Origin of the sequence: Apilactobacillus kunkeei, from assembly GCF_001421115.1 — a bacterium.
Taxonomy (GTDB): domain Bacteria; phylum Bacillota; class Bacilli; order Lactobacillales; family Lactobacillaceae; genus Apilactobacillus; species Apilactobacillus kunkeei_F.
Genome location: NZ_JXCW01000004.1, coordinates 173,015 through 230,685 on the forward strand (window position 1 = coordinate 173,015; position 57,671 = coordinate 230,685).

General features: G+C 35.9%; 54 protein-coding genes and 1 riboswitch (1 of these 55 cut by a window edge). Of the genes, 3 read left to right on the forward strand and 51 right to left on the reverse strand.

Translation table 11 applies throughout. The features are described from left to right. Positions 1-15 precede the first annotated feature (15 nt). From xerC to RZ55_RS03715, 12 genes are all read right to left on the reverse strand, one after another. The gene (gene xerC, locus RZ55_RS03660; RefSeq protein WP_054483446.1) at positions 16-927 is read right to left on the reverse strand and encodes a tyrosine recombinase XerC; all 912 of its coding nucleotides are present in this window, start codon (positions 925-927) and stop codon (positions 16-18) included. A 66-nt stretch (positions 928-993) separates the two neighbouring features. Then, positions 994-3,102 (reverse strand): type I DNA topoisomerase, encoded by a 2,109-nt coding sequence (gene topA / locus RZ55_RS03665; RefSeq protein ID WP_057175812.1) that lies wholly within the window; start codon positions 3,100-3,102, stop codon positions 994-996. Positions 3,103-3,154: 52 nt separating this feature from the next. Then, positions 3,155-4,033 (reverse strand): DNA-processing protein DprA, encoded by an 879-nt coding sequence (dprA, locus tag RZ55_RS03670; RefSeq protein ID WP_053792732.1) that lies wholly within the window; start codon positions 4,031-4,033, stop codon positions 3,155-3,157. A gap of 40 nt (positions 4,034-4,073) precedes the next feature. After that, a complete protein-coding gene (locus tag RZ55_RS03675; protein WP_054483448.1) occupies positions 4,074-4,838 on the reverse strand; it encodes a ribonuclease HII in 765 nt (254 codons plus the stop codon). 2 nt (positions 4,839-4,840) lie between these two features. After that, positions 4,841-5,698, reverse strand: a complete 858-nt coding sequence (gene ylqF, locus RZ55_RS03680; RefSeq protein ID WP_053792734.1) for a ribosome biogenesis GTPase YlqF — start codon at positions 5,696-5,698, stop codon at positions 4,841-4,843. Between the two features lie 83 nt (positions 5,699-5,781). Next, on the reverse strand, positions 5,782-6,000 hold the full coding sequence (locus tag RZ55_RS03685; RefSeq protein ID WP_034530821.1) for a YozE family protein: 219 nt from the start codon (positions 5,998-6,000) through the stop codon (positions 5,782-5,784). Positions 6,001-6,010: 10 nt separating this feature from the next. Next, on the reverse strand, positions 6,011-6,601 hold the full coding sequence (locus RZ55_RS03690) for a YpmS family protein (RefSeq protein ID WP_053792735.1): 591 nt from the start codon (positions 6,599-6,601) through the stop codon (positions 6,011-6,013). Positions 6,602-6,612: 11 nt separating this feature from the next. Next, positions 6,613-7,497: a GDSL-type esterase/lipase family protein gene (locus RZ55_RS03695; RefSeq protein ID WP_057175813.1), complete on the reverse strand. Its 885-nt coding sequence runs from the start codon at positions 7,495-7,497 to the stop codon at positions 6,613-6,615. 56 nt (positions 7,498-7,553) lie between these two features. Next, positions 7,554-8,045: a dihydrofolate reductase gene (locus tag RZ55_RS03700; RefSeq protein ID WP_054483452.1), complete on the reverse strand. Its 492-nt coding sequence runs from the start codon at positions 8,043-8,045 to the stop codon at positions 7,554-7,556. 22 nt (positions 8,046-8,067) lie between these two features. Continuing rightward, on the reverse strand, positions 8,068-9,018 hold the full coding sequence (locus RZ55_RS03705) for a thymidylate synthase (RefSeq protein ID WP_034533914.1): 951 nt from the start codon (positions 9,016-9,018) through the stop codon (positions 8,068-8,070). Between the two features lie 10 nt (positions 9,019-9,028). Then, positions 9,029-10,933 carry an ABC-F family ATP-binding cassette domain-containing protein gene (locus tag RZ55_RS03710; RefSeq protein WP_054483454.1) on the reverse strand — a complete coding sequence of 635 codons (1,905 nt, stop codon included), beginning with the start codon at positions 10,931-10,933 and terminating at the stop codon, positions 9,029-9,031. Positions 10,934-10,937: 4 nt separating this feature from the next. Continuing rightward, positions 10,938-12,146, reverse strand: coding sequence for a CCA tRNA nucleotidyltransferase (locus RZ55_RS03715; RefSeq protein WP_057175814.1), 1,209 nt, complete (start codon positions 12,144-12,146; stop codon positions 10,938-10,940). Positions 12,147-12,274: 128 nt separating this feature from the next. On the opposite strand from RZ55_RS03715, the gene RZ55_RS03720 reads away from it, so the two are divergent. Continuing rightward, positions 12,275-13,096 (forward strand): phage integrase N-terminal SAM-like domain-containing protein, encoded by an 822-nt coding sequence (locus RZ55_RS03720; RefSeq protein ID WP_054483457.1) that lies wholly within the window; start codon positions 12,275-12,277, stop codon positions 13,094-13,096. Here RZ55_RS03720 and RZ55_RS03725 read toward each other — a convergent pair. The 17 genes from RZ55_RS03725 to dnaE all read right to left on the reverse strand — a co-directional run bounded on the left by RZ55_RS03725 (position 13,093) and on the right by dnaE (position 31,755). Then, positions 13,093-14,355 (reverse strand): tetratricopeptide repeat protein, encoded by a 1,263-nt coding sequence (locus tag RZ55_RS03725; protein ID WP_054483459.1) that lies wholly within the window; start codon positions 14,353-14,355, stop codon positions 13,093-13,095. The genes RZ55_RS03720 and RZ55_RS03725 overlap by 4 nt on opposite strands. Before the next feature lie 79 nt (positions 14,356-14,434). Beyond that, positions 14,435-14,710: an HU family DNA-binding protein gene (locus RZ55_RS03730; RefSeq protein WP_034530808.1), complete on the reverse strand. Its 276-nt coding sequence runs from the start codon at positions 14,708-14,710 to the stop codon at positions 14,435-14,437. Between the two features lie 173 nt (positions 14,711-14,883). Continuing rightward, the gene (gene der, locus RZ55_RS03735) at positions 14,884-16,191 is read right to left on the reverse strand and encodes a ribosome biogenesis GTPase Der (protein ID WP_034530806.1); all 1,308 of its coding nucleotides are present in this window, start codon (positions 16,189-16,191) and stop codon (positions 14,884-14,886) included. 80 nt (positions 16,192-16,271) lie between these two features. After that, positions 16,272-17,489 carry a 30S ribosomal protein S1 gene (rpsA, locus tag RZ55_RS03740; protein WP_034533923.1) on the reverse strand — a complete coding sequence of 406 codons (1,218 nt, stop codon included), beginning with the start codon at positions 17,487-17,489 and terminating at the stop codon, positions 16,272-16,274. 72 nt (positions 17,490-17,561) lie between these two features. Further along, positions 17,562-18,248, reverse strand: coding sequence for a (d)CMP kinase (gene cmk, locus RZ55_RS03745; protein WP_057175815.1), 687 nt, complete (start codon positions 18,246-18,248; stop codon positions 17,562-17,564). A gap of 21 nt (positions 18,249-18,269) precedes the next feature. After that, positions 18,270-18,836 carry a LysM peptidoglycan-binding domain-containing protein gene (locus RZ55_RS03750; protein WP_057175816.1) on the reverse strand — a complete coding sequence of 189 codons (567 nt, stop codon included), beginning with the start codon at positions 18,834-18,836 and terminating at the stop codon, positions 18,270-18,272. A gap of 50 nt (positions 18,837-18,886) precedes the next feature. Beyond that, positions 18,887-20,332 (reverse strand): RecQ family ATP-dependent DNA helicase, encoded by a 1,446-nt coding sequence (locus RZ55_RS03755; RefSeq protein WP_057175817.1) that lies wholly within the window; start codon positions 20,330-20,332, stop codon positions 18,887-18,889. After that, positions 20,322-21,347: a helix-turn-helix domain-containing protein gene (locus RZ55_RS03760; RefSeq protein ID WP_171823254.1), complete on the reverse strand. Its 1,026-nt coding sequence runs from the start codon at positions 21,345-21,347 to the stop codon at positions 20,322-20,324. The genes RZ55_RS03755 and RZ55_RS03760 overlap by 11 nt, the downstream gene beginning before the upstream one ends. A gap of 15 nt (positions 21,348-21,362) precedes the next feature. Beyond that, positions 21,363-21,944: an ECF transporter S component gene (locus RZ55_RS03765; RefSeq protein ID WP_054483466.1), complete on the reverse strand. Its 582-nt coding sequence runs from the start codon at positions 21,942-21,944 to the stop codon at positions 21,363-21,365. An 82-nt stretch (positions 21,945-22,026) separates the two neighbouring features. Then, positions 22,027-22,147: riboswitch (FMN riboswitch) on the reverse strand. A 58-nt stretch (positions 22,148-22,205) separates the two neighbouring features. Further along, positions 22,206-22,931 (reverse strand): pseudouridine synthase, encoded by a 726-nt coding sequence (locus tag RZ55_RS03770; protein ID WP_057175819.1) that lies wholly within the window; start codon positions 22,929-22,931, stop codon positions 22,206-22,208. After that, the gene (gene scpB, locus RZ55_RS03775) at positions 22,900-23,460 is read right to left on the reverse strand and encodes an SMC-Scp complex subunit ScpB (RefSeq protein ID WP_057175820.1); all 561 of its coding nucleotides are present in this window, start codon (positions 23,458-23,460) and stop codon (positions 22,900-22,902) included. The genes RZ55_RS03770 and scpB overlap by 32 nt, the downstream gene beginning before the upstream one ends. Next, complete coding sequence (locus tag RZ55_RS03780; protein WP_054483472.1) at positions 23,461-24,216, reverse strand: segregation and condensation protein A; 756 nt, start codon at positions 24,214-24,216, stop codon at positions 23,461-23,463. It abuts the gene before it with no gap. Further along, entirely contained in the window at positions 24,197-24,565 is a 369-nt protein-coding gene (locus tag RZ55_RS03785; RefSeq protein WP_057175821.1) for a hypothetical protein, read from the reverse strand. The genes RZ55_RS03780 and RZ55_RS03785 overlap by 20 nt, the downstream gene beginning before the upstream one ends. A gap of 23 nt (positions 24,566-24,588) precedes the next feature. After that, positions 24,589-25,476, reverse strand: a complete 888-nt coding sequence (gene xerD, locus RZ55_RS03790) for a site-specific tyrosine recombinase XerD (protein ID WP_057175822.1) — start codon at positions 25,474-25,476, stop codon at positions 24,589-24,591. A gap of 14 nt (positions 25,477-25,490) precedes the next feature. After that, entirely contained in the window at positions 25,491-26,375 is an 885-nt protein-coding gene (locus RZ55_RS03795; protein ID WP_053792751.1) for a CvfB family protein, read from the reverse strand. Between the two features lie 108 nt (positions 26,376-26,483). Beyond that, positions 26,484-28,244, reverse strand: a complete 1,761-nt coding sequence (pyk, locus tag RZ55_RS03800; protein WP_034533926.1) for a pyruvate kinase — start codon at positions 28,242-28,244, stop codon at positions 26,484-26,486. A gap of 142 nt (positions 28,245-28,386) precedes the next feature. Next, positions 28,387-31,755, reverse strand: coding sequence for a DNA polymerase III subunit alpha (gene dnaE / locus RZ55_RS03805; RefSeq protein WP_057175823.1), 3,369 nt, complete (start codon positions 31,753-31,755; stop codon positions 28,387-28,389). A 114-nt stretch (positions 31,756-31,869) separates the two neighbouring features. Here dnaE and RZ55_RS03810 point away from each other — a divergent pair, with 114 nt between their 5' ends. Further along, positions 31,870-32,061 carry a DUF2929 family protein gene (locus RZ55_RS03810; RefSeq protein ID WP_225349239.1) on the forward strand — a complete coding sequence of 64 codons (192 nt, stop codon included), beginning with the start codon at positions 31,870-31,872 and terminating at the stop codon, positions 32,059-32,061. Between the two features lie 35 nt (positions 32,062-32,096). Here the strand turns inward: RZ55_RS03810 and clpB are convergent, their stop codons facing one another. The 15 genes from clpB to rpsU all read right to left on the reverse strand — a co-directional run bounded on the left by clpB (position 32,097) and on the right by rpsU (position 48,394). Next, positions 32,097-34,679: an ATP-dependent chaperone ClpB gene (gene clpB / locus RZ55_RS03815; RefSeq protein ID WP_057175824.1), complete on the reverse strand. Its 2,583-nt coding sequence runs from the start codon at positions 34,677-34,679 to the stop codon at positions 32,097-32,099. Between the two features lie 105 nt (positions 34,680-34,784). Then, complete coding sequence (pepT, locus tag RZ55_RS03820) at positions 34,785-36,020, reverse strand: peptidase T (protein WP_057175825.1); 1,236 nt, start codon at positions 36,018-36,020, stop codon at positions 34,785-34,787. A gap of 11 nt (positions 36,021-36,031) precedes the next feature. Beyond that, positions 36,032-36,835, reverse strand: a complete 804-nt coding sequence (locus RZ55_RS03825; RefSeq protein ID WP_053792756.1) for a Nif3-like dinuclear metal center hexameric protein — start codon at positions 36,833-36,835, stop codon at positions 36,032-36,034. Next, positions 36,836-37,531 (reverse strand): tRNA (adenine(22)-N(1))-methyltransferase, encoded by a 696-nt coding sequence (locus RZ55_RS03830; protein WP_034533938.1) that lies wholly within the window; start codon positions 37,529-37,531, stop codon positions 36,836-36,838. An 88-nt stretch (positions 37,532-37,619) separates the two neighbouring features. Beyond that, a complete protein-coding gene (rpoD, locus tag RZ55_RS03835) occupies positions 37,620-38,732 on the reverse strand; it encodes an RNA polymerase sigma factor RpoD (RefSeq protein WP_034530776.1) in 1,113 nt (370 codons plus the stop codon). A 16-nt stretch (positions 38,733-38,748) separates the two neighbouring features. After that, positions 38,749-40,590, reverse strand: coding sequence for a DNA primase (gene dnaG / locus RZ55_RS03840; RefSeq protein WP_241772048.1), 1,842 nt, complete (start codon positions 40,588-40,590; stop codon positions 38,749-38,751). 111 nt (positions 40,591-40,701) lie between these two features. Further along, positions 40,702-42,780: a glycine--tRNA ligase subunit beta gene (glyS, locus tag RZ55_RS03845; protein WP_054483484.1), complete on the reverse strand. Its 2,079-nt coding sequence runs from the start codon at positions 42,778-42,780 to the stop codon at positions 40,702-40,704. Beyond that, complete coding sequence (gene glyQ, locus RZ55_RS03850; RefSeq protein WP_057175826.1) at positions 42,780-43,712, reverse strand: glycine--tRNA ligase subunit alpha; 933 nt, start codon at positions 43,710-43,712, stop codon at positions 42,780-42,782. Before glyQ ends, glyS begins: the two co-directional genes overlap by 1 nt. Positions 43,713-43,993: 281 nt before the next feature. Further along, positions 43,994-44,755 carry a DNA repair protein RecO gene (gene recO, locus RZ55_RS03855; protein WP_034533945.1) on the reverse strand — a complete coding sequence of 254 codons (762 nt, stop codon included), beginning with the start codon at positions 44,753-44,755 and terminating at the stop codon, positions 43,994-43,996. 27 nt (positions 44,756-44,782) lie between these two features. Further along, on the reverse strand, positions 44,783-45,691 hold the full coding sequence (gene era, locus RZ55_RS03860) for a GTPase Era (protein ID WP_057175827.1): 909 nt from the start codon (positions 45,689-45,691) through the stop codon (positions 44,783-44,785). Positions 45,692-45,709: 18 nt separating this feature from the next. Beyond that, the gene (locus RZ55_RS03865; protein ID WP_051961006.1) at positions 45,710-46,105 is read right to left on the reverse strand and encodes a diacylglycerol kinase family protein; all 396 of its coding nucleotides are present in this window, start codon (positions 46,103-46,105) and stop codon (positions 45,710-45,712) included. Next, the gene (gene ybeY, locus RZ55_RS03870) at positions 46,083-46,562 is read right to left on the reverse strand and encodes an rRNA maturation RNase YbeY (protein ID WP_053791815.1); all 480 of its coding nucleotides are present in this window, start codon (positions 46,560-46,562) and stop codon (positions 46,083-46,085) included. Before ybeY ends, RZ55_RS03865 begins: the two co-directional genes overlap by 23 nt. A gap of 24 nt (positions 46,563-46,586) precedes the next feature. Then, entirely contained in the window at positions 46,587-47,555 is a 969-nt protein-coding gene (locus tag RZ55_RS03875; protein WP_034530763.1) for a PhoH family protein, read from the reverse strand. 120 nt (positions 47,556-47,675) lie between these two features. Continuing rightward, positions 47,676-48,119, reverse strand: coding sequence for a GatB/YqeY domain-containing protein (locus RZ55_RS03880; protein WP_054483492.1), 444 nt, complete (start codon positions 48,117-48,119; stop codon positions 47,676-47,678). A gap of 80 nt (positions 48,120-48,199) precedes the next feature. Then, positions 48,200-48,394, reverse strand: a complete 195-nt coding sequence (rpsU, locus tag RZ55_RS03885; RefSeq protein WP_034530758.1) for a 30S ribosomal protein S21 — start codon at positions 48,392-48,394, stop codon at positions 48,200-48,202. A 177-nt stretch (positions 48,395-48,571) separates the two neighbouring features. Between rpsU and RZ55_RS03890 the strand changes: the two genes are divergently transcribed. Beyond that, positions 48,572-49,384, forward strand: coding sequence for a pyruvate, water dikinase regulatory protein (locus RZ55_RS03890; protein ID WP_053792763.1), 813 nt, complete (start codon positions 48,572-48,574; stop codon positions 49,382-49,384). A gap of 29 nt (positions 49,385-49,413) precedes the next feature. Here the strand turns inward: RZ55_RS03890 and RZ55_RS03895 are convergent, their stop codons facing one another. The 7 genes from RZ55_RS03895 to hisS all read right to left on the reverse strand — a co-directional run. Then, a complete protein-coding gene (locus tag RZ55_RS03895; RefSeq protein WP_080695508.1) occupies positions 49,414-50,319 on the reverse strand; it encodes a deoxyribonuclease IV in 906 nt (301 codons plus the stop codon). Beyond that, positions 50,309-51,523: a CDP-glycerol glycerophosphotransferase family protein gene (locus RZ55_RS03900; RefSeq protein ID WP_054483643.1), complete on the reverse strand. Its 1,215-nt coding sequence runs from the start codon at positions 51,521-51,523 to the stop codon at positions 50,309-50,311. The genes RZ55_RS03895 and RZ55_RS03900 overlap by 11 nt, the downstream gene beginning before the upstream one ends. Before the next feature lie 31 nt (positions 51,524-51,554). Further along, positions 51,555-52,364, reverse strand: a complete 810-nt coding sequence (locus RZ55_RS03905) for an ABC transporter permease (RefSeq protein ID WP_034530755.1) — start codon at positions 52,362-52,364, stop codon at positions 51,555-51,557. A gap of 16 nt (positions 52,365-52,380) precedes the next feature. After that, positions 52,381-53,547 carry a CDP-glycerol glycerophosphotransferase family protein gene (locus tag RZ55_RS03910; RefSeq protein ID WP_171819659.1) on the reverse strand — a complete coding sequence of 389 codons (1,167 nt, stop codon included), beginning with the start codon at positions 53,545-53,547 and terminating at the stop codon, positions 52,381-52,383. A 65-nt stretch (positions 53,548-53,612) separates the two neighbouring features. Beyond that, a complete protein-coding gene (locus tag RZ55_RS03915) occupies positions 53,613-54,491 on the reverse strand; it encodes a YitT family protein (RefSeq protein WP_034530752.1) in 879 nt (292 codons plus the stop codon). A gap of 90 nt (positions 54,492-54,581) precedes the next feature. Beyond that, positions 54,582-56,363 (reverse strand): aspartate--tRNA ligase, encoded by a 1,782-nt coding sequence (gene aspS, locus RZ55_RS03920; RefSeq protein ID WP_054483497.1) that lies wholly within the window; start codon positions 56,361-56,363, stop codon positions 54,582-54,584. A gap of 23 nt (positions 56,364-56,386) precedes the next feature. Further along, positions 56,387-57,671, reverse strand: partial view of a histidine--tRNA ligase gene (gene hisS, locus RZ55_RS03925; RefSeq protein ID WP_054483499.1) — the 3' portion only. It continues 5 nt past the right edge of the window; only the last 1,285 of its 1,290 coding nucleotides appear in the window; the start codon falls outside the window, past its right edge; its stop codon occupies positions 56,387-56,389.

Below are 57,671 nucleotides of genomic sequence, written 5' to 3' on the forward strand. Positions count from 1 at the left end.
TATGCAATTGTTATGTTAAGATCTTGGAAAAAACTTATTATAATCGCGTAATAAATGTTCATTAGAAACGTGAGTATAAATTTGTGTCGTTGATAAACTACTATGCCCTAACAATTCTTGGACTGTCCGTAAATCAGCACCATTATTAAGCATTTCAGTAGCAAACGTATGTCTTAACATATGCGGATGAATGTTGGTTGTTAAAGATGTTTGCTTAACAATCTCATCTAAAATGTATTCTACTCCACGACTTGTTAATTCGTCACCGTATTGGTTTACGAAAACATAATCATGGTGTTTGTGATACTTATTAACTAACAAATCGCGACAGTTAGTTTGATATTGTTTTAACGCCTTAATCAAATAGTTACCAAATGGTAAGTATCTTTGTTTATTTCCCTTACCAATAACCTTGATAATCCGATTATCAAAATCGATATCACTAAACTGCAAGTTCACACATTCGCTTACACGCATCCCCGTATCATATAGGATTTCAATAATCGCATAATTTCTGTAACTAAGCATTTCATTTTTACCATGCTTGGCCGCTTCAAATAGCTCATAGAGTTCCTTTTGATAAAAGAAGCGTGGTAAATGATTAGGATGCTTTTTTAAGTTCACCTGATCAAACGGATTTTGTGAGACAACATCGTTTCGTTCCAAAAAATGAAAGAATGAACGAAGTGATGAAATCTTTCTGATAACTGTATTTCTACTTTCATCCCGTTTCTTCAAAATCGTAAGATAGTTACTAACATCCAAATCATCGGTTTGCTGTAAGATACGATCTTCTTCCTCTAATGTTTTTACAAATTCATTGATATCAGATTGATAAGCAATTGCTGTGTTATCAGAATATTGACGTTCATTGATTAAATATTCCATATACCATTCAATTAATTCTTCATCTTGATATTTTTTCATTGGCTATCTCTCTTATCTTATTAAACTAATAGCCCCTAAGAGTTTTAAATCTTTAGGGGCTATTAACTATTTTTGTACGGCTTCTTCGTAATCACCGTTAGGACATACCACTTGGGTACCACCTTTAATCTTCTTTTCTACCAAGAAGTTTCCATCCTTAGGACAGTCTCTTCCGATTGGTTTATCCCATGTAACAAAATCACATTCAGGATATCTTGAACAACCATAGAAGATACGATTCTTCTTTGATTTACGTTCAATAACATCACCCTTCTTACATTTTGGACATGTAACGCCAATCTTCTTAACGATAGCTTGTGTGTTTCGACAATCTGGGAATCTAGAACAAGCATAGAACTTACCATATCTTCCCATCTTGATAACCATTGGAGCACCACAGACTTCACAGTTGTATCCAGCTGGTTCGTCTTTAATTTGAACATCTTCCATGTTCTTTTCGGCATTCTTAACTTCTTTTTCAAATGGTCTGAAGTACTTATCGACAACTTCAACCCAGTTTTGCTTAGCTTCTTCGATTTCATCCAAGTTATTTTCAAGGTCGGCAGTAAATTCGATGTTAACGATATCAGGGAAGTATTCTTCGATGATGTTATTAACGATTTCACCTAATTCAGTAGGTTCGAATCTTCTACCAACTAACTTAACATAGTATCTCTTTTGAATCGTACTCAAAGTTGGAGCGAAGGTAGATGGTCTACCTACACCGTTTTCTTCAAGTGTTCTGATTAGCTTAGCTTCACTGTATCTAGCAGGTGGTTGAGTGAAGTGTTGATCTGGATTGTTCTTAGCCATCTTCACTTCGTCACCCTTGGCTAGGTCAGGTAAGATATTGTCTTTTTCTTTTCCCTTGTTGTAAACCTTTAGGAAACCTTCGAACTTAAGCTTTGAACCGTTCGCTCTGAAATCAACACCATTTTGTTCCATGTCTACTGTCATGGTGTCCATGATAGCAGGTGTCATTTGACTAGCCATAAATCTTGACCAAATCAAGTTGTATAACTTGTATTGATCATTGGTTAAGTATTGCTTTAGGCTCGCTGGTGTTCTCTTAACAGAAGTTGGACGAATTGCTTCATGGGCGTCTTGAGCACCTTCTGGCAATTTACCCTTAACTGGCTTAGTTGCAGCAAACTCTGCACCGTACTTATCATGAATGAATTCAGATGCTTCGTGCTTAGCTAAAGCAGAAATTCTAGTTGAATCAGTTCTCATGTAAGTAATCAAACCTTGGTTACCATCTTTACCAATATCGATACCTTCATACAATTGTTGAGCAGCCATCATTGTCTTACCTGTCTTGAAGTTCAACTTAACGTTGGCGTCTTGTTGCATTGTACTGGTAGTAAATGGTGGTTGAGGTTGTCTCTTACGTTCCTTTTTAACAACGTTTTGAACCTCAAATGGTTTGCTCTTATCGAATTTAGCTAACACAGCTTGAACTTCATCATTACTGTTTAGTTCAGCCTTCTTAGCATTCACTCCGTAAAAACTGGCCTTGAATGCTTCTCGACCCTTCTTCATGTCAGCATCGATGGTCCAGTATTCCTTTGGAACGAATTCTTTGATTTCACGTTCTCTTTGGATGATCAACCACAAAGCGATTGATTGAACACGTCCGGCACTTAGACCCTTTTTAACCTTTTTCCATAGTAATGGAGAAATGGAATAACCAACTAAACGGTCTAAAACACGACGAGCTTGTTGAGCATCAACTAAGTTCATGTCAATTTCTCGAGGGTTCTTAAATGCTTCCTTAACGGCATCCTTGGTAATTTCATGGAAAGCAACACGATTCTTATCGTCTTCTTTCAAACCAAGTAAGTGTGATAGATGCCATGCGATAGATTCTCCTTCTCTATCCGGGTCAGATGCAAGATAAACATTTTTGGCTTTTTTTGCTTCAGCCTTTAGTTCCTTGATTGTTTCACCCTTACCACGAATAGAGATGTAGTGAGGTTCAAAATCGTTATCAACGTCTACACCCATCTTACTCTTTGGCAAATCTCTAACGTGACCCTTACTAGCGATAACACGATAGGTTCTACCTAGGTATTTTTGAATGGTTTTAGCCTTGGTTGGAGATTCGACAATCACTAGTTTCTTTTTTGCCGACTGTCTTTTTTTCTTTGTTGTTGATTTTGTAGTAGTCGCCATTTACATCCCTCGTCATTTTATTTCTTTTTTAATATCTCCCAAAGGCTAATTATTAATATTTATATTCTTCTAATATGTCTTTGGCAGTAATTACTGGTTTGGCACCAGCTTGAATTAAATCATTACAACCAACCGATAACTCACTATCAATCCTTCCCGGGATTGCTAAAACGTTTCGGTTATTTTGTAGTGCTAAATTAGCGGTGATTAAACTACCTGATCTATACTTGGCTTCCGTTACCAGTATAGAACTTACCAATCCAGCTATAATTCGATTTCTTTCCGGAAAATGATACCTAGCCGGTCGACAACCAACTGGATATTCGCTTAGCAACAAATGATTTTTGGCAATCGTTCGTTGTAACGATTCATTTTCTCTTGGATAATATTGATCTAAACCGGTTCCAATCACAGCAATCGTTTTACCATGATTGGAAATTGCTGCCAAGTGAGCCAATCTATCAACTCCCTTGGCTAGTCCAGAAACAATCGTGATTCCATTACTAATAACATCAGGCATTAAACGCCTAATTACCTCAACGGAATATTCAGTATTATTTCTAGAACCAACAATTGCTAGTGCTTTATTTTCTAAAAGCCTTAAATCACCAAAGTAAAATAACACAATTGGTGGCAAATATGCTTCTTTTAAATTCTCCGGATATAAGTCATCGATAATGGTTAGCCATTTAACATGATTTATATGATGATCAAGTTCACTATTTAATTTATCACTATTATAGAAATTAATAAATGTTTTTGATTTATTTTTAGATAACATTAATGTTTCTGCAATCTCTTCAGCAGTCATATTTAACTCATCAGGAATTACGTCATAAGTGCTTTTAAGCCATCGATAAAATCGATATTCTGATTTAATACCGATTCCCTTAGCTAATTTTAGTTTTAATAATAATTCTCTTGTTTTCATATATACCTCCAGTTTTACAAGGTATATACGATAAAAGTGACTACAATAAATCAGAAACTGGTTTAAAACTTCTTCGATGAATTGGCGTTGCGCCGTACTTGTGTAAAGCGTCTAAGTGCTTCTTAGTACCATATCCGGCATTGTTGACAAAATCATATTCTGGATATTGCTTATCGTATTGTTTCATTAAGTCATCACGATAGGTCTTAGCTAAGATGCTGGCAGCTGAAACGCTGGCACTCTTTGCATCCCCCTTGATCAATTTAAGTTGATGGATATCAACATCAATTTGCATCGCATCAACGATGATTTCCTGTGGTAATTTCTTTAATCCTAATACCGCTTCTTTCATCGCAACTCTAGTTGCTTCATAGATATTAATATCATCAATTAACTTGTTATCAGCAATTCCATATGAATAATCAATGGCATTAGCTTTAATTTGCTCAGCTAATTCATATCTTTTCTTTTCAGAAAGTTGCTTTGAATCATTAACTTCGTAGACATCAAAATCATGAGGTAGTACTACTGCACATGTAACAACTGGTCCAGCTAGTGGTCCTCTGCCAACTTCATCAACTCCCGCAATAACATTAATTCCGTCATTCCAAAATTCATGTTCATACTTTAAGCGTTGGTGAAATTCCTCTATCTCATGATTTCTTTTCTCAATCTGTTTAACACGTTGTGTGATTAACTTTTGTACGCCGATCCTACTATCATCTTGATATTTTTGCAGTAGTTTTGATTTTAGGTCATCAACAGATTTTAAAATTTCTTTGATATCTTTGATTGATTCAGCCATTTTTATTCTTCCTCTTCTGTAGATAGGTCGTTAACATCATCTAGAGTAAAACGGCCAATCTTACCTTTTCTGGAATCTAAAATAATTCTCATTGAAGCTCTTTCGTAATCGTCTTGCATGCCGACTTTTTTAGTAATCTTTAGTAGTAAATCAACATCTGATAGTTCCATATCATCTTCTGATAGGTGATAACGATCGATTAACTCTTGTGGATTAGTGTTTCTAAAGAAATGAAGAGCAAACAAACCAACATCATCACTGTGGTAAATGCTGTCCTTAATCGCTCCTGTCATTGCTAGCTTGTTAGCAATGTCATCATTTTGGAACTTAGGCCATAAGATACCTGGAGTATCCAATAGTTCTAGCTCATCACTAGATTTTAGCCATTGTTGACCCTTAGTAACTCCGGCACGGTTACCAACTTGGGCGGCACGTCTCTTAACAATTTGGTTCAATAATGTTGACTTACCAACGTTTGGCACCCCAACACAAATTGCACGAATAACCTTCTTATCGAATCCTCTTTCCTTAGCATCATCAATCTTATCAGCTAAGAGGTCCTTAACTACCTTAGTGATGTACTTACCTGTGGTGTTTTTCTTTGAATCAATTGCAATTGCCGCATATCCTTGGTTCTTAAAGTATGATAACCATTGGTTGGTAATGTTTGGGTTTGCCAAATCTGCCTTTGTAAGAATCATTAATCTAGGCTTACCTTGACTAATTCTTGCTACTTCCGGGTTGATGGAACTAAATGGGCATCTTGCATCCACTAGTTCAAATACAATATCTACTAAATGAATATTTTCTTCAAATTGACGAATTGCTTTCGCCATATGTCCTGGAAACCATTGAATCATATTTTATCCGCTCCTAACTTATATATATTAATTGTACTATATTAATCACCAAAAAATGAACCTAAATTCATAGGTTCATTTTTTTAGTGTTTACTATTTTGAAAATCCATCCAAGCATCATCAAAAATTGTCATACTTGGTAGATAACTAGCATTTTCTTCCAAGTATTCTGAAATTTCATCATAATCAGTCGATTGCTTGGGAAATGATTGATCGTAAAATGCGTTGTTTGCAAATTGAGCAACCGCTTCGGTACTCTTAGGATTACGTTCAGTCATTAAATACTGGTAAAAACTTTTCATAGTTGCTCCTTTATTGATTAGGAATTAGAACTTTAAATTCAAAGTCACCGTCACCATTCATATCAATTTTATTAGCTTGGTATGAAAGTTCTTTCTTACCACCTAATTTGTTGACATGTAAGATAATGCGACTGTTCTTACTATCTAATTCAACCCACTTTGGAATGTTGTAATGCTTACCAACATAACCAATTACAAAACGAGGTGGTACGTTTAACTTACCAACTTCAAGCTTACTTGCGGTTAGTTCCACGTCACCATTACTTAATAGGTGTGGATCCAAACTTAATAGGTATCCCACTTTGGAACCTAAGATGGTAATCTTACCATAAACGTAGGCTTGTTTGTCTACCCAGAACTTGTAGTCCATGTTTTTTTCTTTCTTTTCGAACTTTTCTAGGTAGTAACTTGATAATGCGTTAATTTGTTTTTTATTCAAACTAACACTAATTGGTGTATTGTTTTTTGACGCTGTTCCCATTTGTGGATTTACGGTTTCACTATTCATTTGTTTCCAAGCATAGAATGCACCACCAAGTAGTACGATTACTAATAAAATGAATAGGTACTTAAATAGTTTTTTCTCTTTTGCTTTTTCCATTACAATTGCCTCTAATTCCAGTCATTAAATCTAAATAATTGTGATACAAGTCTGTCGGTCATGTAGTTATATCCCTTATCATTTGGATGGAAATGATCATCTGGGGAAATATAATTATTTAACTCACCCTTTGTATCATCTAATTTTAAAATGTCCAACGGATCAAAAGTTACTTCATCACTTGATTCAACTAACTTTTCTTTTTGGGCCTTACTCTTATATTGTCCATATGATAACGGTGTGATGTCAACAAAATGAGCTTTTTTATTTCTTAGTACAACACCGGAAGTAATTTGATTGTACTTCTTAACGTATTGATTAATCACATCAACATTTGCAAAGTATACATAGATTGGATTATAGATACCGAACACATAGATTGGTGCCTTTTTATTTTCTTTTCTGATATCATTCATTAATCTATTCACTTTGGCTTGATAAGTGATAGAGGCTTGCTTCATTCTACTGTTAAACTTAGCTTTACCATCAACTAAAGCGTTACTTTGTAGACTTTGTAGTAAGTCATTACCACCAACGGTTAGAACAATAATGTTAGCCTTTTTTAAACTACTTGAAAGGCCTTTAACGTTGTTTTGAACACGCTTGTCGATTTGATCACTGCGTTGTCCAGCAATTCCATAGTTAACTGCTGTGACGTGCTTATAACCCTTTTTATTCAATGCCTGTTTAGTTCTTGATACATAGCCACCGGCTTTTTTAGGGTCACCAACTCCCTGTGTTAATGAATCACCTAAAGCAACGATGGATACTTTTTTGTTCTTGTTCACATTCGTGATTTTGGTCTTGTGTCTAACGTTTGAATAGACCTGGTAGCTCACACCGGCAATTCCAAATACTACAACTAAAAATAGTATGAATTTAAATATTTTTTTCATAATAATCACCCCATAAAAAAAGGTTATGTAGCAATCCATAACCTTTCTTTATTATTTTATTTACATTCAAATATTTCAAAACGGTATGGATAAATGTTCTTATCATCAATGATTCCTTCTTTGGTGGATACTAAATCAAATTGACTGTAATCAATTTCTGGCATTTGAGTATCACCTTCAAAGTCGTGGTCGATTACGGTCTTGTATAAACGATCAACATATGGAAGTAATTCAGAAAAAATCTTAGCACCACCAACAACGAAAATTTCCTTATCACTAAACTTTTTAGCAAAAGCTAGAAATTCTTCTAACGTGTTAAAGACAACAACGTCGTTAGGATATTCACTTTTATCATGACTAGTTAATACGGTGTTTAAACGGTTTGGTAGTGGGCGCTTAAAGCTTTCGTATGTTGTTCTTCCTGCCATAATGATTTGGTGTGTGGTAGTTTCCTTAAAATATTTCATATCAGCTGGTAAATGCCATGGTAATCCACCATTTAAACCAATAATATGATTATCCGATTCAGCCCATAAAAATGAAATCATTAGTAATAGTCCCCTTTATTGTTTATACAGCAACTGGTGCCTTGATTGGATCATGGTGCTTATAATCAATTACTTTAATGTCGTCCATGTCGTAATCAAAAATACTTTCCTTGTCTGGATTTAACCATAGTTTTGGCGCTTCATATGGTTCTCTACTCAATTGTTCTTCAATTTGAGAAACGTGGTTTGAGTAAATATGAGCATCCCCTAAAGTATGGATAAATTCACCAGGTTCTAATCCGCATTCCTTAGCGATTAGTGAAGTTAATAGTGCGTAACTTGCAATATTAAATGGTACTCCTAAGAAGATGTCACCAGAACGTTGGTATAATTGACAGCTTAACTTACCGTCGTTCACGTAGAATTGGAACATTGTGTGGCAAGGTGGTAAAGCTACAAACGGAATGTCTTCTGGATTCCATGCTGAAACAATTAATCTTCTTGAATCAGGATTTGTCTTGATTTGATCGATTACGTTTTGAATTTGGTCGATAGTGCCACCAGTAGTGGTCTTCCATTTACGCCATTGGCTACCATAAACAAGTCCTAAATCACCGTATTTCTTGGCAAAGTCGTCATCTTCTACGATTCTTTGACAGAACTTTTTCTTTTCGGCTAAGTATTGTTTCTTAAATTCTGCATCCTTTTCAGCTCTCAAACCGAAGTCGGTCATATCTGGGCCAGTGTATTCATCTGATTCAACCCAGTTTTTAAAAGCCCATTCATCCCAGATGTGGTTCTTGTGCTTTAGTAAGAATTGAATATTAGTGTCCCCGCGTAAGAACCATAATAATTCACTCTTGATTAAGCCAAAAGGAACCTTCTTGGTAGTTAATAAAGGAAAACCTTTTGATAGGTCAAAACGCATTTGGTAACCAAATGTACTAATTGTCCCTGTTCCTGTTCTATCTTCCTTACGATGGCCATTTTCTAAAACGTACTTGGCAAGATTTAAATAAGCATCTTCTAACATGTCATTACCCCTATTCAACATATTCGCTTAAATATTCCCAGCGACTAATCTTTTCGTCGGACTGTTTATTTAAGTCGTCAATCTTTAATTGTGTTTCAGCTAGTTTATCATAATCATTTCCCAAATGGGTCATTTCTTCTTTCAATTGACTGATTTGTTGATCTAAATCATCAATGACTTTTTCTAACTGATCGTATTCCATTTGTTCAGCATAAGTTAATTTCTTCTTGGTAGTCTTTTCTTCTGCTGGTTGTTGCTCTTCTTTTTTCTTTGCAGCATGTTCAACATGTGCTTGTTTCTTTTCTGTCTTGTTTTGTTCAGCTGCTTGCTTCAAGTAGTCAGTGAACAATCCGACATGACTTTCAATATCACCATCACCGTTAAAGATTAATAGACGGTTTGCAACCTTATCTAAGAAGTAACGGTCATGAGAAACGGTGATTACAGTTCCACTAAAGTGTGAAATATAATCTTCTAGTACCGTTAATGTGGAAATATCTAGGTCATTGGTTGGTTCATCAAGTAGTAAAACATTTGGTTGTTGCATCAATAGTTTTAATAAATACAAACGACGTTTTTCACCACCGGACAACTTACGAATCAATGTTCCGTGCATGAACTTTGGAAATAGGAATTGTTCCAATAAGTCGGTAACACTAATCTTATTTCCAGTGTTATCAGTAACGTGTTCACCAACATCTGTTAAGTAGTTTATTACACGCTTGTCTTCTGGAATTGGTTCGGTTTGTTGTGTGTAGTATGCCATCTTAACGGTTTCACCAATTTCAATGGTTCCGCTGTCTAATGGTAACTTCCCGGTAATTACGTTTAGTAGTGATGATTTACCAGCACCATTTTCACCAGATATACCGATTCTTTCGTTTCGTTGAACCAAATCACTAAAGTTCTTCAAAATCGTCTTATTGTTTAGGGTTAGGTTAGCATCCTTAATTTCGATAACCTTTTTCCCTAGACGTTGTTGACCTAGGTTGATGTCGATATCTTCTTCTGTTTGGAGGTTACCAACATTTTCCTTTAGGTCATTAAAACGATTAATTCTGGCCTGTTGCTTGGTGGTTCTGGCCTTAGCACCCTTTTTCATCCAAGCTAATTCTTGTTTGTAAAGTTTTTGCTTTTTATGTTCGGCAGCAACTTCTAAATCCACTCGTTCGGCCTTTTGTTCCAAGTAATCTTGGTAATTACCTGTGTATTCGTAAAGACTTCCAAATGATAATTCCCAAATCTTGTTAGAAATCTGATCTAAGAAATACCTATCATGGGTTACGAATAGTAGAGCACCCTTGTACTTAGCAAGGTATTCTTGTAACCATTCGATTGAATCAAAATCTAAATGGTTGGTAGGTTCGTCTAAGATTAATAAATCAGGTGATTGAATTAATACTTGGGCTAAACCAACACGTCTCTTTTGACCCCCGGAAAGTGTGCTAACCACTTGGTTAACGTCATCAATCTTTAGTTGGGTCAAGATGGTCTTAACGTCGTTTTCAGCATTCCATGCATCTTCTTCGTTCATCTTGGCTTCGGCATCAAGATATTGTCTTTCTGCCTTTGGATCATCTGGATGATTGGAATAGTTTTGTAAGGTTTGTTCATATCTTCTGATGGTGTTAAAAATATCCTGACTTCCGGCAAACACAGCTTCTAAAATGGTTAATGATTCGTCCAACTTAGGTTGTTGTTTTAAGTAACCAATTGTGTATGTCTTTGAGGTAATAATTTCACCAGTAGAATCAATATCTTCCTGTGATAAAACATTTAAAAGTGATGACTTACCACTACCATTGGTCCCAATTAAACCAATTCGATCTTGTTCGTTGATGATGAAATCTAGATCCTTGAATAAGGTCTTTTCACCATATGTTTTAGTTAAGCCTTCCGCTCTTAACGTTTGCATGTAATCACTCTTTCACAATTTTTTTCGCAGCTTCAATTAATTCAGCTTTTTCGTTTTCGAATTCTCCGTTCACGATTCCGGTTTCAATTGCATATAATATTTTACCTAATGCTGGCCCCGGTTTGACAATACCGTTCTTAATTAAGTCGCCACCATTGACTGCAATTTCTTTTTTGCTCTTGATTGGTAAAGCATCGTATTGAGATATTAAGTCTTCTTCAGACTTGGCAAACCCATACATATTAGCAATGTGGTTAGCCAAAACTAGAAGTTCCTTACCAGTTTCATACATCGCCCATTTGTCTAAAGAATCATCCCTTAGCTTTTCTACGGCCTTTGTACAAATTTCTGTATTCTTAATGATGTCGTTAGAAGCCTTCCATGACTTTAGAAAACTAGTGATACCATTTCGATCAAGGCCAAATTCAAAAGATAGCAATGACCATACTGAAACCTCATCGGATAAGTTTAAATCATCAATCTTAGCAATTGTTTCTAATTCGTTTTGATGACTAACAAATCCAGGAACGTATTTATACATGTCTGTATTAATCATGTCTAAAATACCTTGCTTAGGTCTTTTGGCCATCATCATCTTTACAAATTCAGTATAAATGCGTTCTACCGCAATTTTTTCTAACAATGCACTGTTTGATTTGATTGCCGCTAGTGTTTTAGATTCAATATCAAAATCTAGTTTGCTGGCAAATCTAACTGCACGCATCATTCTTAATGCATCTTCATGGAAACGTTCATTAGGGTTACCAACTGCTCTAATTAGATGGTTTTTTAAGTCGGTTAAACCATCGAATAAATCAGTAACATCCCCGTTTTCTCTCATCGCAAATGCATTAATTGTAAAGTCACGACGCTTTAAGTCTTCCGCAAGTGATCTTACAAATTCAACTTTGTTCGGACGTCTATAGTCTTGGTATCCTGACTCAGTTCTAAACGTGGTAATTTCATAACCCTTTTTTTCATGAATTACCATTACAGTACCGTGTTCAATTCCGGTATCCACCGTTTTTTTGAATATCTTTTTAATTTCTTCAGGGTAAGCACTCGTTGCGATATCAACATCATGAATGTCTAGTCCTAATATTGTGTCACGAACACTTCCGCCAACAAAATAAGCTTCAAAACCAGAATCTTCAATTTTTTGCATCACTGGACGAGCTTTTTCAAATTCGTTCGGTAAGTTTTCTATCTTCATCTTTATACCTACTCTCAATACAATCTATATTAAATATTAACAGATTAGCATTACAATTTACAGATTGAAGTTTGCTAACTTTAGTGCTGTAATAGGAATAAATAACTATTAGGAGTTGAACTAGCCAAATGTCTAATGATTATCCATATCAAGATACTTTTGAGATTGATTTACAGAATAAAGGATTAGCAAAAGTAACGATTAACGAATATACCAAAATCCTATCTGACATGTTTGACTACCTATCCGATTTCAATAAGGGCTATCAAGAAAACCATAAAGTTAGCAACCTGTTTAATCGTGATATTGAAGAATATCTTCAAATACTTTTAGACGAACGCAAAATCAACCACAACACCTATAACAAGGTTCTATCACACATTAATGTCTATTTTAATTACCTGTTCACCCATCAATTGAACAGTAATTTACCGACAATTGATATTAAGGGTTTAAAACACGAACCTAAGAGTGAATTAGACACTTCCTGGTTAGATAAGCTAAATGACATTCTAGCTGACGAAAACGTCCATTTTTACGCTAGAATGACCGTTCTACTAATTAGTAAGGGATTCAAATCTGAGGAATTCCTTCAACCCGGTTTTTATCGATTATTTAATCAGATTACATTCTCGGATGAAGAAAAAGTGTTCATCAACTTATTTGATAAGTTCATTGAGCCAATTCAGTTAAAACAAAACAGTCAGGATATCTTTTTAAAACAACGACTTGCTAAGAATCCACACATAACTTCTGCTGGATTGCATAAATACCTAACCCCTAGTGAACAATATCTAGGATTCTCACTTAGCCCATCAGAATTATTCAAGGGTTATGTCGTTGATTTCATCAAAAAAAATCCAGACCTAAGTGACTCAAAACTATCAAGTCAATTAAATCTGGATTTATCATCGATTAATTACTACAAGGGATTAATCAAAAAAGACTAATCATCCATGTATTCATCAAGCATAAATGCAGCTTCATCATCATTTGGTTGAAGTTGAACATACTTTTTAAGAAGTTCATATGAATTATCGCGGTCACCGTATTCACGGAAGAATAATGCTGCTTGTTTTAAGAAACTAGCATTATCAGAGAAATATGGTTTGGCAGCTAGGTAATTCTTGTGAGCTTCTTTTAGTTTGTCTAACTTGTCGTATGAAACGGCTAGGTTCCAGTAGAATTGTGGATCCAATTCATGGTTTTCAATGTAACTATTCAACAATTTAATGTTTTCTTCATAGTCTTCTTTGGCAACCAATAGGTTAGACATTTCCAAGACGATTTCAATATCATCTGGATCAATTTCGTTTCCTTGTTGTAGGTAGCCCAATGCTTCATCGTTTTCGGAAAGCTTTAGTGCTTCACGGGCTGTCGCTAAGAATAGCTTTTCGTTGTATTGGTCAACGCTTAGCCCTTCTTGCAATACACGATATGCTTCTTCTTGTTTATTCACAGCATCTAATGCTTGTCCCAAGTATGGGTAAAGAGTTGCATATTGTGGATCTGAGTCTCGAAGTTCTTCAAATAAATCAATTGCTTCGTCATATTCCTTTAGTTGTAGGTAAGTGAACGCTGTTTCGAACTTAACATCTGAAGACATATCAATTGTCTTAATTTGTTTTAGGTATCCAATTGCATTTTCAAAGTTACTGTCGTTAGCATATGAAATCCCAATTCTTTCAACAATGTTTACAGCTGATAGATTAGTGATTCCCTTTTTAATCAAACTTAAGTACAAAGGAATGGCCTTATTGTATTCACCCATTGTGTAATACAACTCTGCCAACGCAAATGTGATTACTTCCTCGCCAGGAGCTAATTTTTTAGCTTCTAACAGCTTTTCGCGGCTAACTTCGAATAACTCTTGAGTTTGGTATAAGTCGGCTTGAACCATCAAAGATTGAAGATAAGCAGGTGAATCTTTACTGATCTTGCTTAATTGTTCTAGAGCTTCATCAGCGTTACCTTCACTGATTAAAATATCAGCGATGTCAGTTCTTAGTTCATCTTCATCAGGGAACTTCTTTAAAAGCTTTTCATATAGTTCCTTGGCTTGGTTGGTGAAACCATATGAGTATAGTTCTTCAGCAAGTGAGTACACCATTTCATCGCTATCATGGTGTAATGCTAGATTATATTGTTTATTAAATTCATCGATTTTTCCTTCTTCAAGGAATTCTAGTGCTTTTTGTGAGTAGCTCAAAAATCTCGCTCCTATCATTTAAAACATATAAAAAAGGCCAGCCCGTAAAACGGACTAGCCTAATTATAGCATACTGTTATTATTTAACAGCATCCTTTAAAGCCTTACCTGGTTTGAATGCAGGTACTTTGCTTGCAGGAATTTGAATTTCTGCACCAGTTTGAGGGTTACGACCCTTACGAGCAGCACGTTCACGTACTTCGAAGTTACCGAAGCCGATTAATTGTACCTTTTCGCCCTTAGCCAAACTACCTTGGATTGAATCAAATACAGCATCAACTGCTGCAGTTGCATCCTTCTTAGTTAAACCAGTTTTAGTAGCAACACTACTTACTAATTCTGCCTTGTTAGCCATGTGTGTTTCACCTCCCACAATGTTCGGAAAACAATCTATGCTTTTCGACTTATGTAATCACAACAAATTAATGTCATTACAGTTATTCAAGATATCACATAAATGCCCGCAATTCAACGATTTTTAATATTTTTTAGCATAAAACATTAAAATTTTTTGCTAAATAACCTTTATTACTTACGTTTTCTGGAAATTATTTTAATCGGAGTCCCAGAAAAGTCAAAGTGTTCTCTAATTTGATTTTCGATATATCTTCTGTATGAGAAATGCATTAGTTCTTCATCATTTACAAAGATAACAATGGTAGGTGGTTCACTTGTAACTTGAGTTGCGTAGTAAATACGTAACTTTCTACCGTTTATACTTGGTGTTGGTGTCATGGCAATTGCATCCATCAAGACATCATTTAGCATTGATGAAGAAATACGCTTAGCATGGTTGTCATAGACACGTTTGATCAAGTCAGGGATTTGACTTAGACGTTGCTTAGTCTTAGCTGAAACAAACAAGATTGGCGCATATGATAGGTATTGGAATTGACTTCTAATCCCTGCTTCAAATTCTTGTTGAGTCTTACTGGTCTTCTTCAAAGTATCCCATTTATTAACAATGATGATGACACCTTTTCCACCTTCGTGAGCATAACCAGCAATACGCTTATCTTGTTCACGAATACCTTCTTCAGCATTTAAAACGATTAAGGCAACATCACTATTATCGATGGCTTTCATCGCTCTCATTACTGAGTATCTTTCGGTATTTTCGTAAACCTTACCACGTTTTCTCAATCCGGCAGTGTCCACCATGGTGAACTCTTGGCCGTCTTGTTCAAATTCAGTATTAATGGCATCTCTAGTTGTTCCGGCAACGTTTGATACGATTACTCTATCTTCACCTAAAATGGCGTTAACAAGTGAAGATTTACCAACATTAGGACGTCCAATCAAACTAAATTTGATGTTGTCGTCATTTTCTTCTTCTGTTTTTTCATCGAAGTTCTTAATAACTTCATCCAATAAGTCACCTAGACCTAATCCATGGGCACCAGAGATTGGATATGGATCGCCAAATCCTAATGAATAGAAGTCATAGATGTTAGCACGACTTTCAAAGTTATCAACCTTGTTAACGGCTAAAACGATTGGCTTATTGGTTCTGTATAAAATTCTGGCAATATTATCATCAGCATTAGTAATTCCTTCTTTTCCATTAACCATGAAGATAATTACATCAGCTTCATCAATTGCGATTTCTGCTTGCGCAGTGATTTGTTTTACGAATGGTTGATCACCAATTTCAATACCACCGGTATCAATCATACTAAATTCGTGTCCTAACCATTCACCGTGAGAATAAATTCTATCTCTGGTAACACCAGGAGTATCTTCAACGATAGAAATTCGTTCCCCAGCAATACGGTTAAAAATTGTTGATTTTCCAACGTTAGGTTTTCCAACAATTGCAACTGTAGGTAAACTCATTTAATATTCACCCTTTCTTTCATAATGAAAAAAATATCCTTCACCAAAAAATGAAGGATATTTTTAAAGATTATAATATATTATTGATTATCTTCGTCTAATCCTTTACCAACAATGTCACCTAAAGTGAATCCATTTTCTTCTTCAGGAGCATTTTCAGTAGCATTATCAGTAGCTTCGACATGTTCACTTGAATCTTGAGCATTTTCTGGTTCAGGTTCAAGAGCACGTAATGATAAAGCTAAACGATGTTCACTTGGGTTAACATCTAGAACTTTAGCATCAACAGTTTGACCAACCTTTAATACATCAGAAGGTGTATTAACATGTTTGTGTGAAATTTGAGAAATGTGAATTAAACCTTCAACACCAGGAATTACTTCAGCAAAAGCACCAAAGTCAACTAATCTCTTGATAGTTGCCTTTACAGTACTACCTTGAGGAGCTTTTTCTTCGATTTCATCCCATGGTTGTGGCTTAGTTTGCTTGATTGAAAGTGAAATTCTTCCACGTTCTTCGTCCATGGCAATAACCTTAACTTTAACGTCTTGGCCATTTTCTAGAACGTCAGCAGGTTTGTTTACACGTTCGTATGAAATTTCTGAAACGTGAACTAGTCCGTCGATACCACCAAGGTCAACGAAAGCACCGAAATCAGTCATACGTGCAACTTTACCTTCAACAACATCACCAACGTTTAGCTTGTCCATAACTTCTGAACGAGCTTCTTCTTGGTTCTTAGCTACAACGTCGCTGTGTGAAAGAACTAAACGGTTCTTTTCAGGAACGATTTCAACAATCTTACATTCGAATTGTTGACCGTTGTATTGGTTTAAGTTTCTTACAAAGTGGTTAGTGATCATTGATGCAGGGATAAATCCACGTACACCAGCGTCTACTACTAAACCACCACGTACTGCGTTTTGAACAGTAACAGTAATAGTTTCATTGTTTTCAGCTTTTGCCTTTAATTCGTCCCAAACCTTACGTTCTTCTAAACGACGAATTGATAGAAGGAAGCTTCCACCTTCTTTATCATCACCGATACGTGAAATTACAACAAATTTACCTTTGTCACCAACTTTAAATTTGCTTTCAACGTCATCAACAGGTTGTGAGGATAGTTCACGACGAGGAACAACTCCTTCAACCCCGGTGTTGTCAATACCAATAATTAATTGATGATCCTTGTCAAAGGCTAAAATTTCACCACTGACAACATCGTTAATATTAACTTGGTCCACACTATCCAAGGCTTCTAATAAATCTTTGTTTGTTTGTTCATCTGATTCACTCATCTGATATTTCCTCCTTGAGACTACTATAACTTACATTCTAGACTATGTTATTAATAAAATCTAGTTTAATGATTAAATTATAGTGCTTGTTTTTTTTGTTATTTCATCAGAGATTGCATCAACCACTTGATCAATTGACATTGAAGTAGTGTCAATTTCCTTTGCATCAGCAGCTTTTGTCAATGGAGACACGGCTCTATGAGAGTCTTTGTAGTCTCTTTCTTCAATTTCTTTTTTCAATTGTTCTAGTGGAACATGAATACCCTTTTCGGCATTATCTTTAAAACGACGATCAGCTCGTTCATCAACACTAGCAATCAAGAAAATTTTAACTTCAGCATCTGGTAAAACTGTTGTTCCGATATCTCTACCGTCCATAACAATACCACCCTTAGCTGCAATATCTTGTTGTCTTTGAACAAGTTCTTTTCTAACTGCACCTAGACTAGCAACAGTTGATACGTTATTAGTAACATCTTCTTGTCTAATATCGTTAGTAACTTCTTGTCCATCAAGGAAAACCTTTTGTTGTTTTTCCCCCGGTTCAAAAGTAATTTCAGTATCATTTAACATGTCCAAAATCACTTTTTCGTCATCCAAAGGATATCCTAATCGTAAGGCCTTTAGAGTAGTTGATCTATACATTGCACCAGTATCACAGTAAATGTATGAAAATCTTGCTGCAACTAATTTGGCAACTGTACTTTTTCCAGCAGATGCTGGCCCGTCAATCGCTACTTGTAACTTACTATTATTCATAAACTTAAACACCACTTAATTTTATTTTACTAGAATCTTTTGGCCGTTTCTAACCTTGTTAGAATCAGCAATACCGTTAAGTCTCATTAGACTTTGAACACTTGTACCGTACTTCTTAGCAACACGGTATAAATCAGTCATACCATCTTGGCCAATAACAGCATATCCACTGTTGTTAGCAGTTGTTGATTGGTTGGTAGTTGTTGTTTGATTTTGTGTGTTATTGCCATTAGTTTGGCCTTGAGTATTATTGTTTGAGTTATTCATTGTGTTGTTCATGCTTGATGAACTGCTCATTGCTGAAGAACTACTCATTGAACTTGAGCTAGACTTCATTGAGCTTGAGCTTTCTTTATCCTTATCACTTGATCTCTTCTTTGAAGACATTGAAGAAGATGATGAAGCAGTAGTTGTTGTAGAGTCAACGTTGTTGCTACCACTTGGGCTACTAATCATTCCGTATACTAGCGCAAATAATCCAATTACTACTAGGATTGTGATTAAAACGATTGCAACTGTCTTATGTCCTCTATGTTTTCTTCTACTTTCTACTCTTGAAAAATTACTGTAATCGTCGTTATTATTCAAAATAATGACCTCCTAATAATATCTTATGTCTTAATTATACATGAATTTTACTATTTAGAAAAAAGAGTTTGAATAATACTTTGCCATTTGACGTTTCGTGGCCGCGAATTCAAGCTTTTGCTTTCTTGAACTAAATCCATCTCTTCTAATTGTAATTGGGTGTCATCACCATTACAACAATTTTCATCGTGTTCAGAAAAAATTTCATTAAAGTATCTAAGTAAAAATGCTCGCTTACATCCCTTTGTTTTCACATACCCCAACATTTGGTTTAAGGATGTTACTAATTCGTTTCTTCTTCCCTCAAATATATTAATTACCTCGTTTTTCGTAAAACCACTTTGAAAATAATAGTTTATAAGATTGGCTTTTTCGTCCAATTCATTATTTTTCAGTTGTTGATAATGATCATAAAAGAAGTTAATCATATCTTCACTTGGAATTGTGTCATCAATAAATCGATATTGTAAAATTTCGTCTTTTTCTTTATACAAAATAACTGAGATGCTTTGTTTACCATCCCTACCAGCTCTTCCCATCTCTTGGACGTATGATTCCAAATTAGCAGGCATGTGGTAATGAATGACAAATCTGATGTTATCCTTATCGATTCCCATTCCAAATGCACTTGTGGCACAAATTATATCAATTTGGTCACTAATAAACTGATGTTGAATTCGATATCGACTATCAGCATCTAAATCAGCATGGTAAACCTCAACGTTTAATTTGGTTTTTTCTTTTAACCACTCGCAAACTGCGTTAGCAACCTTCTTACTAGAGAAATAAATAATCCCTGGCTTCATCAATTTATTCACTAGGTAAAGCAAGCGATCATTTTTATCCTCATTACTAGTAAACGTATCAACGGCCAATGCAATGTTAGGTCGATTCGTCGAATACTTAATCGTTTTTACGTTTGGCAAACCTATTTTTTCTTTAATGTCTGAAACGACATCATTAGATGCAGTCGCAGTCAGCATTAAGGTAGTTGGATGATTTAAACTGATGATTATATCCTTTAAGTTTAGATACTCAGGTCTAAAATCTGGTCCCCATTGATTAATACAGTGCGCTTCATCTACCACAAACAATGAAATTTTGTGCTGCTTAAAAGCATCTAATACATCTGAATTAGATAACATCTCTGGTGAAACGTAAACATACTTGTAGTTATTTAAATTCTTGATGACTCTTTTGCGATCAACCCAAGAAAGATTAGACGTTATCGCGACCGTTTGCTTTTCACCCAGGTATCTCATTCTATCAACTTGATCTTGCATTAATGAAATAAGCGGAGATACCACGATTACCATCCCATCAACCATCTTACCAACGTATTGATAAATAAGTGTCTTACCTGTTCCTGTTGGCAACACGCCTAATGTATCTTTGTCATCTAGGATTGATTGGATAACCTCTTTTTGCCTAGAACGAAAGTCATCAAAGCCAAACCATTTTTTTAGATGTTTCTTTAATTCTTCATCACTTAACATCTTGTTTGCTCCTTAATATTTGATAAATTCTGAACTCAAAAAAATTGATATCTGTGCTTTCGCTGATTTGACGGAATTGCCAATCATCAATTGGTTGATTATCAAAAGCTTGGCGTAACGTTTTTTCATCCTCAGCACTAACGATTTTAGCGTAAGGAAACTTACTTTCCGGCAACCAAATTGCCATCTCTAATAGATGTTCTCTCACAGTTGATAACTTTACACTTAGGTTATTGGCGATTTGATCTAGCGTATTACCACTAACAAATTGATTATACGTTTGAATCGCATGATGGTTCATCTTTAAAGTTCGTACGTCATTTATCAACGGTAATAATAACAGGTCATCATCATTAATAATATAGTTAATAAAATTGACCCAACCATCATATTCCATAAAGAATGCTTCAACATTTGAAACGCCCATGCTATCCGCCAATTGACCGTTTGTCATCCCATAAACATCATGGCCAATCATTTGTTGAGCAATGATATTAGCCTTCTTCTCATCAACCTGTGATAAGTACTTGGTTAAATAATCTTCTAGTCGACTTACGATTTCTACCTTATTATGAATAAACCATCTTTTAACAATCATCGCGCTCTTCATATCGGTTTTAACGGGATAGTAATTCTTATTTTGATAGCTATATTCTGATACTGATTGAATGGCTAATAATATTCTTGCTTTAAACTCATTCACATCATAATCATATTGATACGATGTGTTCTGTAATATGTAAAAGGATTCCTTTACAGAATCCTTTTTAATTTGACCTTTTGTGGTCAATTGATACTGAAATTCATCAACTTGTTCAGCTAGACCATCTACGATTAACTTTTTGATGGCTCCGTTGATAGAATTCAGATCATATGTTTTTAGAATTGCTGAGTATTGCAAGATACCATAACGCATTGCCCAGAAAAGTGTTGAAACGGTTCTTTTCCCGTTTAACAAGTTTTGAATTAATTTAATTCTTCTTGGTTGCGTCGATGATAGAAGCAATAACAGCAAATCTTTGTTCATTGTTTATCTCTTTTCTTTATATTTTTCCCATGCATTGCTTCTGTTATATACAATCACGAAGACAATCCCAATGAATAGTCCCTTGATAATGTTAAATGGTGTGACTGTGTATAATACAGAATCCAATAGGCTAAAGCTCAATTTAAATCCTGTTAAATTGATGTATAGTGGTGTAATCACGAAATAGTTCAATACACTCATAACTAGGGTTAACATGACTGTTTCAAACAGAACCATAATAACGTATTTAGCGTTGTTTTGAACTAATTTGTTAACCAATGTAACTGATAACACGATTGTTAAACTAGCGATTAATAACGCTGAAATTCCAATCAGATTAATCAAAGAAACACCGGTAAAGACGAAGTATAGTACAGCTCTTAGCAATGCTACAATCAAACCACTACGAGTTGATAATAACACAGTTGCTAAAAGAATTGGGATATCACCAAAATCTAACTTCATGTATGGTGCCATTGGTAAGATAGGCACTGAAAGATAGGTCAATAGATATGCCAATCCTCCTAAAATAGAAACCTGAACCAGGTTCTTCAAACTAAAACGACTACTTGTACTACTTAACATAATAAATCCTCCATATGAGGAATATCTTCAAAAAAAGCCCATTGATCCATCGAAGACCAATGAGCTTTTTGCGTACTCAAAAAGAGATCTTCTTTATACCAGACTGTACTGTCGGCTTTGGAATTTCACCAAATCAACTATCAAACGATAGGTAGCGGGCTGTAACCGCCGGTCGGGAATCTAACCCTGCCCTGAAGATAAACCAATTTTTATTTTTTCAAGAATGATTATAGCAAAAAAGGCTTGTTTTAAACAAGCCTTTTATCTCTTTTCAGTCATTTCGTATAACTTTTCAACTTCGAATTTCTTCAATGGACGGTAATCACCTGGTTGTAATCCCTTTAAGTTTAAGAAAGCAAAGGATTCACGTTTCAACTTTTTAACCGGATGACCGATTGCCTTGAACATGTTCTTAACCTCATGGTTTTTACCTTCATGAATTGTTAATTGCACAACGGCAGTCTTCTTACCATTATCGGTTTCTAAGACGTTTGTCTTAGCAGGTGCAGTCTTCTTACCGTTAATCTTAACACCTAGTCTTAATTGCTTTAATTCATCGTTAGTTGGAATTCCTTCCACCTTAGCAACATAAGTCTTTTCAACTTCGTACTTAGGATGAGTTAAACGGTTATCCAAATCCCCATCATTAGTCATTAGTAAAAGACCAGATGTATCGTAGTCCAATCGACCAACTGGATAAATTCTTTGTTCTACATCTTCAAAAAAGCCTAAAACAGTCTTTCGATCCTTTTCATCAGATACTGAAGTGATAATTCTTCTTGGTTTGTATAACAAGTAATATACTGGTGCTTCCTTGTTGATTGGTAAACCATCAACTTGGACTTCATCAGAAACTTTAACCTTTGTTCCTAGTTCAGTAACAACTTGACCGTTTACCTTTACGCGACCGGCTAAAATAATTTCTTCTGATTTACGTCTTGAAGCTACCCCAGCTTTAGCCATTTTCTTCTGTAGTCGTTCCGCCATTTTCTTCCTCCTGAAGTAAAATTTCATTATCAATTTTTGGTAATTCGTTTAAACTCTTAATTCCAAACAACTTCAAAAAGTTATCAGTTGTTGTATAAAGCTTTGGATGACCTGGTACCTTCTTGTAACCCGCAGTGGCAATTAAACTTTGTCTCAACAATCTTTGGACCGTCTTACTGCTGTTTACACCTCTAATGTCATCCACTTCAACCCTCGTAATTGGTTGATTATAAGCAATAATCGTAAGTGTTTCTAGCGCTGTTTGAGTTAAAGAAATGCTTTCATCGCTTTGTAAATATCCCTTAATTAAGTCGTTTAGTTCTTCCTTTGTGGCAAGTTGAACCTTATCAGAATATTCCATCAACGTAAATGGTGAGTCTTCGTGTTCAAAAGACTCCCTTAGTTGTTTCATTAACGTTTCTAGCTCACTAGTACTTAGTTTTAATAATGTGCTTAGATTGTCGTATGTTATTCCATCTTCACCAGATATATATATTAGGCTCTCTAGCTGCGCTAACTTACTAACCAATTACTCTTCACCTTGCTTTGCAATTTTTTCTAAATATAGCTTGTCGTTAATTTGTCCGACTTTGACCTTTTGTTCCTTAACAAGTTCTAGTAATGACAAAAATGTAGTAACTACAAATTCAACGTTACTAGTCTTATCAAATAAGGCATCAAACTCAACCGATTGCTGTTTGGATAATCTATCCATAACATATGTTGATTGGCCTTTGACAGTGTATTCCCATTCAATCACTGAATGTACGTATGGTTCGTTTGACTTAATCTTTTCGATAATTCGATCAAACGCCTGCTGAATTAAATCGATACTGAATTTTTCGTTATCGTTAAAATCAATCATCTCATCGACACTTGGTAAAACGGGATCAACGCTGTGATATTGACTAGTCTTAGTCTCCATCTTTTTCAACACTTTTGATACTTCTTTATATTCTTGATAAATCAAAAGTTGATTTACTAATTCATCCCTTGGATCCTCGTAATCATCATCTTCGTTGATTTCATCATTTCTAGGCAACAATAGCTTCGACTTAATCGCCATCAAATTGGATGCCATTACGAAGTACTCACCTGCGATATTAACGTTTAGGTTTTTCATCTCAGTTAAATATTCAACATATTGTCTGGTAATCTTTTCAATTTGGATGTCATAGATATCCATTTCAGATTGCTTGATTAGATGTAATAGTAATTCTAAGGGGCCATCAAAATCATCAATGTGAATATTTATATTGTTAGAGTTATTGAACTCTGGTTCCATTACGTTTCTCCCAAATTTCACAGATTGAAGTGGTATCCATTGTTCCGACAATCTTTTTACCCATGTATAGGTTATTTAAATCGTTAATCATTGAACAACAGTTATTAATGTTCCAAGAATCTGGTGTTAGGACTACTCTTCTTAGAACTAATAAATCATTTTTTTGTTCAATTGCGACTAATCCAGCCCAATTGTCATCTTGATTTTTCCATAAGTAAATAACACGGTTATCACTATCTTCATACCAGTTCATTTCATCTTCTAAATGATTGCCCTTATTCATGTCTGGTAATAGAGAAAGCATATCTATAGCAATTTTTTTATATTCTGTTCTATATTTTAGTAGCATCCCAAATTCCTCCAATCTGTGCTTTAAGCGTGTGGATGAAAGTCATCAAACGCCTTATTTAGATGTTCATGGGAAACATGTGTATAGATTTGAGTAGTCGAAATATCCGAGTGCCCCAATAGCTCTTGTACAACTCTCAAATCCGCTCCGTTTTCTAGTATATGAGTAGCAAATGAATGACGTAAAGTATGTGGCGTAACCTTTTTCTTAATACCAGCTAAACCAACATATCGTTTAAGCTTTTGCCAAATGCTTTGTCTACTTAAACCAGATCCATGAGCATTTAAGAATAAATAATCACAATGTCTTCTTTTTAACAAAAGATTGCGACTGTTTTCCATATAAGTGTATATCCATTTAATAGCTTGAGAGCCAATCGGAATTATTCTTTCCTTGTCTCCCTTACCAATAGTTTGAATAATTCCCATATCCAAATGTAAATTATCCATCTTCAAATTAACTACTTCGCTAACACGCAATCCCGTCGCATACATGACTTCTAATATCGCCCTATCTCTAATGCCATATTTGTCGTTTGTATCAGGAACTGCCAGCAACTTATCAATTTCCTTCATCGTCAATACATCTGGTAAATGATTGGCCGATTTAGGGGTATCTACATTGACCATCGGATCTTCGATGATGAAGTGATATCTTTGTAAGTATTTAAAAAACTTTTTCATCGTTGAAACAAAACGGATTATGGAATTTCTTGCCTTTCCACAATCCTTCATGTACTTCATATAATCTAAAATTGTCTTTGAATCGACTTCTTTAAATTCACTAATATGATTGTCTTTTAAGTAATTGATAAATCCTTTAATGTCTTGATGATAGCTCTTAATTGTATTATCTGATAATCCTCGTTCAATCACCAAATAATGTAAGTAGTCCTTAACTTCGGAGTCCATAATATCACCCGATTTTATTCAATATCAGTTTCTTTACCCTTTTCAGTTAACAACATTTCGCCATCTTTTTGTTCAATCAGACGGTTCTTCAAAAGATTACCTACCGCACGTTTGAATTGTCCCTTACTGATACCAAAGAAAGCCTTGATCTCTTCAGGAGTACTCTTGTCGGTATAAGCAATTTTTCCATCTTCTGATCTCTTCAAAACAGCAAAAATCATTTTTGAATCATCACTAATTGCTTCGTATGCACGAGGCTTCATTGAAAGGTTCAATGTTCCATCTCGTAAAATTCCAATCACTCGTACGTCAACTTGTTGACCTAAGCGTGGTTCCATTTCACGTTCGCTCGGATGGATAAATCCTAGTCGATAGTCATCTGTGATAACACGAGTTCCGGCTAGCTTTAATCTGTAAGTTGTCGCCTTCATGTTACGGTTCTTTAGCTTGGGATTAGCTGGGATTGAAATGCTCTTGAAGATTTCTTCGTCAGCTAATTCACCCCAAATTCGATCTTTTTTATCGATTTTCAAGGCAATCATGACTTTATCACCATGTTGAGGCCATAACTTTGTTAATTCAGGAAGATCATCGATTGATACGGCGATGTCCTTGTTAGGTAATCCTATATCAACAAAAATTCCCAATCCATATTTACTTTGGACAACCGTTCCAAATGCATAGTGGTCCACTTGGACATCTGGAATGTTTCTTGTTATTTGCATCTTGTGATTTTCATTTTCATATGCAAATCCCTTAAAGTTACTACCAATTTTTAGTGGCTTTAATATTTCGTCCTTATCCAATAGGAATGTTGTTCCTTCAATTTGAACAAAATAGTTTTTGTCATTTTCGTCAGTTACTTTACCAGAAACAACACGGCCTAAAAAGTTATTCATTAATATTCCTCATTTCGAATCGTTATATGTCAATTCTACACTAATTTACATAATATTTCGATAAAAAAAGAGGATGCATTTAAAATGCATCCTCTTTTCGAGTAAATATTATAGTGAGTTAGCAGCGCCTGCGTAAACAATTCCGCGACGTGCATCTACTGTAATAGTTTGACCGTCTGAGATGTTTTCAGTAGCACCCTTAGCGCTAACAATAACAGGAATTCCTAGTGAAATACCTAATACTGCAGCATGTGATGTCATACCACCATCTTCAACGATAATTGCGCTTGCCTTCTTAATAGCTGGCAAGAAGTCTTTGTTGGTATTCTTAGCTACCAACACGCCACCGTCAACAGCCTTGCTGTTTGCATCGGCAGCGTTACTTGCTAAAAAAGCTTTACCGATAACAGTCTTGTCGCCAACACCTTGTCCTTGAGCAAGTTCTGAACCGATCAATTTAACGCTCATTACGTTAGTTGTACCCTTTTCGCCAACAGGTAGACCTGCAACTACAAGGATTAAGTCGCCTTCCTTAGCTAAGCCAGTTTCAACTGCCTTCTTAGCTGCGAAGTCGAACATACCATCACTGTTTTCTGGCTTGTCAACAACGATTGGTTGAACACCCCAGTTAACCATTAGACCACGACGTACACGGTCATCAAAAGTTAATGCTAAGATATCAGCATTTGGATGGTACTTAGAAATCATACGAGCTGAGTAACCAGTTGAAGTAGTGGTTACGATAGTCTTGATGTCAAGATCCTTAACCATTTCAGCAACTTGCTTACCGAATGCTTCAGTAACGTCACCATTGTTGAATGCAGGACGAGCGTCACCGTATTCATCGTAGTGGTTTTCAGCCTTAACGTCTAACTTAGCCATAGTAGCAACTGCTTCTGCTGGGTAGTCACCGTTAGCACTTTCACCTGAAAGCATAGTAGCATCTGTACCGCTTAATACAGCGTATTCAACGTCTGAAGCTTCAGCACGTGTAGGACGTGGGTTTTCAATCATTGAGTCCAACATTTGAGTTGCAGTAATAACTGGTTTACCCATTTCGTTACATCTGTGGATTAAGTGTTTTTGAACGATTGGAACATTTTCTGCTGGAATTTCAACAGCCATGTCACCACGAGCAATCATCAAACCATCAGAAACCTTCATGATTTCTTCAAAGTTGTCGATACCTTCTTGTGATTCAATCTTAGGGAAGATTTGAACGTCTTCTTTGTGTTCATCTTCAAGTAATTTACGGATGTCTAAAACATCTTCTGGTTTTCTTACAAATGAAGCGGCGATGAAGTTAATGTGCATTTCTGAAAGACCAAAACGAATGTCGCTTGAATCCTTTTCAGTAATACCTGGTAAGTTAATTGAAACACCAGGTGCAGTAACAGTTTTACGTGAACCTAGAGTAGCATTGTTTTGAGCAACAACAACTAGTTCTTTGTTAGCTTCATCGATTTCTTTGATAACTGAGTCTAAGATACCGTCATCAAATAAGATGTGGCCACCAACGTGAACGTCGGCTAATAAGCCAGGGTAAGTAACGGCGATCTTTTCTTTAGTACCTTCAATAGATTCGTCCATTGAAATTCTAAATTCGTCGTTAGTGTGGAATTCGATCTTACCATCTTTTTGGATAGTAGTACGGATTTCAGCACCCTTAGTATCAAGCATAAGACCAACAGTCTTACCAGTTCTCTTTTCGGCTTCATGAACTTTGTTTAAACGATCAAAGTGTTCTTCATGGTCACCATGTGAGAAGTTAAATCTGAAAACATTAGCGCCAGATTCGATTAATTTGACAATAGTGTCAACATCGGTACTAGCAGGTCCTAATGTACTTACGATTTTTGTTTTCTTCATAAGTAAAAATCTCTCCTTTTATTTTGTATGATAAATCATCCCTAAAAGATGACTATCATGCATAACTAGGTTTCATCTAGAATTGTATCACTTTTTAAAATTTATGTCTTTTATTTTTGCGCAATTTTTTAATAATTCAAAATTATTTATAAACTACATTGCCATTGCCTAATAATTGAATAAGTTTATCGTGCAATTCTTTACTATTATTCAAATTATTGTCAGTACTTAACAGCTTTTTGGTACCGTTTTGTGAATTATATATAACGACTTGATGAGTTCCATGATTTTGTTTCATCAATGCATAAACATTTCTCAATACTTGATTAGAATTGTGGTCCTCATCGATCTTCAAATACCATTTTTCACTAGGCATTTGTTTTTTGATCTTACTCAAAACGTTTGCTGCAGGATACATCTTATCGGCAATCAGTTGATACTGACCGTTTCTCTTTTCGGGTTTACCACTTACCAGAATCACCATGGATGTTCTAATCCAATTAGCTATAAGCTTGTAAGTTGATGGGAAAACTGTCACATTAATATCTCCGGCAACATCGGTTCCATCAACGAATGCCATATTGTCACCCTTCTTGGTTCTAATGGTCTTAACTCGTTGGACAAACAATAGGCAATTAATTGGTTCGTCATAACTACCCAATTCATCTGAAGAAACAATCTTCATCGCACTTTGTAGTTGTTGATATTGTTCCACTGGATGTCCTGATAAATAAACACCAACGTATTTATTTTCCAATTCCAGTTTATCAACTAGACTAAGTTCTTCTGCAACTCGCTTCTTAGGCTTTAATGTCTTGAACAAGTCTTGAGATCCACCACTTAGGTTTACTGATTCAACGTATTCGTCAATCGAATTAGCTAATTCGGAGCGATTATCACTAAAACTATCAAAAGCACCTACATAAATAAGCGGTTTTAATAAGTCGTTTTTTCTAAACTGTGGTGAAATTCTGGAAATGAACTCTTCTAGTCCCTTGTATGGACCGTTTTGTTCACGCCCTTCAACAATTTCACGAATAAAATCACTACGGATTCCCTTGATACATCTTAGGCCAAAGATAATGTTTTGCCCATCATCAATAAACTCTTCAAACGACTTATTGATATCAGGTGCCAATACATTAATATTACGTTTCTTAGCCTCGACAACATAAACGTTAATCTTGTCATGGTTTCCCATTACGGAGTTCAACAATCCGGTAAAGAATTGACGACTAAAATGGGCCTTCAAGTAAGCTAATTCGAATGCCATCTTACTGTATGCCACCGCATGAGACTTATTGAAACCGTAACTAGCAAATCGTTCAATATATTCGAAGGTTTGACTAGCGGATTGCATTGAATAACCCTTCTTTTTGGCTCCAGTAATAAACTTATCTCTCATTGATTCCATTACGCCTTGCTTTTTCTTACTCATTGCACGACGTAACAAGTCGGCTTCACCAAGAGTGAAGCCACCCATGATTGACGCAACTTGCATTACCTGTTCTTGATAAACAATGATTCCATAGGTTGGTCCTAACACATCAACAAGGGTTGCATCAATTCCTTCAACCCTTTCCTTGCCCTTCTTTCGAGCAATGAAGGTATCGATGTTTTCCATTGGACCAGGACGGTACAATGCATCAACTGCAGCAACCTCATTAAAGTTATCAGGATGTAACGATTTCAAAACACGTTTAATCCCGTCAGATTCAAATTGGAAGATTCCATTAGTATCACCTTGTTGGAATAATTCTAGTGTTTTGGGATCGTTTAAATTAATCTTTCGGATATCAAAGTTACTGTTAACATCTTTTCTAACTAGTTGAATAATGTCATTTAAAATTGAAAGGTTCTTTAAACCAAGAAAATCAATCTTTAACAAACCGATTTCTTCAACGTAGTTCTTAGAGTATTGAGTAATCAATAGCTCTTCATTTCCTGATTGAAGTGGTGAAGTCTCCACAATTTTGTTTTGGCTTAACACCAATCCGGCAGCATGAGTTGATGAATGTCTAGGGTTGCCTTCTAGCTTAGTAGCCGTTTCATACATCAACTTATTTAATGCATTGTCGTTAACTAGGTTTCTTAGTTTTAGTGAGTTATTGTAAGATTCCTTAAGCGTAATCTTTAACTTGTTTGGAATGGCTTTACTCCACTCATCTTGTTCAAACTTAGATAAACCAAATGTTCTACCAACATCTCTTAATACTTGTTTGGTGGACATCGTATCAAAAGTAACGATTTGGGCAACATTTTGATGCCCATACTTATCATGGACATAGTTTAAAATCACTTCACGCTTATCGTCTGGAATATCCAAATCAATATCTGGCATTTGAGCACGTTGGTCATTTAAGAAACGTTCAAACAATAGGTCGTATTCAATCGGATCAACATCTGTAATGTATAAACAAAACGAAACAAGTGATCCGGCTGCTGAACCACGTCCGGGACCAGTCATGATGTTTTGTTGATGGGCATAGTTAATAACATCCCACACGATTAGGAAATAATCGTTGAATCCCATTCCATCAATCACTTGTAATTCGTGCTTTAGACGATCACGATAAACTAGCCATTTATCTTTTGGAACTGCTAATTCCACTAAACGATGCTTTAAACCAGTTATACATAACTCGGCTAGGAAATCCTTTGATGACATATTCTTGCCATTTTCATAGTGTGGTAAAACCGGTTGTTTTTTACTAATCTCGACATGACAGCTTTTTGCTACCTTTTCGTTATAAGTTAAGCATTCTTCAAGTCCCTTTAGCTGGTAGTCATTAATTACGTCAGAACCTGGTTTTAACCAGTTCTGGGTTTCTTCGTGACTTTCACCAAGTGGATTGGTTAGGCGACGATTATCGTCTCGAATGCATTGCATTACCTTTAGTGCGAATGCATCATCACTATTTAGATTTTGGACTCTAGATGATGCGATTAGGCCAATTCCTAATTGTTCTGATAATGATTTTACTTGTTCAATGTAGTCATTATCTTCTAATTTTTCTTCACTAATCGCCAAGAAGATGTCGCTACCTTCATGACCATTTTTTAAATCACCTATAAAATCGCTCACTGTATCGACTTGGTGTTGTTTAATCAACGCTGCTACCTCGCCATAGTCAGGAACAATGATAAAAGTATCTTTAGTAAAACTAAGTACATCATCTATTGAAAGATTTTCGTTTTCCCTCGTTTTAGCAAGAGTTGATAATTTCATGATGTTTTTATATCCATCATTATTCTTTGCTAAAACAATCAATTGATTTGACTCCTCATCCGCTGAGACATTCTCAACGGAAAAAGTAAGTCCGATAATAGGATGAATATTATTTTTTATACACTTATCATAGAATTCAACTGCACCATACATAACTTTGTCATCAGTCAACGCCAGGTTAGTATACCCACGTTTAATTGCTGTTGAAATTAATTCATCTATTGAGATTGTACTATTCAACAAACTGTATGAACTCATTACGTTTAACGGTGTATAATCCATAAAAATCATCCCTTTCCTTCAACAATTATAACAAAAATATCAATTGGTTGGATTATTTATAACTGTTTTTTGCTTCTTAACTGTGGTAAAATTTCTATGAAATGTGAGGTGGATATGATGAAATTCATTATTTCAAATCTATTAGTTATTTTCTGGGCTGTTATCTTCGGTGAAATCATCGGATACATTGCCAGTCAATTAACTGGACTAACCTATAACTTAACTGAAATCGGTGTCGTATCAGCCGTTGTTGTATTAATCGCTGTTAACGCTTTAACACTTATTTCAAAACACTCAGTCAAATAATAAAAGCTCAAGTTAATCAACTTGAGCTTTTTTGTTTATTCAAATGTTAATTCGTTGTTAGCTAATCCAATCTTAACTGTTGACTTGGCTTTTACCTTGTCTGCAATGATTAACTTAGCCAATGGGGTTTCGACATTTCTTGTCACAAATCTTTGTAATGGTCTTCCACCATATTGTGGATCGTATCCATTATCAGTAATCCAGTCTAGTGCTTCATCACTGACTTCAATCTTGATTTGTTGATCATTTAAACGTTGACCTAATTGGTCGATTAAATGTTTAACAATTTGTCTTACATCCTTCTTGGATAGTGGCTTGAATGTGATGATGTCATCAATTCTATTTAGAAATTCTGGTTTGAAGCTCTTCTTCAACAAGTCATCAACTTGTTTCTTAGCCTTATCAGAAATGTTGCCGTCCTTATCCAAACCATTCAATAAGATATCAGAACCTAGGTTTGATGTCATAATCAATAGCGTATTCTTGAAATCGACTGTGTGGCCTTGACCATCAGTTAATCTTCCATCGTCTAAAACTTGTAATAAGACGTTGAAGACATCAGGATGCGCTTTTTCTATTTCATCAAACAAAACAATGGTGTATGGGTCTCTTCTAACGGCTTCAGTTAATTGGCCACCTTCTTCGTAACCAACGTATCCTGGAGCAGCACCGACAAGTCTAGAAACGGATTCTTTTTCCATGTATTCTGACATGTCAATTCTTACCATGTGTTCTTCAGAATCGAATAGGTTTTCAGCTAATGATTTAGCAAGTTCGGTCTTACCAACACCGGTAGGTCCTAGGAATAGGAATGATCCTAGTGGTTTACTTGGATCTTGTAGACCAGCTCTAGAACGTAATACCGCATCGGAAACAGCTTCAACGGCCTCATCTTGACCAACTACTCGCTTGTGCAAGTTATCGTCTAAATGAAGTAGTTTTTCTCTTTCACCTTGCATCAAACGGGCAACTGGAATCTTAGTTTCACGGCTCAATACTTCGGCAATACCATCTTCTGTAACTGATTCACTAACTAACCAGTCGTCTTCATGGTCTTGACTTTCCATATTAGCAAGTTCTTCTTCAAGTTTTGGAATTGTACCGTGTTTTAGAATTGCAGCCTTATTTAGGTCGTATGAACTTTCGGCTTGTTGCAAGTCGTTTTTAGCTTGGTCTAATTCAGCCTTCTTGTCACCTAATGTCTTAATGGATGACTTTTCTTGTTGCCATCTAGCATTTAACTTATTAACGGTTTCCTTTAAGTTGGCTAGTTCTGGTTCTAGTTTGGCCAAACGAGCCTTGGATTCGTCATCTTCTTCGTTCTTTAATGCGGCTTCTTCGACTTCGGCACGCATTAACTTACGGTTGGCTTGATCCAATTCAGTTGGATTGGAGTTCATTTCCACTTCGATTGTTGAAGATGCTTCATCGACTAAATCAATTGCCTTATCTGGTAAGAAACGGTCTGGAATATAACGGTCCGCCAACTTGGCAGCTGCAACTAAGGCGTTATCGTGAATTCTTACTCCATGGTGAATTTCTAGTCGTTCTTTAATTCCACGAAGAATTGTAATGGTGTCGTCAACACTTGGTTCATCAACGCTAACCTTTTGGAAACGTCTTTCAAGCGCCTTATCCTTTTGCATGTACTTTCTGTATTCGTCAACAGTAGTTGCACCAATCAAATGGAGTTCACCACGAGCTAACATTGGTTTTAAGATATTTCCGGCATCCATACTACCTTCTGATTTTCCGGCACCAACGATGTTGTGAATTTCATCGATGAACATGATAATTTGGCCTTCAGACTTTTTAACAGCCTTTAAAACCGCCTTCAAACGTTCTTCGAATTCACCACGGTACTTGGCACCAGCAATCAATGAACTCATGTCTAGTTCAAACAATGATTTATCCTTTAGATTTTCAGGAACGTCATTTACGGCAATACGCTTTGCTAAACCTTCAACGATAGCGGTCTTACCAACACCGGGATCACCAATCAAAACAGGATTGTTCTTGGTCATTCTGGAAAGAATTCTGATTACGTCTAGAATTTCTTCATCTCTACCAATAATAGGGCCTAACTTACCCGCTCTGGCTTCGGCAACCAAGTCGACACCATATTTCTTAAGTGCTTGATAATTATCTTCTTGATTCTTTGAAGTCACCTTTTCGCCCCCTCTGATATTTTTCACTACTTCTTCAATCTTTTGTTTTGTAATTCCTTGGTCTTTTACATAGTCGACAACTTTATTGCCTGTTGTATCCATTAATGCGATTACTAATGTATCAACGGCGACGTAGCCATCACCCAAGTTTGTTTTTTTTTTTTCTGCATTTTGTAATAGTTCGAGCATACTGGATGAAATATTTTGTCCATAGGCCACGCCTTGACCATCTACTGTTGCAATTTCATCTAGTTGTTGATCCAATTGCTTTTCGAAATCATCAACGTTCATCCCTGCTTCAGCAAAAATTTGTCTTGCTAATTCACCTGGTTGAACCAATACCTTGAACAAATGGGTAATTGTGGATTCTTGATGTTTGCGATTAGCAGCCACTTTTTGTGCTTCAGCTAACGCTTGTGATACTGCTTCTGTTAATTCATCTGGATTCAATTATTTCACCTACTTAATAAAAAATACCTATGAGAAATCCATCTCATAGGTAAATTTTACCAAAAGGTCACATTAAATCAAATTATTTTGACCTTTTTTGACTAATTATTTTTCTGCGTTTAACTTAGCGATTTCAATGATGACATCACACGCTTTTTCCATTGTTTGAACAGATACGTATTCAAAACGACCATGCATGTTTTCACCACCTGCAAACAAGTTTGGTGTTGGTAATCCCTTAAATGAGATTGTTGAACCATCAGTTCCCCCACGAACTGGGAAAATGTCTGGTTTAACATCAACATTGTTCATTGCTTCCTTGGCTAAATCAACAACTTCCATGTTCTTTTCGATTACTTCGGCCATGTTGTAGTATTGATCCTTAACTTCAACGTGAACACGGTCATAATCAAAGCGTTTGTTCATTTCATCAGCAATCTTTTTGAAGTATTGTTTTCTTTCTTCAAAACGGTTTCTGTCATGGTCTCTGATGATGTAAGACATCTTAGTGTTGTCAGGAGTACCATTGATTTCAAGTAAGAAGTAGAATCCGTCCTTACCATCAGTGTATTCAGGTCTTTCGTATGCAGGTAGCTTAGCATTGAATTCCATTGCTAGAAGAGCTGCGTTGACCATAACATCCTTGGCTTCACCAGGATGGACATCGGTTCCCTTAATTTCAACGGTTGCACCAGCGGCGTTAAAGGTTTCGTATTGTAATTGACCTTTGGCTCCACCATCAACTGTATAAGCCAGGTCAGCACCGAAATCTTCAACGTCAAACTTCAATGAACCAGTTCCGATTTCTTCGTCCGGACCAAATCCAACTTCGATTTCACCGTGCTTAATTTCAGGATGGTCAATTAAGTACTTCATGGATGAAATGATTTCGGAAACTCCTGACTTGTCGTCAGCACCTAATAAAGTGGTTCCATCAGTTGTGATAAGAGTGTCACCAGAATACTTATGTAGACTTTCAAATACGTTTGGATCTAAGTTGTATTCACCGTCACCTAATTTGATGTTTGATTTTCCATCATAGTTTTCTACAAATTGTGGGTTCACATTTTCTGAATTAAAATCAGCAGTATCAATATGTGAAATGAAACCAATCTTCTTTACATCTTTGTCGATGTTTGAAGGTAAAGTCGCAAATACATATGCACTTTCTTCATTTGTTCTTACGTTAGATAAACCAATTTCTTTTAGTTCTTCCTTTAATTGGTTTAAAAATACAGTTTCACGGTTTGCTGATGGAATGGTAGTGCTACTTTCATCAGAACGCGTGTTAATCTTAACGTATCTCAAAAAACGAGGTACTAAGTCTTCATACTTACTCATGGTGTTTCCCCCTAAATAAATTGATATGGATCAGTGTTTATAGAAGATTCTATCACATCTATTGGCCAATCATAATCTTTTGCCCACTCTTTGAACATTTCTGCCAAATATGGCTTACAAATGCTTTCGATGTGGTGGCCAGGATCAACAACTGACATGTGATCAGCAATCATATCATGACCGACATGATAATAAACATCCCCGGTAACATAAACGTCTGCACCTTTATCCTTAGCAATGTTATAGAACTTACCACCATCGCCACCTAAAACTGCAACCTTTTTAACTGGTTTATTCAATTCATGACTAATTAGTCGAAGACCGGAAACGTTGAAGTATTGCTTACAATTACGAGCAAATTGTTCGACTGTTGTGGTTTCTTTTAGTTCACCAATTCGACCCATGAAATATTCAACACCCTTATAGTCACCTTGACTTACTAATCCTTCCACGTTTCTTAGGTCCATTGCTTCAGCTAACCAATCGTTCATACCGCCATCGGCATTATCCAAATTGGTGTGTGCGGAATAAACAACAATGTTGTGCTTAATGATGTCGGCATACATCTTATTTTGTGGGACATCTAAATCCATGTTTTTTACGGGTCTAAACATCGCTGGATGATGAGAAAAGATCATATCACAGTCGTTTTCAATCGCTTCTTCAACCACTTCTGGTCTAACGTCTAAGGTTACTAATACCTTATGAATTTCTTGATTAATTGATCCGATTTGCAAACCGATTGGGTCGTGTTCAACCGCAATCTCTTTGGGTGCAAATTTTTCAAACTGGTTAATTAAGTCGAATGCTTTCATTTATAACACCTCTTTAATTTCCTCAATTTCCTTCTTCATTGAATTAATCTTATCAACTGGCTTGTCATGCTTGGCCAAGTTCATTTGGTCAATTACCATTTCAATTCTTTCAATTTCGTTTTCCCACTTCTCAACGAAAACATCTGAGTGTTGTTTTAGTAAAAATGGGCCAAACTTAATTTCTTGTTCTGTGTATTTTACTGGTTCGTCAGTCTTTTTCGCAACGATAATTTCATAGGTGTGACCGTCTTCTCTTAAGATGGTTTCATCACTAATTTCATATTGGTTATTCATTAACCATGTTCTCAAGCGATCTTCACCAACGTTTGGTTGAAGAATCAATAGTTCGTCGCCTGATAAGTGTGACTTACCGTTTTCTAGGATATTCTTGATTAAAGTTCCACCCATTCCGGCAATGGTAACACAATCAATTTTATCCTCTGGTTGTACTGACAATAACCCGTCAGCTAATCTAGTGTCGATTCTATCACTTAAACCTTCAGCTTTAATTTCTTGAATTGCGTTGTCTAGAGGTCCCTTAGCAACCTCACTAGCAATTCCAAATTCAATTTGTTTTTGTTTCATCAAATAAACTGGCAAGTATGCATGATCTGAACCGATGTCTGCGACTCGACTATTTTGCGGAACAAAATCTGCAACTACTTTCAATCTTTGAGATAACTTATTTGCGTCCATAAAAACACCTTTTCTACTTTGTTATTATTTATATTATAACCGCTATAGAAAATAAAAAACAGATAGCAAATGCTATCTGTTTTAATTATTATTCAAGGAAATCCTTTAGTTGTTTACTTCTGGATGGGTGGCGTAACTTTCTCAAAGCCTTAGCTTCAATTTGTCTAATTCTTTCACGAGTAACACCAAAGACCTTACCAACTTCTTCAAGGGTTCTAGTACGACCATCGTCTAGACCGAAACGTAATCTTAAAACGTTTTCTTCACGGTCAGTTAGAGTATCTAGGACACCTTCAAGTTGTTCCTTTAGTAATTCGTATGCAGCGTGGTCGGCTGGACTAGTTGCATCTTGGTCTTCGATAAAGTCACCTAAGTGAGAGTCATCTTCTTCACCAATTGGTGTTTCTAGAGAAACTGGTTCTTGAGAAATCTTTAGAATGCTTCTAACCTTTTGAGTTGGCATATCCATTTCAGCACCAATTTCTTCAGGTGTAGGTTCACGACCTAAATCTTGAAGTAATTGTCTTTGAATACGGATTAATTTGTTGATTGTTTCAACCATGTGAACTGGAATTCTGATAGTTCTAGCTTGGTCAGCAATCGCACGTGTAATAGCTTGTCTAATCCACCAAGTAGCGTAAGTTGAGAACTTGAAACCTTTTCTGTAATCAAACTTTTCTACGGCCTTCATTAGACCCATGTTACCTTCTTGAATTAAGTCCAAGAATTGCATACCACGACCAACATAACGCTTAGCAATTGAAACAACCAAACGAAGGTTAGCTTCGGCTAGTTCTTGTTTAGCTTCTTCGTCGCCTTCTTCAATACGAAGAGCCAAGTCAACTTCTTGATCAGCAGTTAGAAGTGGAACACGTCCGATTTCTTTTAAGTACATTCTAACTGGATCGTTAATCTTAACACCAGTAGGAGCTGAAGCTGAGTTCTTCAATTCAGCTTGAGTAACCTTCTTAGCTGCTTCTAGGGCACGTGGATCTGGATCACCATTCTTATCAACAACACTGATACCAGCATCTTCGATTTTTTCTAGTAATTCGTACATTTCAGTCTTAGTTAGCTTGAATGGCACAGCAATTGTGTCATTAACATCGTCATAAGTAACGTGTCCAACTTTCTTTTGCTTCTTAATTAAAGCGTTGGTTGATTCTTTTAGTTCTTTCTTGTTTAACTTCTTTTCAGCCATTAAAGTGCCTCCTAAATTACGATCTGTCGTTCAACTGTTTTTGTCTTTGTAACTTGATGATTTCCATCGCTAGTGCAGTTTGTTTATCAACATCCCCTAGCTTCTTGGCATCATTCAATTCAGCCTGTTTGTTCTTAAGCTGAACATCGATCGGCGCCTCATTCATTATTATATTAACATAATCGTCAACCTCTTCTTTATTTGGCGCATCGCTTAACGGTAACATTTCGATATTAATCAACATGTTTTGTAACTTTTCTTCTTTAATGAAGTCTTGAAACTCTGCTGACTTATATTCGTCATGTGTTGCCATATAGCCTTGTGCCAATGTGTATAGAAGTTGAAAGTCATCATCCACAAATGAAAAACCATCTTTACTCATCAAATGTTGCCACATTTCACGTGACATCAAAATGCGATTAAATAGATATAGTTCCGCCAATTCAACCTTGCTATGTGATCTGACGTTATCAATTGGTTGGATGACTGGATGACCTTGTTGTGGTTCATCCCTTGATTTTTGAATCGACTTGTTAACGTTATTCTTTTGAATATAGGTATTCATTCGATTAGTTAAATCTAACTTGTTCAAGTTAAATTGATCAGATAATTGGTTAACATAAATGTCTCTTTCCAATGGATCAGAAATCTTAGCAACTTCCTGTAAGACATCGTTAATATAACTAATCTGGTCAGTTTCGTTATCCAAGTTACGGTTCAACTTGAAGTATCGCATCTTAAACGAAAGTGGTGATTCATAGGCAGAATGCATATAACTAGCAAACTTTTCCTCACCATATTGTTTGCGATACTCATCGGGATCAATTCCCTCAGGCATTTGAATAACACCTAGAGATAAATCTGTATTACCTAATAATGACAATGCTCGATTAATCGCATTTTGTCCCGGTGCATCACCATCATAACAAACACTAACGCTTGGTGTTAAACGTTTAATCGTAGCGATTTGTTCGGTGGTAAGACTAGTTCCCATTGAAGCAATTCCGTTGGTTACACCTGATTGATAAGCAGATATAACATCCATGAATCCTTCAAACAAAATAACGTTTTTTTGCTTTTGAATGGTTGTCTTGGCATCCGATAGGTTGAATAAGACTTTTCGTTTGTTGAAAATGTCAGTTTCAGGACTATTTAAGTATTTTGCCGTTGAGGCATTTTTATCCATTACACGCCCTGAGAAACCAATCAGATTGCCAAACTCGTTTTTAATTGGGAACATGATACGGTCAAAGAAACGATCACGAAGTTTACCATCATCAGCTTCAATAAATAGACCAGACTTTCTCATGTCATCATATTGAACTTTCTTGTTTTCCAAAAACTTATTTAAGATTTGTTCCTTAGGTGCAAATCCCAAACGGTAGAACTTGATGGTCTCATCGGTCAATCCACGTTCGTGCAAGTAATCTAATGCCGGTTGTCCCACTTCTGTATTCATCAAAATATGACTATACAATTCTGTGGCTAACTCATGCATATCGATTATCTTTTTCTCAACCGGATTGATGTTTGATTTAGCTTTATTGGAATGCTTATATTGTTCTGGAATTTCAATTCCTTGCATATCAGCAACTCTCATTACCGCTTCCGGATATGAAAGATTTTCCAATTCCATCATGAACTTAAAGACGTTTCCACCTCTTCCACAACTGAAACAGTGAAAGATTTGTTTTTGTTCATTAACAGAAAATGATGCTGTGTTTTCATTATGAAATGGACATATACCAAATAGATTACTACCAGATTTTTTCAATGAAACAAATTGACCAACAACATCGGCAATGTTGGTTTCATTTCTAATCTGATCAATTACTTCTTCAGGAATCATTGTCAGCATATCTCCTTTCACTGATAAAAGTCGCACCGATTTTTAGTGCGACTTTTGTTAAAAATACGAATAAATATTATACAGTATTTTATCAACCCATCATAGGTTTGTCTATCAATTCTATTTTACGATTAGTTGGTTTAAATCAGCAAACCAGTTAATCATGTTTGATAACTTAGTTAGTTCACGTAAGTGATTGTTCTTAACGTTTTCGTCTTTAGCCATAACCATTGTTTGGTCAAAGTAGTCGTTAATTGAATCCTTCAAGTCGAATAACTTGTTGTATTCGTCGTTTGCACTTAGTGAGAAGAAGTCACCAGAGATTGCTTCAACGTTTGAATGAAGGTTCTTTTCAGAATCATTTTCAAACAATGATTCATCAACATTTAAGTCGTCTGAAGCAAAGTCTTGCTTTTCTGAAATTCTTAGAACACGAGTTAATGCTTCAACTGATTCCTTGAAGTTATCGTCTTCCTTGTGTTCGTTTAGAATGTCAGCAACGTTAAAGATAAATTCGATATTGTCATTGTTTGAGTTACCTGCAGCATCGATAATATCATGTCTAATCTTGTCGGCCTTTAGTTGCTTAACAATTCTATCCTTGATGAATGAAACGATTTCGCTAATTTCCTTGTTTTGATCCAAGTCAGGAGCAACGTTTGCATCCTTTTCAGCGTTGATAAATGCTTCCATCATTTCAGTTAAGTTGAAGTTTAGTTCTTCGTTCTTAACAATTCTAACGATACCGTTAGCTTGTCTTCTCAATGCGTATGGGTCATTTGATCCACTTGGAATCATACCAGCGGCAAAGAAAGTTAGGATACTGTCAAACTTGTCAGCTAAAGAAAGAACTGAACCAACCTTGGTTGCTGGTAGTTCACCTGTTGCTGAGATTGGCATGTAGTGTTCACGAATAGCAGTAGCAACGTCTTCATTTTCACCCTTTAATAGAGCGTACTTTTCACCCATTACACCTTGTAGTTCTGAGAATTCACCAACCATACCGGTTACTAAATCAAACTTGTAAATTTGAGCAGCACGTTTAACATCTTTTAGTTCTTGGTCGCTTAGTTTAGCATGTTGACCAATTACTTCGGCAATCTTTTCAACACGTTGCATCTTTTCAAACATAGTTGAAATCTTGTCGTGGAAACTTACCTTCTTTAGCTTGTTTACGTAGAAGTCGATATCCTTAGCTTGATCTTCTTGGTAGAAGAACATTGCATCTTCTAGACGTGCAGTAAGCACTTTTTCGTTACCGGCAATCACGTTTTCGATGTATTCGCTGTTACCGTTTCTAACTGAGATAAAGAATGGTAAGATGTTACCATTTTGATCGTTAACGTAGAAGAATCTTTGGTTGTCCTTCATTGAAGTAATTAGAACTTCTGAAGGTAGTTGTAGGTATTTTTCATCGAACTTACCAAAGAATGCAGTTGGCCATTCAACCAAGTTGTTAACTTCTTCAAGTAGACCTGGGTTAATGTTAATTACCCAGTTGTTTTCATCTTGGATTTCTTTGATTTGTTTAACGATTAAGTCTTTACGTTTTTGGGCATCAACAATTACAAATTGTTCTTTTAGCTTTTCTTCGTATTCATCAGCTGAGTTGATGGTTGTGTCTTGACCTAAGAATCTGTGGCCACGACTAACGTTTGAAGCAGTAACATCTAGAATTTGAATTGGTAATACTTCGTCATCTAACAAAGCTACCATCCATCTAATTGGACGAATGAAGTCTAAACGGTAAACGTTCCATTTCATTAGTGTTGGGAATGTCATGCTTGTGATAACATCCTTTAGTCCCATTAGAACTTCTTTAACAGGCTTTCCGGCGATGTGTTTTTCAACAAAAACGTATTCAGTACCCTTAACTTCTTTAAAGGTAATATCGTCTGTGCTTAAGCCTTGTCCCTTAGTGAAACCAATGGCTGCTTTTGACCAGTTACCTTCGTCATCTAAAGCAATCTTCTTAGCAGGACCCTTTACAGTTTCGTTTACATCAGGTTGTTTATCAGCTAAACCTTCAATTTGGATAGTTAAACGACGAGGAGTTGAGAATGGCTTAACAGCATCAAAATCGATTCTTTGATCTTTTAAGTAATCTTCAGTCTTCTTAACTAATTGTTTGATACTAGGAGTTACCACATGAGCTGGCATTTCTTCTAGTCCAATTTCAAGTAAAAATGTGTGAGCCATTATTTTTCCTCCTTGTTTTCATCATCTTTTAGAAGAGATTGTCTTAATTTTTCATCTTTGATAAGTGGGAATCCACGTTTCTTTCTTTCAGCAATGAAGGCCTTAGCGATTTCTCTGGCCATTCTTCTGATTCTTGAAAGGTATCCAGCACGTTCAGTAACTGAAACGGCACCTCTAGCATCTAATAAGTTAAATGTGTGGCTACATTTTAGAACGTAGTCGTATGCAGGGTGAACTAGGCCGTTTGCGATTTGTTTTTTAGCTTCTGTTTCGAAGCCATCAAACATCTTTAATAACATTTCTTGGTTACTTTCTTCGAAACTGTATTTTGAGTGTTCGTATTCAGGTTCCTTGAAGATGTCACCGTACTTAACACCATCACTCCATTCTAGTTCAAAAACATTGTTAACGTCTTGAACGTATGAAGCAAGTCTTTCTAGACCGTAAGTGATTTCTGAAGCAACTGGGTTCATTTCTTGACCACCAACGATTTGGAAGTAAGTAAATTGAGTAACTTCCATTCCGTCTAGCCAGATTTCCCAACCAACACCGGCACAACCCATTGATGGGTTTTCCCAGTTATCTTCAACGAAACGAATATCATGTTCTTCTGGGTTAATGCCAAGTTCTTTTAAACTATCCAAGTATAGTTCTTGGATGTTTTCAGGAGATGGTTTCATGATTACTTGGAATTGGTGATGTTGGTATAAACGGTTAGGGTTTTCACCATATCTACCATCAGCAGGTCTTCTAGAAGGTTCAACGTATGCTGCGTTCCAAGGTTCAGGTCCAATTGCACGTAAGAATGTGTATGGACTCATAGTTCCGGCACCCTTTTCAGTATCGTATGCTTGCATTAACATACAACCTTGTGATGACCAGTATTGTTGTAATTTTAAAATGATGTCTTGCATTGACAACTTTTCTGTCATGTTACTTCCTCCTAATAAACGAATGGCATAAAAAAAACCTATGCAAAAAGTATACTTAAATACAGTTTACATAGGGACGATTATTCGCGGTTCCACCCTACTTCTGACTTTCGTCAGCAGCTTGATTTCTTTGGTTCAAAAAGTGCCAATCATTGAAAAATGCAAGTAGCTCACACTGTCCTACTATCGCTGGATATCATTTTATTCAATGACCCTCTTTTGTCATTACCATTCGTATTTATTTAACTTAATTATAGTTTACAATTGCGAAAAAATCAATTCTATAATCTTAGGTCATTCATTTGATCTAAGAAACTTTTACTCTTTAGATGAATCCCTACAGAATCCGAGTAAATCTTATCGAGAAGCATTCTTAAATTTTGCTTTGTATTGTCATTTACATTAACGTTACCTAATTTATTTAAATCAATAATTGAAAAACGACGTAAATAATAAATAGTCTTTTGATCTAGGTGCAAGCGGTTGGCATCTAAATGAAAATGATTTTGGCAAATCAATCCACCGTATGCTTCGGAATAGTCAAAGTTCAGATCAGTACGACCACAAATGGCACATCCCCTTAGTTCAGGTTGTACCCCAAACTCACCTAAAAGTTGGATTTCACAGATGTTGGTAATTACCTCAGGGTCAACACCGTTATCGATTAATCGTAGCGCTGCAAATAACTGGTTAAACCAATGCGGAATTGGTGTTGAGTCAGGAAAGGCAACGTCAACTAAAGACATAATGTAAGTGGCATAGGCATTTAAGAAAATATCCTCGCTAATATTTTCATAATGGTCAGTATCTAATCCACTATAAATATAAGATAAGTTTTCAGCATTTATCTTTCCAGAATACGTACCATAGGTAAAAGGCAAGATATCCGCCATCATCTTAAAGCCCCTTTTTCGAGCACCTCGAATGAAAAACATCTTCTTGCCTGCCTCGGCCGTTAAAAACTTAACTAACATATCATTTTCTTTGAAGTTCTTTCGGTATAGTAAAATACCGTGAAAATTCATATATGTTTGTGAATCCATTTTTATTCACCGACCATTTTTAAAATTTTAGTAATTATCCTTCTTGTATCCTAGTGACTTAAGAACGGATGATTCATTACGCCATCCAGGATGAACCTTAACCCAAAGTTTTAGATAAACCTTGCTACCTAATAGGTCTTCGATATCTTGTCTAGCAAGAGTACCAATCTTCTTTAGCATTGATCCTTGCTTACCAATCAAGATTCCCTTTTGACCAGGACGGTCTACTAAGATATCAGCTTGGATATCTACGTTGCCGTTTTCCTTGGTCTTCATGCTTAAGATATCAATCGCAATTGAGTAAGGAATTTCGTCTCTTGCTAACATTAAGATTTTTTCTCTGATTAGTTCAGCAACGATAAAACGTTCTGGGTGATCAGTTACTTCATCTTCTGGATAGTATTGTGGACCAGCTGGTAATAATCGCTTTAAGTTGTCCATCAATTCATCAACATTGTTACCTTGTAGTGCTGAAATTGGGAAAACTTCTTTCCAATCAAGCGCCTTCTTGTAAACATCCATGATACTTAGAAGTTTGTTCGGATTGATTTCATCAATCTTGTTGATGATTAAGTAAACTGGTTTATCGATATCCTTTAAGCGGTTAATGATAAAGTTATCTCCAGCACCTCTTGTTTCAGTGGCACTTACCATGAATAAAACAGCATCAACTTCTTTTAAAGCTGAGAAAGCTGATTTTTCCATGAAATCATCTAATTTGTTATTTGGTTTGTGAATTCCTGGGGTATCCAAGAAGACAATTTGTGATTCATCATCGGTGTATACACCTTGAATCTTGTTTCTAGTTGTTTGTGCTTTATCACTCATAATCGCAATCTTTTGACCGATAATACGGTTCAAGAATGTTGACTTACCAACATTTGGTCTACCAACGATTGCTACAAATCCTGAATGAAAGTTTGGATCAAATTCCATAATAATTCCTCCGTGCTGTTAAAGTCCAAATATGATTGGAACATATACCAATAATCCAATAATTGCTGCAAAGATTGACGCGATGACCACACCTGCGGCAGCTACGTCTTTAGCCTTCTTGGCAATTTCATCATACTTATTACCAACAATTAAATTAACAATTGATTCACATAACGTATTTACAACTTCAGCGATTAAGACAATAAATATTGCTAACAAAATCCAAACCCATTGGCTCAAATCAATCTTAAGAATAAACGAAATAATCACTACAACTAAAGATGCAATTAGATGAAATCTAAAGTTACGTTCTGTCTTGCATAATATCACTAAACCATCAAAAGCGTGCTTAAATGATTCAGCAAAACTACGATTTTTTCTGACTACTTTTTTATCTTTTAAGCCCATAGTCATCCATAATCTTTCTTTGCAATGGGAACATAACGTCTTCATCTTCTTGCTTCATGTGATCATAACCGTTTAAGTGTAGGAAACCATGAACAACAAGGAACCCTAATTCACGTTCGTATGAGTGGTCTAAAAATTCTGCTTGTTCAGCAACCTTATCGATTGAAACAAAGATGTCACCAATGTTTTCTGGAATTTCTGCGGCCATTTCATCATCCATAATTAATGGAAAATCGTCATCACCGTCTTCAATCGCAAAACTAATAACATCAGTTGCACGGTCAACGCCACGATACTTGCTGTTGATTTCCTTAATTTCGTCATTATTAACGAATGTTACTGACATTTCAGTATTATCCTTAAGGTCTAATGCCTTGCTAGCAAATTGCAATACATCTTCCACTAAATCGATGTGTTTTTGGTCTACACCGTCTTTTGTCTTATCGTAAATTTCTAAATCCATTCTGGTACTCCTGTTATAAAATTTCTAGTTTTGTTGATATTCTTCGTAGGCATCGATAATTCTAGCAACCACTGGATGTCTAACAACATCCTTAGAATCAAACTTAACAAAACGAATTTTTTCAACATTTTGTAAGATTGATTGGGCTTGAACTAGACCACTACTTGCATGTTTAGGCAAATCAATTTGAGAGATATCACCGTTAACAATCATCTTTGAACCAAAACCAAGACGAGTTAGGAACATCTTCATTTGAGCAGTAGTTGTGTTTTGAGCTTCGTCTAAGATAACGAAAGCAGAGTCCAATGTTCTACCACGCATATATGCTAAAGGTGCAATTTCAATAACTCCTCTTTCCATCAATCTAGCAGTGTGTTCACGACCTAGAATTGAATGAAGTGCATCGTAGATTGGTCTCAAATATGGATCAACTTTTTCTTTTAAATCACCAGGTAGAAAACCGAGGCTTTCACCGGCTTCAACGGCAGGTCTTGTCAAAATAATCTTTTCGACATCCCCGTGTTTTAGAGCTGCAATTGCCATAACCACAGCTAAATATGTTTTACCAGTACCGGCTGGACCAATTCCAAAAGTAATATCATTACGTTTTACGGATTGCACGTATTGGCGTTGGCCAAAGTTCTTAACACGGACTGGCTTACCCTTAAAGTCTTTGATTAATATTTGATTGTATAGCTCTTTAAAATAACTTAACGTATCATTTTTGGCCATATTCATAGCAGAAACAAAGTCACTGCTATTCAATGTGACACCATTTTGAATTAAGTCCATTAAGTTCTTAAAAATTGAAATAACTTTATTAACATTATCTTCACTTCCGGATACCTTTACATTGGTTCCAAAAGCATTAATTGATACTTCCATACCCTCTTCAAGAATTGTAACGTATTTATTTTGTGCCCCTAATAGCTTAGGTTCAAAATCTAAATTATGAATAATAAATTCTTTGGTTACTTCAGTTTGTTCTGTCAATATAGCGACCCCTTTTTTATTGATAATCAAATATTAGCACAGATTTTGACTTTAAAAAAGTTATTAATATGTACTAACAAAGCATGATTGTGGCACAGCACAACCATACTTTATAAATAATTAGCTTAAGTGAGCTTTTACAGATTGGTTAACTTCGTTTCCGTCAGCTTTACCCTTAACCTTTGGCATGATAGCGCCCATTACTTTACCAAAATCAGACATTGCTGAAGCGCCAACTTCACTGATAGTTTCTTCAACTACCTTGTCAATTTCTTCTTTTGACATTTGTTTTGGAGCGTATTTGCTTAATACAGCTAATTGTTCTTCTTGTTCGGCAACTAAATCATCTCTACCACCATCTTTGAATTCAGCAATAGATTCCTTAACTTGCTTAACTTCACGACTGATAACAGTTAGTTCTTCGTCATCACTTAAATCATGACCTAAAGCAACTTTTTCGTTTGTTAGGGCTGATTTTAGAGAACGAATAACGTTCAAAGCAGTTTTGTTGTGTTCCTTCATTGCATTTTTAAGATCTTCATTAAGATTTGTAGCGATACTCATTATAGTTTCCCTCTTTCAAAATATTCAGCTTAGTTTTAGCAAAAAAAACGTCCCTGAAATAACAGGAACGTTTTTAGTAATTAAAAGCGACGGCTTTTTTTCTTGTTGTTGCGCTTTCTTGCTGCTTCAGATTTTAATTTACGTTTAACACTTGGTTTTTCGTAGAATTCTCGTTTACGGTATTCACGTAAAGTACCGTTCTTGGAAACTGTACGTTTGAAACGACGAAGAGCATCATCAAGAGATTCGTTTTTACGAACGACTGTTTTTGACATATGAAAATTCCCTCCCTCCGAGCTCGAAATACAACAGTTACTTTTTTTAATTATTAAAACTGTTCTTAATAATTATACAAAACAATATTTATAACGTCAATATTACATTTCAATTTAAAACTACTTTTATGACAGTTTTTTAGATATAATAAAGTCGTAAAAAAAGGAGTGATTTTGATGAAACATATTAATATCTTTGCCATCTCAGATTCTAGTGGTGAAACAGCGATGCAAGTAGCTAAAACCGCTGGTGCACAATTTGAAAGTGCTGATATTTCTTACGAACGATACCCATTTATCACTACCGAATCAATGTTAAGTGGTATCTTAAAAATTGCTAAACAAAAAGAAGCTGTCATTTTCCATACCCTAGTTAATGCCGATTTAAGTAAACTAATTGAAGATTTTGCAATGGCTAATAATTTACAAAACGTTGACTGTGTTCAAAAACCCATGAAGGCGATCAGTAGCCAATTAGGTTTCAATCCCGAACGTGTCAGTGGTTTGGTTCATGACTTAAATGACGACTACTTTAAACGCATTGAAGCAATGGAATTCTCCGTCGAAAATGATGATGGAAGCAATCCACAAAACCTAACAAAAGCAGACGTCGTGATTCTAGGAATTTCTAGAACATCAAAGACACCACTATCACTATACCTTGCAAATAAGCAAGTAAAGGTTTCAAACGTGCCAATTGGTCCTACCATCCAATTACCTAAAGAAGTCTTTGACGTTGATCCAAAGAAGATTATTGGCCTTACCAGCGTCACTAAAGATATTCAAAAAATTAGAAAAGCCAGAATGGCATCATATGGTATCGATGAAGATACACCATATTCGAACTCAAAGAACATTGACGAGGAACTAGAATATGCTAACAACTTATACCATGAACTTGGTTGTTTGATTATCGACGTCCACGATAAATCAATCGAAGAAACAGCCACTGTGATTATGGAAAGTCTTGATTTAGATTCATACCAATAAAAAAAGAGCTTAACAGCTCTTTTTTATTTTTATTGATTTAAAATATCATCCATCAAATTATTATTGAATTGTTGTTCTTTTAACATTTTAACTTCGAAGTAATGTGGAGACAACTTCTTCTTAGTTCCTTCAACAGCAACAGCTGGTGTTTCCATAATCTTTGGAACATCAACTAAAGATTCGTGGTGAGCAATGTAGTTCAAGGCATCGAACCCGATTGTTCCCAAACCAATAATTTCGTGTCTATCCTTGTGACTACCGAAATCATTCTTAGAATCATTTAAATGAACAACCTTCAATCGATCTAAACCAATTACATGGTCGAATTCATTTAGTACGCCGTCAAAGTCTTCTTTAACGTTGTAACCAGCATCATTAGTATGACAAGTGTCGAAAGTAACGGATACTTTATCGTTATCCTTAACACCATCAATGATTTGGGCAATTTCTTCAAAGGTACGGCCAACTTCTGTTCCCTTACCTGCCATGGTTTCCAAAGCAATTTGAACCTTTTGATCTGGTTCAATGACTTCGTTTAAACCTTTGGCAATTTGAGCAATCGCTTTATCTGCACCTTCACCAACATGAGAACCCGGATGTAACACAATTTGTGTTGCACCAATGGCTTCAGCACGTTTGACTTCTTCGTGTAAGAAATCAACACCAAACTTAAAGTTTTGTGGCTTGGTAACATTTCCTAGATTAATGATGTATGGAGCATGAACAACGGTTTCCAAAATACCATGTTCTTTCATGTATTCCTTACCGTCTTCGGCTCTTAATTCATCAATTGGCTTTCTTCTGGTGTTTTGAGGAGCACCAGTGTAAACCATAAATGCATTTTCACCATAGCTGTCAGCTTCTTTAGCAGAACCTAAAAACATGGTTGAGCCATTCATGCTAACGTGAGATCCGATTAAAAACTTACTTGTCATTACTAATCATCCTCATTTCATCAACAAATTTTTCTGAAGAGTCTGCAGATTCCCATCCACAATACTTTTCATAGAATTTTTCATACTTCTTATCGTATTCAGAATACTTCTTTTCCTTGTTAAATGCATCAATTTGCTTGTAAAAATCGTCTTTGTCTTCAACAACAGGTCCAGGTAATTCTGTTCTGTAGTCAAAATAGAAACCACGAATATCATCTTCATAATGTTTTAAATCATATGCATAGAACAACATTGGTCGTTTTAAGTTAGCATAGTCAAACATTACTGATGAGTAGTCTGTGATTAATAGATTAGATATTAGGTATAAGTCACTGATGTCTTCTTCAACCATGATGTAAACACGGTCTTCAAATCCATTAATATCAATGAAGTCTTTTACAAGGTAATGTGGTCTGATAATTAATACAGTGTTGTCGTCAACTTGTTCAAAGAAAGTCTTTAAACTAAATGGTAATTCAAAGTTGTAGACACCCTTACGTTTGTAATTATCATCACGCCAAGTTGGTGCATAGGTGATTACGTTTAAATCATCTCTACCAAGGTATTTTTTCTTAAGTCTACTAATGTTGTCTTGATTATCACCATAGTATAAGACGTCATTTCTTGGGTATCCAATATCTAAGAAATGGTTGTTAAAATCAAATGCTCTAGCAAAAATATCTTTAGAGTATTGATTTGGTGCAATTAAGTAATCCCAACGATGGGCTTCATTAGTAAAGTTTTCTTTATACTTCTCAGTATTAGTACCAGGCATCATAACGTTTTCGATATCAGTACCTAGCTTTTTCAAAGGAGTACCATGCCATGTTTGCATGTATACAGTCCCCTTATTCTTGTTCCACCATTTTGGTGTTCTGGAATTAAATACCCAGAAGTTAGCTCTGGCCATTACCCATACCCATTTAGGCATGAACTTTCTGACCATCTTAATATCAGGATATAATTCCTTGAAAGTCTTATATTGAGCCTTTCTAACAGTAAAGTATGCTTTTGCCTTATCTTCTGGATACTTTTCAATCCATTTTTCGTAGATAGCTGCCGGGTTATCATTGATATCTTTACCCTGGAAACTTTCAAAAACAACTAAATTCTTCTTTACTGGTAAAGTAATCAAAATATTATTAATCATAATCAATACACGACGAATTGACTTCTTAATAAATCTGATTACTTTTTTCTTCAATTTCATCATACGACAATTTCAATCCTTTTAACTAAATGTAATCCACGAAACGAGCTCTGAACTTGTAGTGTAGATGTGATCCAACCAATAGGAAGAATAGTACTGTTAGCCAGAAGATTAACATCAACATTGGTTTTTGCCAGAACCAAGCTTCACCTAACATTGATTCTCTAAATCCTGAAACAATGTAGAAGAATGGGTTCAATTGTAAGAATCTTACAAAGAATGCTGGGAAAGCATTTGTTTCAAAGTTAAATAGAACTCCAGACATGTAGAACAATACTCTCATGATTGATTGTAAGAAGATACGGTAATCACGAACAAGAATTGTTACAGTTGAGTTAAAGATACCGAATGCTAATAGCCAACAAATCATTGCAAAGAAGTAGTATAGCCATTGAATCCAGTATAGGTTAGGTAGTACTCCACCCTTTAGGTAACCTAAGATAATTGAACATGCTAGCATAGCCCAGAATGAACTTAAGTTAGTTAGAATCTTAATTGATGGTAGAACACTAACTGGGAACTTCATTTTTGAAACCATACCAACTTGTTGGTAGATACTCTTTGAAGCATCTAAAGTAACACTGTTCATGTAGAACCATGGTGTAATACCGATAACCATCCAAGTTAGGTAATCAACACTTCCAGATGTACCCTTCTTCAAACCAACACCGAATACTAACCAGTAAATTAAGATTTGAATAATTGGGTATAGGTATGCCCAAACAATACCTAGATAATGACTTTGATAATCTGACTTATCTTGGTACTTTGAGACTCTAAACATTATTGGTAAATTTTGAATTTGCTCTTTGATTAATGTAATGACTTCCTTCAAGTCGATCACACTTCCTTTACTTTAAAGTTTTAATATATCTGTCGATTACTCGACTTGTTGCAAAACCATCATTGTACTTGTTCCAATGGTGATTAAAATTGGTAAAATCTGTTTGTTTATCTTCACTAATTGCTTTTCTTAAATCATCCAAAGATGTAATTGGTTTTGTAGGTAACCAATTCAATAAATCATCCTGAATCCCTGGATTTTGTTTATATTGGTCTAAATCAAACATAAAGAACAATAGAGAATGTGCATTAGGCAATAGTGAATAATCAAAAGCAACTGATGAATAGTCAGTTACCAAGGTATCAGTTACAGCCAACAAATCTGTGGTTGATAATTGATTTGAAAACATCACGTTTGGATTCTTTGATTCCTTTTGCAATTTTTCTTCTAAATCCTTTAGAAGTGGATGTAGTTTTACAACTACCATCGCATTAGGATCATTTGATAAAGCCTTAATAACACCCTTAGGTGGATTAAATGACCTTCCCTCATCACGATAAGTTGGTGCGTATAAGATTACTCGTTTTCCCTTCAATTGAGGAGCAAAACTATAAACACGTCTTCTCGCAATCTTTTGCCATTTTTCCTTAAATAATCTATCAGATCTTGGATAACCAATCATCTTCATTTTATCGAAGGAAACATGATAACTGTTCTCAAAAACATGGCCCATTGTTTCTGAAGCAACCACGTATTCATCAAAGCTGTTATAAACCTTTTGAAAACGACGTTTGTCAGAAGCACTTCTATCCTTAGTAGAAGCATCTTCCCAACCAAACTTCTTAATTGCTCCATTGGCATGCCATAATTGAACAACCTTTAAATCCTTTGGATGCGCAATGCCACCCATGAATGGAAAGTAATTGTCACAAAAGACAACATTACTTGCCATTATCTTTGGAATTAAATCAAATATTAATTTGAAACCATCTTTAAACAAGACCGTCTTAATTCCATATGCAGCTAAGTCAGTCGCAGCTGCTTCACTTGATGATTCATAATATACATATAGCCTTTTATTTTTTGGCAATCGACGAGCCATTGATTTAATTAATCCAAGATTATTATCAAAGCTCATTATGTAAATTACATTCTCTTTTTTTCTGAAATAAAATAGTAAAGATACTATCTTAATTAAAAATATATACATAACCTTCAAAACAGATCCCACCATATTTAAAAACTATCACACAATCCAGTATTATATCACACTTAATGTATAAAAATTATTACATTTAACTATTCAACCTTGTGTTCATAGAAATGCCCCATAATAGTAGATGCTTCAGTCACACTTGCAAAAGCGTGTTCATCTGATTCATCTAAAGCTTCCTGTAACTCTGATAGTTCATATCTTGAAATGGTCGTAAATAGAATTGTTTTTTCATCATGCTTGTAGGCACCCTCAGCACCGTGAATGATGGTAATTCCACGTGGAATGTGGTTTTGAATACTATCAATCACCGTCTTTGGATGATCGGTTACAACCAACACCTGCATTCTTTGTTGACGGGTGTAGGCAAAGTCGATTGCCTTAGCATTTACCACAATCCCAATTGCTGAGTAGAATGCGTATGGCCAACCATACGTAAATCCGGCTGCGGTAATAATGAAGATATTGAAAGCGATGTTAATCGTCCCAATACTTCTCCCCGTCTTTCTTCTAATAACGATTCCTAAAATGTCCAATCCACCTGTAGAAATCTCGTTTTTCAAACTCATTCCAGTTCCAAAACCATTAACCACACCACCAAAGATGGCACAAATCATTGGGTCATTGGTTAGATACACCGGATGCAATGACTTAATCATAAAACTGGCTAGAAAGACGGTTAAGATGGTAAAACAAGTAAATTGATGACCAATTTGTTTCCAGGCCAATATAAAAAATGGAATATTTAATACAAACAAACCAATCGAAGGAGAAATGGAGAATGGTAAAAATCTCCCCGATAAAGTATTAATCAACTGTGATAAACCAGTAAATCCAGATGAGTAGATTTTACCTGGTGTCCAGAAAAAATTCATGGCAATTGATACCATGATTCCGTACATAAAAGCAGTTGATGCTTTCGCTAAGTATTGATGTCGTCTTAAAATCCTTTGAACATCGTCCATAAGTTTCATAACCTCTCATTTAATATGAAAATAGTATAACATAAATACGGATTAAAAAAAGACTTCCCTAATGGAAGTCTTTCTTTATTATTAAGCTTCTGGCTCGTCTTCGGCTTCTAGTCCTAAATCATCTAATTGTTTCTTAGAAACAGGTGCTGGAGCGTTAGTCATTGGTTCAGTAGCCTTTGAATTCTTAGGGAATGCGATAACATCCCTAATGTTTTCAGTTTGTGCTAATAATCTAGCAAAACGGTCTAAACCGATAGCTAAACCACCATGAGGTGGGAAACCGTAGTCTAAGGCGTCTAAGAAGTAACCAAATTGTTCTTGGGCACTTTCTCTAGTGAAACCTAAGGCCTTTAGCATCTTCAATTGTAGTTCCTTAGTATGGATACGGATTGATCCACCACCAAGTTCTAGACCATTCAAGATAATGTCGTAACTTTGAGCGTGAGCCTTGTGAGGGTCTTCGCCATCGTTTAGGTAATGTTCATCACCTTCGTTAGGCATTGTGAATGGATGGTGAGCTGGAACCCATCTGTCGATACCTTCGTCGTAGTCGAATAATGGCCAGTCAACAACCCATAGAAAGTCAAAGACGTCTGAAGGAATCATGTCTTGTTCCTTAGCGATTGCACATCTTAGGTAACCTAATGTGTCAGCAACAACCTTTTCTCTGTCAGCAGCGAATAGTAATAAGTCGCCTGCCTTAGCTTCAGTAGCTGCAAGCATTTGATCAACAACACTTTGGTCATCAAAGAACTTAGCAATTGGACCAGTTAAACCGTCATCGGTAACCTTCATCCAAGCAAGACCCTTGGCACCAAATCTTTCTACGTATTCAGCATACTTGTCAATGTCTTTTCTTGAGTACTTGTCAGCACCACCAGGAACGGCGATTGCTTTTACCTTGCCACCGTTTTCAATAGCGCCACTAAATACCTTGAAGTTAACATCCTTAACGATGTCTGATAGATCCTTTAATTCCATACCAAATCTAACATCTGGTTGGTCAGTACCAAAACGATCCATTGATTCTTGCCAAGTAATGCGCTTGAAAGGAGCCTTGATATCGATGTTTAAAGTATCCTTCATTACCTTAACGATTAAGCCTTCAGTTAGGTCTTGGATATCTTCAGCATTTAAGAATGAAGTTTCCATATCGATTTGGGTAAATTCTGGTTGTCTGTCACCACGTAAATCTTCATCACGGAAACAACGAGCAATTTGGTAGTAACGGTCAAAACCTGAACCCATCAATAATTGCTTAAATAATTGTGGTGATTGTGGTAGTGCATAGAATGAACCATGGTAAAGTCTTGAAGGAACAAGGTAATCACGAGCACCTTCTGGAGTTGAAACTGTTAAGTTAGGAGTTTCAATGTCAATAAAGCCATTCTTGTTAAAGTATTCGTGAACTGCTTGAGTAATCTTACTTCTTAAGATAATTCCACGTTGTACTTCTGGACGTCTTAAGTCTAAGTATCTGTACTTCAACTTAGTTTCTTCTGAAGCTGTGATGTTGTCCTTAATATCAAATGGAGGGTTTTCAGACTTGTTTAAGATTTTTACTTCAGAAACAGCAATTTCAATCTTACCAGTGTTAATGTCTGGGTTAACTTCCTTTTCACTTCTGGCAACTACAGTTCCCTTTACTTCGATTACATATTCATTTCTTAATTGATCAGCGATTGCCAATGCATCGGCACTGTTCTTGTCACTAAATACTAGTTGGACAATTCCTTTACGGTCTCTTAAGTCAACGAAGATTAATTTACCTAAGTCACGACGTTTGGCAACCCATCCGTCTAAGCATACTTCTTGGTTTAAGTAGCTTTCGTCTACTAAACCACAATAAGTTGTTCGGTTCATAATATCTCTCCTAATCTTATTTTCTATTTAAAGTTCTTTGAAATTAATTCTGCAAAGTTATCTTTTACTTCATTAATATCGACAGTAACTTCGTTTCCATCAGCCATGTTCTTAACATGAATGGTGTTTGATTCTAGTTCTTTATCACCTAATGTTAAGGTGAACTTAGCATCTAGCTTGTCAGCACTCTTGAATTGCGCCTTTGGCTTACGTGCTAGGTAATCTTTATCTGCCTTAAAGTCTTGCTTTCTTAGTGCTTGAACAACCTTAAGTGCTTCAACACTAGCATCGTCACCAATTCCAACTACATAAGCATCTAAACCAAATGTGTCTGGGAATTGGAAGTTCTTTGAATCCATAAGTAGAAGTAATCTTTCTACCCCTAGACCAAATCCAACACCTGGCATTTGAGGACCACCTAATTCTTCAACTAAGCCATCGTATCTACCACCGGCACAGATTGTAGTGTAGCCTTCACCTAATTCCTTAGCGTTGGCCATGATTTCAAAGATTGTGTGGTTGTAGTAGTCCAATCCACGAACCATTGTGTGATCAACATCGTATTTGATGCCTAACTCATCCAATAGTCTAGTTACCTTGTCGAAATGCTTTTGAGCATCATCGGTTAGGTAATCTAAAATGGAAGGAGCACCATCAACGATTAATTGATCTTCTGGTGCCTTACTATCTAGCACACGAAGTGGATTTTTGTGTAGACGTTCCTTAGAATCATCACTTAGTTCTTCAAAGTGTGGTTCCAAGTAGTCAATCAATGCTTGACGGTAGTCAGCACGAGTTTGCTTATCACCTAATGTGTTAATAGCTACTCTTAAGTCATCAATTCCTAGCTTTTGTAGGTAGTTAACGGCCATTGAAACAACTTCAACATCTAATTCTGGTGATTCGCTACCGAAAGCTTCAACACCGATTTGGTGGAATTGACGTTGACGACCAGATTGAGGACGTTCGTATCTAAACATAGGTCCCATGTAGTACATCTTAACTGGCTTAGGTGTGTCTGGACCGTAAAGTTTATTTTCCACAAACGCTCTAACTACACCGGCAGTTCCTTCTGGTCTTAATGTAATATGACGATCTCCCTTATCGTGAAAGTCATACATTTCTTTTGTAACAATATCTGAAGTTTCTCCTGATGTTCTTGAGAAAACATCGAAGCTTTCAAACATTGGTGTTCTTATTTCTTGATAACGATAAGCCGCAAACAACTTTCTAGCTGTTTCTTCAACAAATTGCCATTTTTCAGAAGTTCCTGGCAAAATATCTGCGGTTCCTTTTGGACGTTGATAT

Excerpts from the sequence above, each read along its gene's own strand:
- RZ55_RS03710 (WP_054483454.1), bottom strand. The coding sequence starts at position 10,933 with ATGCAAACGTTAAGAGCGGAAGGCTTAACTAAAACATATGGTGAAAAG.
- RZ55_RS03830 (WP_034533938.1), bottom strand. The coding sequence starts at position 37,531 with ATGGACGCAAATAAGTTATCTCAAAGATTGAAAGTAGTTGCAGATTTT.
- RZ55_RS03700 (WP_054483452.1), bottom strand. The coding sequence starts at position 8,045 with ATGATTTCATTTTTATGGGCTGAATCGGATAATCATATTATTGGTTTA.
- dnaG (WP_241772048.1), bottom strand. The coding sequence starts at position 40,590 with ATGCTGACAATGATTCCTGAAGAAGTAATTGATCAGATTAGAAATGAA.
- dprA (WP_053792732.1), bottom strand. The coding sequence starts at position 4,033 with ATGAAAACAAGAGAATTATTATTAAAACTAAAATTAGCTAAGGGAATC.
- recO (WP_034533945.1), bottom strand. The coding sequence starts at position 44,755 with ATGGATTCACAAACATATATGAATTTTCACGGTATTTTACTATACCGA.
- glyS (WP_054483484.1), bottom strand. The coding sequence starts at position 42,780 with ATGGCTCACACATTTTTACTTGAAATTGGACTAGAAGAAATGCCAGCT.
- aspS (WP_054483497.1), bottom strand. The coding sequence starts at position 56,363 with ATGAACCGAACAACTTATTGTGGTTTAGTAGACGAAAGCTACTTAAAC.
- RZ55_RS03890 (WP_053792763.1), top strand. The coding sequence starts at position 48,572 with ATGAAACATATTAATATCTTTGCCATCTCAGATTCTAGTGGTGAAACA.
- xerC (WP_054483446.1), bottom strand. The coding sequence starts at position 927 with ATGAAAAAATATCAAGATGAAGAATTAATTGAATGGTATATGGAATAT.
- RZ55_RS03695 (WP_057175813.1), bottom strand. The coding sequence starts at position 7,497 with ATGAAAAAAATATTTAAATTCATACTATTTTTAGTTGTAGTATTTGGA.
- ybeY (WP_053791815.1), bottom strand. The coding sequence starts at position 46,562 with ATGGATTTAGAAATTTACGATAAGACAAAAGACGGTGTAGACCAAAAA.
- RZ55_RS03675 (WP_054483448.1), bottom strand. The coding sequence starts at position 4,838 with ATGGCTGAATCAATCAAAGATATCAAAGAAATTTTAAAATCTGTTGAT.
- cmk (WP_057175815.1), bottom strand. The coding sequence starts at position 18,248 with ATGAATAATAGTAAGTTACAAGTAGCGATTGACGGGCCAGCATCTGCT.
- der (WP_034530806.1), bottom strand. The coding sequence starts at position 16,191 with ATGAGTTTACCTACAGTTGCAATTGTTGGAAAACCTAACGTTGGAAAA.
- RZ55_RS03810 (WP_225349239.1), top strand. The coding sequence starts at position 31,870 with ATGATGAAATTCATTATTTCAAATCTATTAGTTATTTTCTGGGCTGTT.
- RZ55_RS03825 (WP_053792756.1), bottom strand. The coding sequence starts at position 36,835 with ATGAAAGCATTCGACTTAATTAACCAGTTTGAAAAATTTGCACCCAAA.
- glyQ (WP_057175826.1), bottom strand. The coding sequence starts at position 43,712 with ATGACAGAAAAGTTGTCAATGCAAGACATCATTTTAAAATTACAACAA.
- topA (WP_057175812.1), bottom strand. The coding sequence starts at position 3,102 with ATGGCGACTACTACAAAATCAACAACAAAGAAAAAAAGACAGTCGGCA.
- pyk (WP_034533926.1), bottom strand. The coding sequence starts at position 28,244 with ATGAAGAAAACAAAAATCGTAAGTACATTAGGACCTGCTAGTACCGAT.
- RZ55_RS03720 (WP_054483457.1), top strand. The coding sequence starts at position 12,275 with ATGTCTAATGATTATCCATATCAAGATACTTTTGAGATTGATTTACAG.
- RZ55_RS03715 (WP_057175814.1), bottom strand. The coding sequence starts at position 12,146 with ATGAAGATAGAAAACTTACCGAACGAATTTGAAAAAGCTCGTCCAGTG.
- RZ55_RS03770 (WP_057175819.1), bottom strand. The coding sequence starts at position 22,931 with ATGGCGGAACGACTACAGAAGAAAATGGCTAAAGCTGGGGTAGCTTCA.
- RZ55_RS03685 (WP_034530821.1), bottom strand. The coding sequence starts at position 6,000 with ATGAAAAGTTTTTACCAGTATTTAATGACTGAACGTAATCCTAAGAGT.
- pepT (WP_057175825.1), bottom strand. The coding sequence starts at position 36,020 with ATGAGTAAGTATGAAGACTTAGTACCTCGTTTTTTGAGATACGTTAAG.
- RZ55_RS03730 (WP_034530808.1), bottom strand. The coding sequence starts at position 14,710 with ATGGCTAACAAGGCAGAATTAGTAAGTAGTGTTGCTACTAAAACTGGT.
- RZ55_RS03795 (WP_053792751.1), bottom strand. The coding sequence starts at position 26,375 with ATGAATAACTTTTTAGGCCGTGTTGTTTCTGGTAAAGTAACTGACGAA.
- RZ55_RS03915 (WP_034530752.1), bottom strand. The coding sequence starts at position 54,491 with ATGGACGATGTTCAAAGGATTTTAAGACGACATCAATACTTAGCGAAA.
- rpsA (WP_034533923.1), bottom strand. The coding sequence starts at position 17,489 with ATGAGTGAATCAGATGAACAAACAAACAAAGATTTATTAGAAGCCTTG.
- RZ55_RS03865 (WP_051961006.1), bottom strand. The coding sequence starts at position 46,105 with ATGACTATGGGCTTAAAAGATAAAAAAGTAGTCAGAAAAAATCGTAGT.
- RZ55_RS03785 (WP_057175821.1), bottom strand. The coding sequence starts at position 24,565 with ATGCTACTAAAATATAGAACAGAATATAAAAAAATTGCTATAGATATG.
- ylqF (WP_053792734.1), bottom strand. The coding sequence starts at position 5,698 with ATGATTCAATGGTTTCCAGGACATATGGCGAAAGCAATTCGTCAATTT.
- RZ55_RS03690 (WP_053792735.1), bottom strand. The coding sequence starts at position 6,601 with ATGGAAAAAGCAAAAGAGAAAAAACTATTTAAGTACCTATTCATTTTA.
- RZ55_RS03765 (WP_054483466.1), bottom strand. The coding sequence starts at position 21,944 with ATGTTAAGTAGTACAAGTAGTCGTTTTAGTTTGAAGAACCTGGTTCAG.
- RZ55_RS03705 (WP_034533914.1), bottom strand. The coding sequence starts at position 9,018 with ATGTTAGAAGATGCTTATTTAAATCTTGCCAAGTACGTTTTAGAAAAT.
- era (WP_057175827.1), bottom strand. The coding sequence starts at position 45,691 with ATGGAATTTGATCCAAACTTTCATTCAGGATTTGTAGCAATCGTTGGT.
- dnaE (WP_057175823.1), bottom strand. The coding sequence starts at position 31,755 with ATGGATTATACACCGTTAAACGTAATGAGTTCATACAGTTTGTTGAAT.
- RZ55_RS03780 (WP_054483472.1), bottom strand. The coding sequence starts at position 24,216 with ATGGAACCAGAGTTCAATAACTCTAACAATATAAATATTCACATTGAT.
- xerD (WP_057175822.1), bottom strand. The coding sequence starts at position 25,476 with ATGGACTCCGAAGTTAAGGACTACTTACATTATTTGGTGATTGAACGA.
- RZ55_RS03895 (WP_080695508.1), bottom strand. The coding sequence starts at position 50,319 with ATGACAAGTAAGTTTTTAATCGGATCTCACGTTAGCATGAATGGCTCA.
- RZ55_RS03755 (WP_057175817.1), bottom strand. The coding sequence starts at position 20,332 with ATGTTAAGTGATGAAGAATTAAAGAAACATCTAAAAAAATGGTTTGGC.
- RZ55_RS03910 (WP_171819659.1), bottom strand. The coding sequence starts at position 53,547 with ATGGTGGGATCTGTTTTGAAGGTTATGTATATATTTTTAATTAAGATA.
- RZ55_RS03880 (WP_054483492.1), bottom strand. The coding sequence starts at position 48,119 with ATGAGTATCGCTACAAATCTTAATGAAGATCTTAAAAATGCAATGAAG.
- rpoD (WP_034530776.1), bottom strand. The coding sequence starts at position 38,732 with ATGGCTGAAAAGAAGTTAAACAAGAAAGAACTAAAAGAATCAACCAAC.
- rpsU (WP_034530758.1), bottom strand. The coding sequence starts at position 48,394 with ATGTCAAAAACAGTCGTTCGTAAAAACGAATCTCTTGATGATGCTCTT.